Source organism: Edaphovirga cremea, from assembly GCF_003332275.1.
Taxonomy (GTDB): domain Bacteria; phylum Pseudomonadota; class Gammaproteobacteria; order Enterobacterales; family Enterobacteriaceae; genus Edaphovirga; species Edaphovirga cremea.
The window spans coordinates 1-57,671 of record NZ_QOVA01000017.1 but is presented as its reverse complement, the minus strand read 5'-3'; the positions used below and the strand labels follow the sequence as shown (position 1 = coordinate 57,671).

The 57,671-nt window shown below is 47.2% G+C and carries 53 protein-coding genes, 1 other RNA gene and 2 pseudogenes (1 of these 56 running past the window's edge); 40 read left to right on the top strand and 16 right to left on the bottom strand.

Going from position 1 to position 57,671, the window contains the following annotated elements; translation table 11 throughout:
• On the top strand, window positions 1–20 hold the final stretch of the coding sequence (gene nadB, locus DRI82_RS18270; protein ID WP_211317683.1) for an L-aspartate oxidase. It extends 1,582 nt beyond the left edge of the window; only the last 20 of its 1,602 coding nucleotides appear in the window; its start codon lies beyond the left edge, outside the window; its stop codon occupies window positions 18–20.
• 59 nt (window positions 21–79) lie between these two features.
• Here the strand turns inward: nadB and trmN are convergent, their stop codons facing one another.
• A complete protein-coding gene (gene trmN, locus DRI82_RS18265; protein WP_114195340.1) occupies window positions 80–841 on the bottom strand; it encodes a tRNA(1)(Val) (adenine(37)-N(6))-methyltransferase TrmN in 762 nt (253 codons plus the stop codon).
• A 131-nt stretch (window positions 842–972) separates the two neighbouring features.
• On the opposite strand from trmN, the gene srmB reads away from it, so the two are divergent.
• Complete coding sequence (gene srmB, locus DRI82_RS18260; RefSeq protein ID WP_114195339.1) at window positions 973–2,283, top strand: ATP-dependent RNA helicase SrmB; 1,311 nt, start codon at window positions 973–975, stop codon at window positions 2,281–2,283.
• 120 nt (window positions 2,284–2,403) lie between these two features.
• Here srmB and grcA read toward each other — a convergent pair whose 3' ends face one another.
• Window positions 2,404–2,787 carry an autonomous glycyl radical cofactor GrcA gene (grcA, locus tag DRI82_RS18255; protein ID WP_114195338.1) on the bottom strand — a complete coding sequence of 128 codons (384 nt, stop codon included), beginning with the start codon at window positions 2,785–2,787 and terminating at the stop codon, window positions 2,404–2,406.
• A 353-nt stretch (window positions 2,788–3,140) separates the two neighbouring features.
• On the opposite strand from grcA, the gene ung reads away from it, so the two are divergent.
• Complete coding sequence (gene ung, locus DRI82_RS18245) at window positions 3,141–3,827, top strand: uracil-DNA glycosylase (RefSeq protein ID WP_114195336.1); 687 nt, start codon at window positions 3,141–3,143, stop codon at window positions 3,825–3,827.
• A 107-nt stretch (window positions 3,828–3,934) separates the two neighbouring features.
• On the opposite strand, the gene grpE is transcribed toward ung, so the two are convergent.
• Window positions 3,935–4,522 carry a nucleotide exchange factor GrpE gene (gene grpE, locus DRI82_RS18240; RefSeq protein WP_114195335.1) on the bottom strand — a complete coding sequence of 196 codons (588 nt, stop codon included), beginning with the start codon at window positions 4,520–4,522 and terminating at the stop codon, window positions 3,935–3,937.
• Window positions 4,523–4,644: 122 nt separating this feature from the next.
• Between grpE and nadK the strand changes: the two genes are divergently transcribed.
• The 3 genes from nadK to bamE all read left to right on the top strand — a co-directional run bounded on the left by nadK (window position 4,645) and on the right by bamE (window position 7,729).
• Complete coding sequence (gene nadK / locus DRI82_RS18230; protein WP_114195334.1) at window positions 4,645–5,523, top strand: NAD(+) kinase; 879 nt, start codon at window positions 4,645–4,647, stop codon at window positions 5,521–5,523.
• 86 nt (window positions 5,524–5,609) lie between these two features.
• Window positions 5,610–7,271: a DNA repair protein RecN gene (gene recN / locus DRI82_RS18225; protein ID WP_114195333.1), complete on the top strand. Its 1,662-nt coding sequence runs from the start codon at window positions 5,610–5,612 to the stop codon at window positions 7,269–7,271.
• A gap of 113 nt (window positions 7,272–7,384) precedes the next feature.
• A complete protein-coding gene (bamE, locus tag DRI82_RS18220) occupies window positions 7,385–7,729 on the top strand; it encodes an outer membrane protein assembly factor BamE (RefSeq protein WP_114195332.1) in 345 nt (114 codons plus the stop codon).
• Between the two features lie 103 nt (window positions 7,730–7,832).
• Here the strand turns inward: bamE and DRI82_RS18215 are convergent, their stop codons facing one another.
• Both DRI82_RS18215 and DRI82_RS18210 read right to left on the bottom strand, forming a co-directional pair.
• A complete protein-coding gene (locus DRI82_RS18215) occupies window positions 7,833–8,117 on the bottom strand; it encodes an RnfH family protein (protein WP_114195331.1) in 285 nt (94 codons plus the stop codon).
• Window positions 8,110–8,544 (bottom strand): type II toxin-antitoxin system RatA family toxin, encoded by a 435-nt coding sequence (locus tag DRI82_RS18210; RefSeq protein WP_211317682.1) that lies wholly within the window; start codon window positions 8,542–8,544, stop codon window positions 8,110–8,112. The genes DRI82_RS18215 and DRI82_RS18210 overlap by 8 nt, the downstream gene beginning before the upstream one ends.
• A gap of 154 nt (window positions 8,545–8,698) precedes the next feature.
• On the opposite strand from DRI82_RS18210, the gene smpB reads away from it, so the two are divergent.
• From smpB to DRI82_RS18185, 5 genes are all read left to right on the top strand, one after another.
• Window positions 8,699–9,181 carry an SsrA-binding protein SmpB gene (gene smpB / locus DRI82_RS18205; protein ID WP_114195329.1) on the top strand — a complete coding sequence of 161 codons (483 nt, stop codon included), beginning with the start codon at window positions 8,699–8,701 and terminating at the stop codon, window positions 9,179–9,181.
• 49 nt (window positions 9,182–9,230) lie between these two features.
• Window positions 9,231–9,594: a transfer-messenger RNA gene (gene ssrA / locus DRI82_RS18200) on the top strand.
• 204 nt (window positions 9,595–9,798) lie between these two features.
• Window positions 9,799–11,040 (top strand): integrase, encoded by a 1,242-nt coding sequence (locus tag DRI82_RS18195; RefSeq protein WP_114195328.1) that lies wholly within the window; start codon window positions 9,799–9,801, stop codon window positions 11,038–11,040.
• A 347-nt stretch (window positions 11,041–11,387) separates the two neighbouring features.
• Complete coding sequence (locus tag DRI82_RS18190; RefSeq protein WP_114195327.1) at window positions 11,388–12,302, top strand: FRG domain-containing protein; 915 nt, start codon at window positions 11,388–11,390, stop codon at window positions 12,300–12,302.
• A gap of 69 nt (window positions 12,303–12,371) precedes the next feature.
• The gene (locus DRI82_RS18185; protein ID WP_114195326.1) at window positions 12,372–13,262 is read left to right on the top strand and encodes an SIR2 family protein; all 891 of its coding nucleotides are present in this window, start codon (window positions 12,372–12,374) and stop codon (window positions 13,260–13,262) included.
• A 153-nt stretch (window positions 13,263–13,415) separates the two neighbouring features.
• On the opposite strand, the gene DRI82_RS18180 is transcribed toward DRI82_RS18185, so the two are convergent.
• The 4 genes from DRI82_RS18180 to DRI82_RS24395 all read right to left on the bottom strand — a co-directional run bounded on the left by DRI82_RS18180 (window position 13,416) and on the right by DRI82_RS24395 (window position 22,103).
• A complete protein-coding gene (locus DRI82_RS18180) occupies window positions 13,416–17,729 on the bottom strand; it encodes an NACHT domain-containing protein (protein WP_114195325.1) in 4,314 nt (1,437 codons plus the stop codon).
• A gap of 118 nt (window positions 17,730–17,847) precedes the next feature.
• Window positions 17,848–19,797 (bottom strand): UvrD-helicase domain-containing protein, encoded by a 1,950-nt coding sequence (locus DRI82_RS18175; RefSeq protein ID WP_114195324.1) that lies wholly within the window; start codon window positions 19,795–19,797, stop codon window positions 17,848–17,850.
• Window positions 19,794–21,251 (bottom strand): ATP-dependent nuclease, encoded by a 1,458-nt coding sequence (locus DRI82_RS24400; RefSeq protein ID WP_245956878.1) that lies wholly within the window; start codon window positions 21,249–21,251, stop codon window positions 19,794–19,796. Before DRI82_RS24400 ends, DRI82_RS18175 begins: the two co-directional genes overlap by 4 nt.
• Window positions 21,252–21,281: 30 nt before the next feature.
• Window positions 21,282–22,103: an AAA family ATPase gene (locus DRI82_RS24395; protein WP_245956877.1), complete on the bottom strand. Its 822-nt coding sequence runs from the start codon at window positions 22,101–22,103 to the stop codon at window positions 21,282–21,284.
• A gap of 445 nt (window positions 22,104–22,548) precedes the next feature.
• Between DRI82_RS24395 and DRI82_RS18165 the strand changes: the two genes are divergently transcribed.
• A protein-coding gene (locus tag DRI82_RS18165; protein ID WP_114195323.1) for an IS3 family transposase occupies window positions 22,549–23,684 on the top strand; the annotation gives its coding sequence in 2 pieces (ribosomal slippage) (window positions 22,549–22,795 and window positions 22,795–23,684; 1,137 coding nt in all).
• Between the two features lie 37 nt (window positions 23,685–23,721).
• On the opposite strand, the gene DRI82_RS18160 is transcribed toward DRI82_RS18165, so the two are convergent.
• Window positions 23,722–23,826 carry an ogr/Delta-like zinc finger family protein gene (locus DRI82_RS18160; protein ID WP_114195322.1) on the bottom strand — a complete coding sequence of 35 codons (105 nt, stop codon included), beginning with the start codon at window positions 23,824–23,826 and terminating at the stop codon, window positions 23,722–23,724.
• A 180-nt stretch (window positions 23,827–24,006) separates the two neighbouring features.
• Between DRI82_RS18160 and DRI82_RS18155 the strand changes: the two genes are divergently transcribed.
• Window positions 24,007–24,324: an ArsR/SmtB family transcription factor gene (locus DRI82_RS18155; protein WP_114195321.1), complete on the top strand. Its 318-nt coding sequence runs from the start codon at window positions 24,007–24,009 to the stop codon at window positions 24,322–24,324.
• Window positions 24,321–24,851 (top strand): rhodanese family protein, encoded by a 531-nt coding sequence (locus DRI82_RS18150; RefSeq protein WP_114195320.1) that lies wholly within the window; start codon window positions 24,321–24,323, stop codon window positions 24,849–24,851. Before DRI82_RS18155 ends, DRI82_RS18150 begins: the two co-directional genes overlap by 4 nt.
• 129 nt (window positions 24,852–24,980) lie before the next feature.
• On the opposite strand, the gene DRI82_RS18145 is transcribed toward DRI82_RS18150, so the two are convergent.
• Entirely contained in the window at window positions 24,981–25,370 is a 390-nt protein-coding gene (locus tag DRI82_RS18145) for a YgiW/YdeI family stress tolerance OB fold protein (protein WP_114195319.1), read from the bottom strand.
• Window positions 25,371–25,793: 423 nt separating this feature from the next.
• On the opposite strand from DRI82_RS18145, the gene pfkB reads away from it, so the two are divergent.
• Both pfkB and DRI82_RS18135 read left to right on the top strand, forming a co-directional pair.
• Window positions 25,794–26,732, top strand: coding sequence for a 6-phosphofructokinase II (gene pfkB / locus DRI82_RS18140; RefSeq protein WP_114195318.1), 939 nt, complete (start codon window positions 25,794–25,796; stop codon window positions 26,730–26,732).
• A 217-nt stretch (window positions 26,733–26,949) separates the two neighbouring features.
• Entirely contained in the window at window positions 26,950–27,390 is a 441-nt protein-coding gene (locus DRI82_RS18135) for a DUF1198 domain-containing protein (RefSeq protein ID WP_114195317.1), read from the top strand.
• 24 nt (window positions 27,391–27,414) lie between these two features.
• Here the strand turns inward: DRI82_RS18135 and DRI82_RS18130 are convergent, their stop codons facing one another.
• Together DRI82_RS18130 and asr are read right to left on the bottom strand one after the other, a co-directional pair.
• On the bottom strand, window positions 27,415–27,750 hold the full coding sequence (locus DRI82_RS18130) for a DUF2002 family protein (RefSeq protein ID WP_114195316.1): 336 nt from the start codon (window positions 27,748–27,750) through the stop codon (window positions 27,415–27,417).
• 496 nt (window positions 27,751–28,246) lie between these two features.
• Window positions 28,247–28,480 (bottom strand): annotated as a pseudogene (gene asr / locus DRI82_RS18125) (acid resistance repetitive basic protein Asr); the annotation flags it as partial.
• 282 nt (window positions 28,481–28,762) lie between these two features.
• Here asr and DRI82_RS18120 point away from each other — a divergent pair.
• The 5 genes from DRI82_RS18120 (at window position 28,763) to nrdF (ending at window position 33,282) form a co-directional block, all read left to right on the top strand.
• Window positions 28,763–29,071: an ElaB/YgaM/YqjD family protein gene (locus tag DRI82_RS18120; protein ID WP_114195314.1), complete on the top strand. Its 309-nt coding sequence runs from the start codon at window positions 28,763–28,765 to the stop codon at window positions 29,069–29,071.
• A 403-nt stretch (window positions 29,072–29,474) separates the two neighbouring features.
• The gene (gene nrdH, locus DRI82_RS18115; RefSeq protein ID WP_114195313.1) at window positions 29,475–29,714 is read left to right on the top strand and encodes a glutaredoxin-like protein NrdH; all 240 of its coding nucleotides are present in this window, start codon (window positions 29,475–29,477) and stop codon (window positions 29,712–29,714) included.
• 9 nt (window positions 29,715–29,723) lie between these two features.
• Complete coding sequence (gene nrdI / locus DRI82_RS18110) at window positions 29,724–30,134, top strand: class Ib ribonucleoside-diphosphate reductase assembly flavoprotein NrdI (RefSeq protein ID WP_114195312.1); 411 nt, start codon at window positions 29,724–29,726, stop codon at window positions 30,132–30,134.
• Window positions 30,110–32,260 (top strand): class 1b ribonucleoside-diphosphate reductase subunit alpha, encoded by a 2,151-nt coding sequence (gene nrdE, locus DRI82_RS18105; RefSeq protein WP_170138732.1) that lies wholly within the window; start codon window positions 30,110–30,112, stop codon window positions 32,258–32,260. Before nrdI ends, nrdE begins: the two co-directional genes overlap by 25 nt.
• A 38-nt stretch (window positions 32,261–32,298) precedes the next feature.
• Window positions 32,299–33,282 (top strand): class 1b ribonucleoside-diphosphate reductase subunit beta, encoded by a 984-nt coding sequence (gene nrdF / locus DRI82_RS18100; protein ID WP_114195310.1) that lies wholly within the window; start codon window positions 32,299–32,301, stop codon window positions 33,280–33,282.
• Window positions 33,283–33,450: 168 nt separating this feature from the next.
• Here the strand turns inward: nrdF and DRI82_RS18095 are convergent, their stop codons facing one another.
• Complete coding sequence (locus tag DRI82_RS18095) at window positions 33,451–34,326, bottom strand: LysR family transcriptional regulator (protein WP_114195309.1); 876 nt, start codon at window positions 34,324–34,326, stop codon at window positions 33,451–33,453.
• Between the two features lie 572 nt (window positions 34,327–34,898).
• Between DRI82_RS18095 and DRI82_RS18090 the strand changes: the two genes are divergently transcribed.
• The 14 genes and pseudogenes from DRI82_RS18090 to emrB all read left to right on the top strand — a co-directional run bounded on the left by DRI82_RS18090 (window position 34,899) and on the right by emrB (window position 48,583).
• Window positions 34,899–35,216 (top strand): phage holin family protein, encoded by a 318-nt coding sequence (locus tag DRI82_RS18090; RefSeq protein ID WP_114195308.1) that lies wholly within the window; start codon window positions 34,899–34,901, stop codon window positions 35,214–35,216.
• Window positions 35,213–35,608, top strand: a complete 396-nt coding sequence (locus tag DRI82_RS18085; RefSeq protein WP_114195307.1) for a M15 family metallopeptidase — start codon at window positions 35,213–35,215, stop codon at window positions 35,606–35,608. Before DRI82_RS18090 ends, DRI82_RS18085 begins: the two co-directional genes overlap by 4 nt.
• A 189-nt stretch (window positions 35,609–35,797) precedes the next feature.
• A complete protein-coding gene (locus DRI82_RS18080; protein ID WP_211317681.1) occupies window positions 35,798–36,148 on the top strand; it encodes a DNA polymerase beta superfamily protein in 351 nt (116 codons plus the stop codon).
• Between the two features lie 341 nt (window positions 36,149–36,489).
• Window positions 36,490–37,692 carry a glycine betaine/L-proline ABC transporter ATP-binding protein ProV gene (gene proV / locus DRI82_RS18075; protein WP_114195306.1) on the top strand — a complete coding sequence of 401 codons (1,203 nt, stop codon included), beginning with the start codon at window positions 36,490–36,492 and terminating at the stop codon, window positions 37,690–37,692.
• A 7-nt stretch (window positions 37,693–37,699) separates the two neighbouring features.
• On the top strand, window positions 37,700–38,944 hold the full coding sequence (proW, locus tag DRI82_RS18070) for a glycine betaine/L-proline ABC transporter permease ProW (protein WP_114195359.1): 1,245 nt from the start codon (window positions 37,700–37,702) through the stop codon (window positions 38,942–38,944).
• Between the two features lie 101 nt (window positions 38,945–39,045).
• Window positions 39,046–40,041, top strand: coding sequence for a glycine betaine/L-proline ABC transporter substrate-binding protein ProX (proX, locus tag DRI82_RS18065; RefSeq protein ID WP_114195305.1), 996 nt, complete (start codon window positions 39,046–39,048; stop codon window positions 40,039–40,041).
• Between the two features lie 47 nt (window positions 40,042–40,088).
• Window positions 40,089–41,081, top strand: a complete 993-nt coding sequence (proX, locus tag DRI82_RS18060) for a glycine betaine/L-proline ABC transporter substrate-binding protein ProX (RefSeq protein ID WP_114195304.1) — start codon at window positions 40,089–40,091, stop codon at window positions 41,079–41,081.
• A gap of 195 nt (window positions 41,082–41,276) precedes the next feature.
• A pseudogene (locus tag DRI82_RS18055) lies at window positions 41,277–42,454 on the top strand (MFS transporter).
• Between the two features lie 138 nt (window positions 42,455–42,592).
• Window positions 42,593–43,348, top strand: coding sequence for an AzlC family ABC transporter permease (locus DRI82_RS18050; RefSeq protein ID WP_114195303.1), 756 nt, complete (start codon window positions 42,593–42,595; stop codon window positions 43,346–43,348).
• A complete protein-coding gene (gene ygaH / locus DRI82_RS18045) occupies window positions 43,338–43,673 on the top strand; it encodes an L-valine transporter subunit YgaH (RefSeq protein WP_114195302.1) in 336 nt (111 codons plus the stop codon). Before DRI82_RS18050 ends, ygaH begins: the two co-directional genes overlap by 11 nt.
• A gap of 164 nt (window positions 43,674–43,837) precedes the next feature.
• On the top strand, window positions 43,838–44,356 hold the full coding sequence (mprA, locus tag DRI82_RS18040; RefSeq protein WP_114195301.1) for a transcriptional repressor MprA: 519 nt from the start codon (window positions 43,838–43,840) through the stop codon (window positions 44,354–44,356).
• Window positions 44,357–44,380: 24 nt separating this feature from the next.
• Window positions 44,381–45,835, top strand: coding sequence for an efflux transporter outer membrane subunit (locus DRI82_RS18035; RefSeq protein ID WP_114195300.1), 1,455 nt, complete (start codon window positions 44,381–44,383; stop codon window positions 45,833–45,835).
• 25 nt (window positions 45,836–45,860) lie between these two features.
• Window positions 45,861–47,033 carry a multidrug efflux MFS transporter periplasmic adaptor subunit EmrA gene (gene emrA, locus DRI82_RS18030; RefSeq protein ID WP_114195299.1) on the top strand — a complete coding sequence of 391 codons (1,173 nt, stop codon included), beginning with the start codon at window positions 45,861–45,863 and terminating at the stop codon, window positions 47,031–47,033.
• 17 nt (window positions 47,034–47,050) lie between these two features.
• Entirely contained in the window at window positions 47,051–48,583 is a 1,533-nt protein-coding gene (gene emrB / locus DRI82_RS18025) for a multidrug efflux MFS transporter permease subunit EmrB (protein ID WP_114195358.1), read from the top strand.
• 87 nt (window positions 48,584–48,670) lie between these two features.
• Here the strand turns inward: emrB and DRI82_RS18020 are convergent, their stop codons facing one another.
• Complete coding sequence (locus tag DRI82_RS18020; protein WP_114195298.1) at window positions 48,671–49,789, bottom strand: tRNA/rRNA methyltransferase; 1,119 nt, start codon at window positions 49,787–49,789, stop codon at window positions 48,671–48,673.
• 238 nt (window positions 49,790–50,027) lie between these two features.
• On the opposite strand from DRI82_RS18020, the gene trxC reads away from it, so the two are divergent.
• The 5 genes from trxC (at window position 50,028) to DRI82_RS17995 (ending at window position 55,927) form a co-directional block, all read left to right on the top strand.
• Window positions 50,028–50,447 (top strand): thioredoxin TrxC, encoded by a 420-nt coding sequence (trxC, locus tag DRI82_RS18015; protein WP_114195297.1) that lies wholly within the window; start codon window positions 50,028–50,030, stop codon window positions 50,445–50,447.
• Between the two features lie 123 nt (window positions 50,448–50,570).
• Window positions 50,571–51,266 carry a tRNA-uridine aminocarboxypropyltransferase gene (locus DRI82_RS18010; RefSeq protein WP_114195296.1) on the top strand — a complete coding sequence of 232 codons (696 nt, stop codon included), beginning with the start codon at window positions 50,571–50,573 and terminating at the stop codon, window positions 51,264–51,266.
• Window positions 51,267–51,337: 71 nt separating this feature from the next.
• Window positions 51,338–53,998 (top strand): bifunctional acetate--CoA ligase family protein/GNAT family N-acetyltransferase, encoded by a 2,661-nt coding sequence (locus DRI82_RS18005; protein ID WP_114195295.1) that lies wholly within the window; start codon window positions 51,338–51,340, stop codon window positions 53,996–53,998.
• 154 nt (window positions 53,999–54,152) lie between these two features.
• Entirely contained in the window at window positions 54,153–55,508 is a 1,356-nt protein-coding gene (gene pssA, locus DRI82_RS18000) for a CDP-diacylglycerol--serine O-phosphatidyltransferase (protein ID WP_170138733.1), read from the top strand.
• 77 nt (window positions 55,509–55,585) lie between these two features.
• On the top strand, window positions 55,586–55,927 hold the full coding sequence (locus DRI82_RS17995; protein ID WP_114195293.1) for a YfiM family lipoprotein: 342 nt from the start codon (window positions 55,586–55,588) through the stop codon (window positions 55,925–55,927).
• Between the two features lie 40 nt (window positions 55,928–55,967).
• Here DRI82_RS17995 and DRI82_RS17990 read toward each other — a convergent pair whose 3' ends face one another.
• Window positions 55,968–57,272 carry an MFS family transporter gene (locus DRI82_RS17990; protein ID WP_114195292.1) on the bottom strand — a complete coding sequence of 435 codons (1,305 nt, stop codon included), beginning with the start codon at window positions 57,270–57,272 and terminating at the stop codon, window positions 55,968–55,970.
• Window positions 57,273–57,671: the final 399 nt, after the last annotated feature.

Genomic DNA, 57,671 nt, shown 5'->3' with positions numbered 1-57,671 from the left:
CTACCATTTTGCAGCCGTAATCTCTGGAGCTGGTGCGAACATTCGCGCCAGCTTTTTTAGTTATTGAGAGGAAGACTGTTCAATAGAACAGATAGAAATCACCGATCAATTTGCAAAACTCTTCGCTATAACTCCCCTCCGACTTGCGAATACTCAGCGCCTGAATCTCTGGTTCAATTTTCTGCCGTGACAGCGCCAACAACATACGGTGCAGCGGTTTATCGTCGCGATCGCGGATATTCACTCTTATTGCTGTAAACCAACCTGAAGCATGCGCATTCGATTCAAAATTCTCGCCAATGGCGTAAGGCAAAACCACACAGAACATTCCCGCATCAGCCAGAAGATCCTGCGCACAGCGCAGCAAAGTGTCGTGAGTCAGCGTTTGCGTGTATCGAGCGGTATTGCGCGCCTCGTCCCTGCAGGCAACGGCAGATTCAAAATAAGGTGGATTACTGACAATCAGATCGTAAGCCTGCGGGTGCTGTTGCGCAAACTCACTGATATCCTGTGCAAAAACCGAAATACGATCCGCCCAAGGTGAAGACTGCGCATTTTCCCGCGCCTGCGAAGCGGCATCAGGTTCGAGTTCGACGGCATCAATGGCGATAAGTCCATGACTGCGCTGCGCCAGCATCAGCGCTATCAGGCCGCTGCCGCTGCCAATATCCAGCGCTCGGGATACGTTGCCGACTGGAGCCCATGCCCCCAACAGCACACCGTCCGTGCCGACTTTCATCGCACAGCGATCGTGTGCAACGAAAAATTGCTTAAAGGTGAAGCCATTGCGTCGTAGTTCCGGGCGATTCCCAGCGTCTCTTTTCACTTTAGTCACGGTCATTGCATGCCTGTTATTCAAATCCCGCGTAGCATAGGGCAATCTTATTTCGAGGAAAAGCTATCGTTACCGCTTAAATAGGTGAAGATCGCGTCTAACACGTCTATAATCGGCGCCCCAAGTAGAGGTAGACAATGACAGCAACCAATTTTTCCGAACTCGATCTCGATGAACGCCTAATCAACGCGCTGCGTGATAAAGGCTATGAACGCCCAACTGCCATTCAGGCCGAGGCAATCCCGCCTGCAATGGATGGACGCGATGTATTGGGTTCGGCGCCGACAGGCACGGGTAAAACCGCCGCCTTCCTTTTGCCGGCGTTACAGCATCTGCTGGATTTCCCGCGTAAAAAATCGGGCCCGCCCCGTATTCTTATTCTGACCCCGACGCGTGAACTGGCAATGCAGGTTGCAGAACAGGCTCGCGAACTTGCTGCCCATACGTCGCTGGATATCGCGACAATTACCGGCGGCGTGGCCTATATGAATCATGCTGAAGTGTTCAGCGAGAATCAGGATATCGTGGTTGCAACCACCGGACGTTTGCTGCAATACATCAAAGAAGAAAACTTTGATTGTCGTGCAGTTGAAACGCTGATTCTTGATGAAGCCGACCGTATGTTGGACATGGGCTTTGCCCAAGATATCGAAACTATTTCCGGTGAAACCCGCTGGCGTAACCAGACGTTGCTGTTTTCCGCAACGCTCGAAGGTGACGCGATTCGTGACTTTGCCGAACGCCTGCTGAAAGAGCCGGTGGAAATTGAGGCCGATCCTTCCCGTCGCGAACGCAAAAAAATCCTGCAGTGGTATTATCGCGTTGATGATGTGAAGCATAAAACCGCGCTGCTTTGCCATTTGCTCAAGCAGCCTGAGACGTTGAAATCCATCGTTTTTGTCCGTAAACGCGAGCGAGTCCATGAGTTGGTTGGCTGGTTGCGTGAAGCGGGTATTACCGCCTGTTATCTTGAAGGCGAAATGGTACAGGCGAAACGCACCGAAGCTGTAAAACGCATGGTCGAAGATCGGGTGAATGTCCTGGTGGCTACAGATATTGCTGCACGAGGGCTGGATATCAACGATATCAGCCACGTGTTCAACTTCGACATGCCACTGACGGCAGACACCTATTTACACCGCATTGGCCGTACTGGCCGTGCAGGACGTAAAGGCACTGCGATTTCACTGGTAGAAGCACACGATCATTTGCTGTTAGGCAAAATCGGGCGCTATCTCAATGAGCCGCTCAAGGCGCGGGTTATTGATGAATTCCGTCCTAAAACCAAAGCACCTAGTGAAAAACTTGCCGGTAAGCCGTCCAAGAAAGTCCTGGCCAAGCGTCAGGAAGTGAAAAAAGGCAGCAAAGAGAAAGTGAAGGTTAAAGTTCGTCAGCGTGATGCCAAAAACGTGGGCAAACGCCGCAAACCAAAAATTGAAGCCGAGTAATATATTCTCTACAGATCGTAAAAACCGCCTGCAAAAGCGGTTTTTTTATGCCCGCAAATCACCATAAAAAAAGAGGAGCGCTCGCTCCTCTTTTCAATTCATTGTGATAGCAGTGAAAAATTACAAGCTTTCAGTGAAAGTACGGGTAATCACATCACGCTGTTGTTCTGGAGTCAGTGAGTTGAAACGCACGGCATAACCAGAAACACGGATAGTCAGTTGCGGATATTTTTCTGGGTTCTTAACAGCATCTTCCAACGTTTCACGACGCAGAACGTTAACATTCAGGTGTTGACCACCTTCTACGCGCACAGTCGGCTGAAGTTCCATAGGAACTTCACGGTATTCAATCTGACCCAGTTCGTTCACAGGTACAATTTGGTCTTCTGCGTAATCCGCTTTGGCACAAACACAACGTGCTTCGTCTTTTTCGTCATCTAACAACCAGAAAGAGTTCAACAGGGCTTCGTTATTTGCTTTGGTAATTTGGATACCAGTAATCATTTGGTGCCTCCGTATGCAGGTGAATGCTGCAAGTAGAATCGTAATGTTTTGCTTTACCGTAATTGGTAAAACCAATGTTGCCTTGATGTTCTGTATACCAGTATGAGATGGGCAATTCTTTGATATAAATCAACGAAATCGATGTGGTCATTTTCAGCATATCGCCAAATTTTTGTTTTACATCAAATTTTCCCAATCCGTTAGATATGATTATTTTTGTAAATTTTCAACTTTTTTTTAATTTTAGATTAAAAAACGAACACCCACGCGCATCGATGTTTGGGGTTTAACTGCGTGTCCCGACAAGGTAATCTATGCAAATTAATCATGAGTAAAAACAAAGGAGAGCGTTGATGTCTACCTCGCTTACCTGGCATGACGTCATTGGTCAGGAAAAAAAACAACCCTACTTTCTCGACACGCTCGCTTTTGTTGCAAAGGAGCGGGAGTCTGGTAAGACCATTTATCCTCCACAGAAAGATGTTTTCAATGCGTTTCGCTACACGGAGCTGCATCAGGTAAAAGTGGTGATACTGGGGCAAGATCCTTATCACGGGCCGAATCAGGCCCACGGTCTGTCATTTTCTGTACGTCCCGGCATCCCTGCGCCGCCTTCCCTGGTCAATATGTTCAAGGAACTGGGCAGCGATATTCCCGGCTTTATCCGTCCGAATCATGGTTGTTTGCAGAGTTGGGCAGATCAAGGCGTATTGTTACTCAATACCGTTTTGACCGTTGAGGCAGGGAATGCGCATTCACATGCAAATCTGGGATGGGAGCGTTTTACCGATCGGGTTATTGCTGCATTGAATGAAAATCGCGAGGGCGTTATTTTCCTGCTGTGGGGTTCCCATGCGCAGAAAAAAGGCAGCATTATCGATCCCACGCGCCACCATGTTCTCAAAGCGCCCCATCCTTCACCGCTCTCAGCACACCGCGGTTTCCTGGGCTGTAAACACTTTTCAAAAACCAATGCATTGTTGCAGCAGCAAGGTTTGCCAACTATCGATTGGATGCCGCATCTGCCGGATGCAGAATAACAGACAGCAAAAAGGCCTGAGCTCAGTAAATTACTTAACTCAGGCCTTGCTGGCGAAATACGTGAACCGGTCACATTGATCCGCGCGTTCGCGCGAATGCCTCTGCGTTATGCTTTAGCTTTGGAGACCGCCACCATCGCTGGACGCAACAGACGACCATTCAGCGTATAGCCTTTTTGCATAACCATCATGACGTGATTTGGTTCATGCTGATCCGACTCCATCATGGTCATTGCCTGATGAACCTCCGGATTGAAAGGTACGTTGGTATCGCCGACAACATTGATACCAAATTTACGTACTGCATCCAGCAGGGACTTCAGCGTCAATTCCACGCCTTCAATCATCGCAACCAGTTCAGTGTTGGATTTGTCGCCCTGAGCCAGCGCGCGTTCCAGATTGTCGACAACGGGCAACAGCTCAGCTGCAAATTTTTCCAGAGCAAATTTGTGCGCTTTCTCAATATCCAGTTCAGTACGGCGACGGATATTCTCTACTTCGGCTTTCGCCCGCAGCAGACTGTCGCGCTCGCGCTGTTGAAGCTCTTTCAACTGCGTTTCCAATTCAGCAATGCGCTCGTCGCGCGGATCAACGACGTCTGCCGCCTCGGTCACCGCGTCCGCATGCAGCTCTTGCTCTTTATCCATTTCATTCGAGACTTGCTCGTTAGGCGTCTTCTGTTCTTTACTACTCATGAATTTCTCCGCGTTTTAGCATTAATCTTGCTAGTTCGCTTATTATGGGGATCAAAACCGGGGATTCAAGAGAGCCGGTCACAATGTGAGGGCAAAAATCCCCACTGAGGAACAACACGACAATGAATAAAAAATTCAAGTGCATTGGGATTGTAGGCCATCCGCGCCATCCTTCTGCGTTGGCGACGCACGAAATGCTCTATCATTGGCTTTGTGGCAAAGGCTATGAAGTGATTGTTGAACAGCAGGTTGCCCATGATTTGGCATTGGAAAATGCCTCTATTGGCACGCTGGCCGAAATCGGGCAAAAAGCCGATCTCGCCGTCGTCGTGGGTGGTGATGGCAATATGCTGGGTGCTGCACGGGTGCTCGCGCGATATGACATTAAAGTCATCGGGGTCAACCGCGGCAATCTCGGTTTCCTTACTGACCTCGATCCCGATAATGCGCTGCAACAGCTTTCCGATGTACTTGAAGGTGAATATCTCAGCGAACAACGGTTCTTGCTGGAAGCCCAGGTATGCCGCGAAGGGGATCAGTGCAGAATGACCACGGCTATCAATGAAGTGGTTCTTCACCCTGGCAAAGTCGCGCATATGATTGAGTTCGAAGTCTATATTGATGAACGTTTTGCCTTTTCACAGCGTTCGGATGGGCTGATTATCTCCACGCCGACGGGGTCTACCGCCTACTCTCTTTCCGGCGGTGGCCCTATTCTTACTCCCAGTCTTGATGCCATCGCACTGGTTCCCATGTTTCCACATACTTTGTCGGCGCGACCGCTGGTTATTAACAGCAGCAGCACCATCCGGCTTAAGTTCTCGCAGATCACCAATGACCTCGAAATCAGTTGCGATAGCCAGATTGCACTGCCTATCCATGAAGGCGAAGAGGTGTTTATCCGTCGCTGCGACTTCCAACTAAATCTCATTCATCCAAAAGACTACAGCTATTTCAATACATTAAGTACAAAACTTGGCTGGTCAAAAAAATTATTCTAAAAAGTGCGCCAGCTACTTTACTGTATATAAAACCAGTTTATACTGTATGTAATTACAGTCATGCTGTTATATACAGGAAGGTGATCATGCTGGCGCAATTAACTATCAGTAATTTTGCAATCGTCCGGGAGTTGGAGATCGACTTTCAGGCGGGTATGACCGCCATAACCGGCGAGACCGGAGCGGGTAAATCCATTGCTATTGATGCGCTTGGCCTGTGCCTTGGAAGCCGCGCGGATGGCAATATGGTTCGTGCTGGTGCTTCACGCGCAGATATCTGTGCACGGTTTGCCCTTGCAGATACCCCTTCAGCCCGGCAATGGCTTTCCGACAACCAGCTTGATGATGGCAGCGAATGCCTGCTAAGACGCGCCATCGGCACAGATGGCCGCTCACGCGGGTTTATCAATGGTACGCCAGTGCCGCTCTCACAACTGCGTGAGCTCGGCCAGCATCTGATTCAGATCCATGGCCAGCATGCACATCAATTACTCCTTAAACCTGAACATCAGAAGCAACTGCTTGACGCCTATGCTGATGAGCCACAACTTTTGGCAGAAATGCAGCAATCCTATCAACGCTGGCACCAAAGCTGCCGCGCGCTGGCTCAGCATCAGCAGTTGGTAACTGAGCGTGAATCACGTCGTCAGCTTTTGCAGTACCAGTTGAAGGAGCTCAATGAGTTCTCTCCTCAGGCCGGTGAATACGAGCAGATTGATAGCGAATATAAACGTCTGGCTAACAGCGGGCAGTTGTTGTCCCTCAGTCAACAAGCGCTTTACCTATTATCGGATGGGGAGGATCAAAATATCCTCAGCCTGATGCATAGCACCAAACATCAATTGGCCGAACTGGCAGAACTTGATGAAAAGATTGGTGAGCTGCTGGGGATGCTGGAGGAAGCCACTATCCAGATCAGCGAAACCAGTGATGAGTTGCGTCATTACAGCGAACGTATGGATCTTGATCCCAATCGTCTCCATGAGTTGGAGCAACGCCTTTCCCGCCAGATATCGCTGGCGCGTAAACATCACGTTGCGCCCGAAGAACTGCCAGCACTGCACGGTCAATTGCTTGAAGAGCAGCAGGCTCTCAACGAGCAGGAAAGTGACCATGCTCAACTCAGCGAAGATGTGAGCCGCCATCACCGCCAGGCGTTGGATATCGCTGCTCAGTTACATGCCAAACGCCAGCATTATGCCGATGAATTAACGCAACTGATTACCCAAAGCATGAATGCCCTGTCGATGCCGCACGGTAAATTTATGATTGATGTGCAGCATGAACCTGAATTCCTCAATACCCAAGGCGCGGATCGTGTTGAGTTCCGGGTGACAACCAACCCCGGACAACCCATGCAATCGCTGGTTAAAGTCGCCTCTGGGGGAGAACTGTCGCGTATCGCGTTAGCCATTCAGGTTATTACCGCAAGAAAAATGGAAACGCCAGCGCTGATTTTCGACGAAGTAGACGTGGGTATCAGCGGACCAACAGCAGCCATTGTAGGCAAGTTATTGCGGCAGTTGGGTGAATCAACACAGGTGATGTGCGTTACCCATTTACCTCAGGTTGCAGGCTGCGGTCATCAACATTATTTTGTCAGTAAACAAACAGATGGCGAAGTAACAGAGACTCAGATGGACCGGCTGGATAAACGAGCTCGTTTACAAGAGTTGGCACGTTTGTTAGGGGGTAGCGAAGTGACCCGAAATACCTTGGCAAATGCAAAAGAACTGCTGGCTGCATAAAAAAGTTCAACTTTTTTATTTCCTTGAGGTCATACAGGAGCCCTGTAAAGGTTTCCAACTGATGAAAGGTCTATTATCATCGGCATCCTATGCCCTAAAGGAATGTGATTACTATGCGCTGTAAAACGCTGACTGCTGCCGCTGTGGTTCTTGTTATGCTTACCGCAGGCTGTTCCACTCTGGAAAAGGTGGTTTATCGGCCTGACATTAACCAGGGTAACTACCTGGCGCCTGCTGACGTAGCTAAAATTCATACCGGAATGACCAAGCAACAGGTCGCCTATATTCTGGGCACCCCAATGATGCAGGATCCTTTTGGTAACAATACCTGGTTCTATGTGTTCCGTCAGGAACCAGGCCATGCAAGTGTCTCACAACAGACCCTGACGCTGACCTTTGATTCGAACAACGTTTTGACCAATCTTGATAATAAACCCAAGCTGGATGGTCAAAAGTAGTCACGAAAAAATGAGTCACACAGCCCGCACATTCAGATTCTGTGAGTGTGTGTAGCCGTTGCAGTTGAATAATTAATAAAGAAGATAAGGCGTGGTAAGCGCCTTATTTTTTTGAACGTTCTGCACGCTGACGGCGCAGTTCTTTCGGATCGGCAATCAATGGGCGATAAATTTCTATCCGATCCCCATCCTTGACCCGATCGGTGAGTTTCACAGGCCGACTGTAGATACCCACTTTATTAAGCGACAAATCAATATCCGCACGCATTTCCAACAGTGACGACGCCTTTATCGCCTCTTCAACCGTACAGCCTTCTTCCAGCTTAACGGTTCTTAAATACTGTCGTTCCGGCAGCGCGTAAACCACTTCTACGCGGATTTCAGACACTATAGACCTCTTTCGCGCGCTGGGTAAAAGCCTGAACCATACTGCCTGCCAGTTCTTTAAAGACTTTACCGAAGGCCAGTTCAATGAGCTTATTGGTAAATTCAAAATCCAGATGCAACTCGACCTTGCAAGCCTCGGCACTGAGCGGGGTAAATTGCCATCCACCATTCAACTTGCGGAAAGGACCATCGACCAGTTGCATATTGATACTCTGGTTATCAGTCAATCTGTTACGGGTAGTGAATGTCTTGCTGATCCCGGCTTTAGCAACATCAACAGCAGCGGTCATTTCATTTTCTGATGCATCAATCACCCGGCTTCCCGTACATCCCGGTAGAAAATCCGGATAGGAATTCACATCGTTGACCAACTGATACATTTGCTCTGCACTGAAGGGGACTAGTGCAGACCGACTAATCTGAGGCATATCATTTCCTGAGAGACATAAAACGTACGTATAATACCATTTATCTGCCTGCAGACAAAAAAACCACTTCATACTGCTTATGGAGCAAAAATTGTAAGGTGCTCGCGGCCAAGGGATTTCATTCGTCACCGCTTCCAGTATAATGATCAATACTATGACAAAGAAAAAAGCCTACAAACCCGGTTCTGCCACCATCGCGCAAAACAAACGTGCCCGCCATGAATTCTTCATCGAAGAAGAGTTTGAAGCGGGTCTTGCATTGCAAGGATGGGAAGTTAAATCACTGCGTGCAGGCAAGGCCAACATCAGTGACAGCTATGTGGTGCTGAGAGATGGTGAAGCTTATCTTTTCGGTGCGACCATAACTCCACTCAATGTTGCGTCTTCACATGTTGTCTGTGAGCCAATGCGCACGCGTAAACTCTTACTTAACAAACGTGAACTGGATTCGCTGTTTGGCCGTATCAATCGCGAAGGCTACACGGTCGTTGCATTGTCGTTGTACTGGAAGAACGCCTGGACCAAAATCAAAATTGGTGTTGCGAAAGGTAAGAAGGACCACGACAAACGCGACGATATCAAAGATCGTGAATGGAAATTAGACAAAGCACGTATCATGAAGAACGCAAATCGCTAAGCTACTGGCCTAGCATGCATATTTTCTGATATACTGCACAATAGTACTTGGGGCTGATTCTGGATTCGACGGGATTTGCGAAACCCAAGGAGCATGCCGAGGGGCGGTTGGCCTCGTTAAAAGCCGCAAAAAAATAGTCGCAAACGACGAAAACTACGCACTAGCAGCTTAATAACCTGCTTAGAGCCCTCTCTCCCTAGCTTCCGCTCTTAAGACGGGGATCAAGAGAGGTCAAACCTAAAAGAGATCGCGTGGACACCTTGCCTGGGGTGAAAGCGTTAAACCCAATCAGGATAGTTTGTTAGTGGCGTGTCCATCCGCAGCTAACCGGCGAATGTAAAGATTGGACTAAGCATGTAGTGCCGACGGCGTAGTAATTTCGGACGGGGGTTCAAATCCCCCCAGCTCCACCAAAATCTTCAATCGATGATTACCAGAGTCATCCGATAAAGTCTAAAGAGCCCGCATGGCACAAGCCCTGCGGGCTTTTTTGTGCCTGCAATTTGTCTTGGGAAGTCTGAAGCAAACTAATTAAATCCGAAACTTTTAGGCACCTTGTTAGGCACCTCATAAAGCATTATTGTTTTTGAGGTGCCTAAAACTATGGAAACCCGGCAATGGCAAGACAAACCAAACCTTTATCCGTCAAGGAAATCGAATCCGCCAAACCCAAGGAAGCGGACTACGTTCTCTATGATGGTGATGGCCTTGAGCTACTAATCAAATCCAGCGGCAGTAAAATCTGGCAGTTTCGCTACATTCGTCCTGTCACCAAGAAGCGCGCAAAAAAGAGTATTGGCCCCTACCCGTCGGTTACGCTTGCCGATGCCCGTAAATACCGAACTGAGTCACGCAGCCTTTTGGCAAAGGAAATCGATCCGCAGGAGCATCAGCAAGAACAACTACGCAGCACCCTAGAAGCGAAAACCAATACATTCAAACTCGTAGCCGAACGTTGGTGGAATGTGAAGAAAACCAGCGTAACAGAGGACTATGCGGAAGATATCTGGCGCTCGCTTGAAAGAGATGTGTTCCCAGCGATTGGCGATATGAGCATCACTGATATTAAAGCACATACTCTAGTCCAAGCAATTCAACCTGTTCAGGCTCGTGGAGCATTGGAAACTGTCCGTCGCCTGTGCCAACGCATCAATGAGGTCATGGTTTATGCTCAAAACACGGGCCTGATTGATGCTGTCCCCAGCGTCAATATTGGCAAGGCATTCGAGAGGCCTCAGAAAAAGAACATGCCAAGCATCCGTCCAGATCAGCTACCGCAACTCATGCAGACTATGCGTACCGCCAACATTATCCTACCAACACGGTGCCTGTTCATGTGGCAACTTCTTACTATCACCCGCCCTGCCGAAGCGGCTGAAGCTCGCTGGGACGAGATAAACCTGGAAGCACGAGAATGGAAAATCCCCGCATCACGCATGAAAATGAACCGTGATCACACTATTCCATTGTCAGATGAAGCAATTGCGATATTGGAGATGATGAAGCCGTTAAGTGGCAATCGAGAATTTATCTTTCCCAGCCGCATCAAACCGACCCAGCCAATGAACAGTCAAACGGTGAATGCAGCGCTAAAACGTGCAGGTTTTGGTGGTGTCCTCGTTTCACATGGTCTGCGCTCAATTGCCAGTACGGCCCTTAATGAGCAAGGATTTCCGCCTGATGTTATTGAGGCAGCACTTGCCCATGTGGATAAGAATGAAGTGCGTCGAGCCTATAACCGCAGTGATTATCTCGAGCAGCGTCGCCCGATGATGCAGTGGTGGGCGGACTTTGTGAAGGCTGCAGACAACGGCAGTATATTTGAAGATGGGGTAAAAGGAATGCGGTTAGTTGGATGAAGCCTATGAACGAAGATATGATCTGACGTGTTTACTAAGATGAGTGAATCCTTACTTGGTGTACCAGATGCGAACATAGCCATACGCTGGTGTAATCAGTTCTTAGCCGCTTCAACACAGAAACTCTCACTGAACTGCTGGATGGGGGATGGGGGATGGGGGATGGGAAAATTGTGGACTACATGCATAGACTCTGCCGAACATCATTTTATTATTTCACAATAACCTATTGAAACAATGGTGAACTAGCAGTAATTTTGCATGAATAAATTAATGAAAGCAGCCTAGAATAATTTTAGACTTACGGGAGCTAGGCATCCTTAGAATTTTTACTTGTAGGCGTTTAGATGATTGAATCCCTTGATTTTGTGAGTGTAGACGAAATGTTTGAATTCTTCTCTCCGTGGGGAGAGAGTTCAAACTTGGAAGGCTTCATTTTTAGAGGACATAGTCAAGAATCGTATGAATTGATTCCGACAGCATTGAGATTAGACAATATTGATTGGTTTTGGAAAACATGTGGATTAGGTAGACCTATTGAACCTCAGCATAATTGGCAATCATGGCAAGTTAAGGGCGAGTACTCGGTCCTAAGAGCTTTTTATCGTTTAGCAGATCAAAGAGGATTAGGTGTTCCGGTTTCTGAAAGAATGAGAGTTAATCTAGCTCAACAATTTGATTTTCATGGCCTTAACACCCCTTACGAAAGTGATGTATGGATCCCCAAAGACTTATTAGAAACTGCCGCACTAACGCAACATTATGGTATACCAACACGATTACTTGATTGGACATATGACATATTTGTAGCACTATTTTTTGCACTAAGAGGTGCGATCGAGAAAGAAGGTAAGTTAGAAATATGGGCGCTTAACAAAGAACACATATCTTTTTTAAAAGCAACAGTTAATAGAGTCAACATCGATTTCGTCACACCTCATTATGCAAACAATCCCAATTTGAATGCGCAGAAAGGCCTATTTACTTATTGGCCAATCCAATTACCTTCAATGATTAATGAGATGCGACTTTTGCAGAATGGCCTGGTCAATTTAGTAGATCGCAGACCGCTTGATACTCTAGTCGCCGACACATACAAAAAAGAAGAAAACATCGTATTATTCAAACGGTTCACTCTACCATGCTCACAAGCAAAAAAAGGATGTAATATTTTGTCTAAACTGGGTTACGACGCAGCCAGAATTTTCCCTGGATACAAAGGTGTAGCTGAGCATCTATTAAATCAGTATAGATTAAACTAGCAAGACTCAGTGTGCTGTTAATCACATTGAGGAACCATTCAATTTACATGTATTGTTAATAGGCGAAATATGGGTAACACACTGTTATTTGGAAATGGAATTAATCGACTTTCGACGAATGCAATTAGTTGGAATGACTTATTAGATAAAATAAAAGGTACTAGTATTTTCTCAAGCGGAGAACTACCGAACACCATGGTGTATGAAAGGATTTTCATGGAAAAACACACCTCTGCAAAACGAGAAAAAGTAGATGAGCTTGAAATTAAGGAAGTAATAGCCAAAGAATTACAACTACAAGAATCCAATGAAATACTTGAGACCTTAGCAACGTTAGAGATTGAAAATTACTTAACAACAAATTACGACTATGCTTTCGAAAAGGCTCTTGGACTTACACCTAAAAAATTAAGTACTGAGGATATTTATAGTTTAAGGAGAAAGAGAAAATATGATTCAATAGAAGGAACGAAATTCCTTTGGAACATACATGGTGAAATAGGACAGCCTAAATCGATTATGCTTGGGTTAGATCACTATTGCGGGTCAGTAAGTAAAATAGATTCTTATGTCAAAGGCACATATAAGCATAAGATTGATGGGGAGGAATGTAATGTTGACCCCATGCTGAAAAAACTTGAGAATTCATCTTTTTGTTTTACATCTTGGGTTGATCTCTTCTTTTCTACTAACGTGCACATTATTGGTTTTTCTTTGGATTACACTGAGATTGACATTTGGTGGTTACTTAATAAGCGGGCTCGTTTTTCTTCTAACGGGTTAGTTAATAACAAAATTTATTTCTACACCAACGAAATACCTACTGAAAAAGCAGGGCTTTTAAAATCATTTAATGTGGAAGTTGTTACTCTTAATTTATCTAACAATGACTACAAAAAAATGTATAGTTCTGCAATCAATAAAATGAATATTAATTTGAAAGATTCGATGGCAGCATAAATGTAGCAAGTCCAGTCCCCCCTACAACTTGACTGGACCCATCTACTTCTAACTTCTACTTTTGCTCACAACTGACATTCAGTTTGAATTGCTAATAACATTGAAAATAACTAATAGTCATCTCACAACTTAAAACGTGCTTCAACAGCCACATTAGACATCCGATTTCGTATTTCTTAAGGTAAGATCAATTATAATCACATCAATTGCAGCAACACTAGGAAAATTACTGGCAATAGAATTCCAATATAATTTAAGCGCATCTTCCAAACCAGAAAGTGTAGCTCTCCATCCCCCAATCTGCCAGTGAACTTGGCTAGATTTTCCCTGCCAAACTAAAAGCATGACTCCACAGCCTGCCGTTTCCTCTCGTAAGTAATCACCTGCAAGTTGATTGCGTAACCGCTCACATAGCTCTGGGCCGGACCAGTTATCGAGCAATTTCAGTTCAATAGGCACTGGCGAGGGGATATGTGGATTTTGAGTCCAGATATCTGGTCTTTGTCTATTCGGAAGTTCGTTTTCCTGAGCGCAGCTATAGCGGCCTGAAGAATTATTATTCAACCAACCCGCCACAAGGTTCCGCATCTCGTTTTCACCTTCAACTCTTTGCCAAGTCCTGTATGGGCTATCATTTCCGACTTCGATCCATGACTTGAGATCAATCAGGCGGTTAACAGTAAGATCAAAGAGCTGTCGATGTGTTGTTGGCGTACTCATCTGGTTCCTAGCAAACTCTCGCATTTGCTGTGCCGACCATGGTTCTAAATCTGCATCCTCTTCAGCTCGTTTATAAGCTAACTTACTCATCCAAGATCGAGATTCAATAACTGGATGTTCTCCAGATAGTTCTATAAGGGCAAAATAGGTTTCTTTTCCTGGAATTGCAGCCAACCTGTTAAAAAGAGCATTACGGCCATCTTGCGCATCATCCCTCAGCCCCGGAGAATACACCCCCTTACCGGCCCGTTCTATATCATCCTCTGCTCTAATATACCGATGCATGAGAATATATAACGCTTTAAGCTGTTTGACACTGAAGGAGTCGCCATTACCATAAGCTGTATTCCTAGAAAAACGAGCCCCCATTAATTTTGTTATAAATAACTGTGCTTCTTTTGAAGCCTCTTCTGACTGGAGGTCTGACAACCAACTATCAACGGCAAGAATCGCTTCTTCCGCATTAAGATCAACCCAAAGTGCATACCAAGTCGCTAACTGCTCTTTTACAGCACTTTGCAAAATTTTCGATTCAACTAGCTTTAATATAACGTTAGAATCAACATTTCCATTTTGCAAAATACAAATACAGTAACGAAGCAGGTCAGAGTTGAAAATTTCGTTTTGCCCCATCCAGTCAATTAATGCTGGAGCCATGTACGGATGTATCCATGGTGCATGAGCCGCAAGTTTATACAAAATATAATGCATAGACTTGTCGACTGCAGTATGCGTAAGTTCCCAGTTTAATTCTGTGAGGATTGCTTCCAGTACCAATTCAGGAAAAGCATGATGCAATTGTTCCAGCCATTTTGGCAGTCCATTCAACTCCCAGATAGTATACCGAAGTACATGAAGCACCTCAGCTTCATTCAGGCATGCTGGAAAAGCATCATTTTCACTTGCTTCAATTTCCAGACCGGCTATAGCAAATATTAATTGATAGGGAACGGAGGTTGTGTCGCTTCCCTCTGATCTAATAGAAGGGACGTATTTCCTCCAATGTGATGTTGCAGCATCCCGATATGCTCGTGCGACATCTTCACCAAATTCAGGAATCAACCGTTCCCAATTTGAACCATCAGAACGATTACCGTTACCTTCAATTTCACACAATAGCCAATACTGATCATTACTGAAATCGCCTGGTTTAAGTCCTGGAGGATTTCGAATAACATCCGGTTTTGCTTTTAAGCGAGTAATCCACTCTATCCGGTTGCGATTGCGCCCTTCTTTTTCTTTTGCCCACTCTTCCCGGCGCTGTGCTTCTTTTTCTTCCCGTTCGATAGCTTTTAGCGACCTCTGCGGGTTTAAAAAAGTATCAAGGTACTCTTTAATTTCGGCTCGCTCTTCTGCTATACATTTGAGTTTATGTAACCAGTCTGCAGGTTTATCAGCCAAATTATAAAGCCTAATGGCAAGAGAAACCGCTACAAACTTGTCATCTAGAAAATCTTGCATCACAATAAAATTCAGCACGTCTTCGAATCGGTCAGGCCCGAATTTCCAAAAGTGACCAAGCCACTGCACAGAGTAATCATCAATAAGCCGTTCAGATTCCTTTGTTTCGATTCTGCTGCGCGCTTCCTCAATACTTTTCCAGAACAGCGCATCATTTAGTTCCTTCCAAACAGGGACAATTTCATGAAGTTTGTTTTTGTACTCGTCGAAATCATCACTTCGCCAGAATCGAACTGCCGGTACTTTTAACATAACAGCAAGGGCATCCGATGAAAGTGCTGCTTCTAAATGTGTAGAAACCAATCGCTCAACAGCATGTGTTGCTGGGCCTAAAAGCCATACGAACTCTTTCGAGGCATGGCACTCCCCTCTCTCAATGTAAGGTTCTCGGTCAAGATAACCGTTCAGGCCACTAATTATTGTTTCCAACGGTTTTAGCGCAGTTGCATCATTCGGAAAACGATCAATGAAAAAATGCAAAGCTTGCTTTAATCCAGATGTTTCATACGGCTTATAAGCTTCCACTTTTTCTAACGATACCAACAAGAAATTAGCAGAGGCAGCATCAGGGTTAGCATTTCCCAGTACTTCAGCTAGCAATTTTCGAGGTAAAACTTCAGGTAAACGAATTAGCTCGTTCCATAGATGGTTTATTTGGTTCCTCTCTCCACATGTCATCACAGCACGTGTAGCCGCGATCCGAGCATAAATATCGCGGGCTGGATCAATTGCGATTTCTGAAAGAATCGGCACACACTCCGTCATACCACCTTGCCAAACTAATCTTCCTAAGAAGAAAATAGCATCATCATTATTTCGATGATCCACAATCAAATTGAGGGTATCATTCATTAAATCTGGCTGGGCTATGCGGGCAATAGCATTATTATCACGTGCCGAATGATCATCTTTGCCTTCAGCAATACGTCTAACAACATCTGTGAGAATCATTTGCCGTTCAGTTAAAGGTAAGCGAGCTGCATCCCCTCCCTCAACCACGATCTCAGGCGATATTTTCAATACTTTTTGACGTAATTCACTATCGAACAAGATTAACCAAGGCAATATCGGTCGCAAGCGAGGAGTTATAACTAATTGACCATATTGTTCGCGAATAAATAGGGACTCTGTTGCTCGACGAGAATGACCATCATTTAGTTGACGACTAAACCATTCTGCTGCGAGGAGCTCTCGCACTTCTCGGTGCCGAAATCGTACCATGCCATATATGACATCATTGAAGATACCACGTTCAAGTAGTGCTCTAACCTCTGATGGGTTCCAATCACCTAAAACAACTTCCGCATCAATGCCTTCGCCAGGAAAGGTGGCGTCTGGAATTCGAATTCCAGGCTCACCAGTCATAATAACCGCGGCGGCAAGTAAACGTACGCCTGATAATGCATTCTCTCGATTGAGTGGTTGTCGTTGTGAACGACTTGGATCAATCTCGCTTAAACGAAGATCAATATTGTGCTGTAGTAACTCGAGCCGCCCATCAAGCTTTTGTTCGGTTTTCCACTTAGCCAAAATACTCTCAAGATCAAATGGCCGCGCAGCCATAGTTGTCAGATTTGCACGATGAAGTTCAATAATCAGCTTTTCTACTTGTGGTGTTTCACGATGTTCGGCAAAGATACGAATGCCACACTCTTCCAGTGGTTCGAGTATGAATACTTGCAGAGCGCTACTTACTTCAACTACCTCATCATTATCGATTTCATTAGAATCACTTTCTTCAGTGACCGTAGTATCAGCCAACAACTTTTCGAAGGGTAAATATTGCTCTAACAGTTCCCGATCAGTTCGTGCACGCCATGCATATGGACGACTAGAAACGAAAATGTGCGCACGCTGTTGCGCTGATTTGATCTTCAATGAAAAACGCCTAATTGCTTTCTCAAAAGCTCGAGGATTTTCAAGGCGAGCTTCATCGACCGAGTCAAGGAAAAACCATGCTTCCTCGTGAGATTTCAGCCAGTTTTCAAAGGATTCTGCGCAACCGACTTCAAAGGCATTTTCGAAACCATCTTCTATATCTTCTATTCTGATGAAGAATGCTGCTCGACCTGATTGCTGGATATGCTTTGCCCGAGATTCCATCTCGAAGGTTTTTCCTGCTCCTGCTTCCGCCAAAATGACGCAGCGATATTCTTCTTCAAGCGTTTGCCACTCAGTGCGTTTCTGTGTACTCCAAAACGAGTGCAATTCGCTTTCATCTGAGTCAACCTTTGACTTAGGTACTAAAGAAAAATATCGTGCAAGCGGGACAGGCTGGTACATCATTTCAAAACACCTCGAGAGTCTATATTCTGATACGCTCTTATTTTCAGCGAACTAAGGATTAACTCGGCAATGGAATTATCCTTAGGATAAGGTATTGCGTATCTATCCTTGGGCGACACTATGGAATGACCTGTATTTCGTTTTCAGCAAACCATTTGCTCTCCTCGATTCGAGCCATTGCTGCAGTTGGATCGGAAGACCAAAGCACTAAGGCGAGCGATTCTTGCGCCCTGCTACAAGTCACGTACAGCAACCGTAAAGTCCGGTCGATGGTTGTCTCCTTACCGGCCTCTGCATTCTGTTTATCCTTTGGACTTAACTCCGTACCACCAAAAATCTTGTCGTACTTAATGAGGGTCCCCCCAGCAAGAGCATCATCCATTACAACCATGACGTGCTTAAACTCAGAGCCTTTGACTACCTGATGGGTTGCAAGATCTGAAAGCCCTGCGAGGTAATTCCGATAGCGCTTAAGTTGATTCCATGGCGCTGTAAACAGTGCACACCATCCGCGACGCATTCTGGCTTGCTTTGACTCATCCACACCTCGTCCGGGAATCAAAGGAGCTGGCGACTTGTCGGCATAAGCCTCCTGAAGGCGATGATCTACTTCAAATAATTTTGCATTTAAGACTGGTGCTAATACCTCAGCGACCGTTGACTCAGGGTTGGCGCAAGCCATTGCAAATATCGCTATCGCCTTGAGCATTTCATCAGTACGTTCAGCTCTTGCTTCAGAGTCCTCTGGCATATTGTCTAAACCGCTATAACGTCGAAAAACTTCGGTTGCCTTGAACTCATTCACATTTCCTTCATTACTCACGCAGGCTTCTAAATGCCCAAGCTCATTAAGCAAAATTTGTACTGTTGAAGGCCCCTTATTGTCCCCACTGCCAGATGGAGCTGCAGCGTGGGGATCCAGTAGGGTCATTGCCTCATACACCTCAAGAAACGAGCCACGAGTGGCGACGAGCTTATGCTCAAGCGCAAGCATCTGATATTGCTCTTGATTCCAAGCTATTGAACCACTAACTTCAAACATCCGCTCGGCACACCAGCGTTCGCTAAGCACTTTATCTTCTGGACTTCGTGATGTATCCCCCAAGAAGAGCCGAACCATTCCACCAGCCTTTTCTGTTCGGGGATGTTGTGCTGAACCCTTTACTGGTTGCGTCCTGCCTTCCAGTTCAGTTTCCCAGATTTTATTAATCAGTGTGACAATCCGTCGCTGACTACGATGATTCATTTGTAACTCAGGCGTTGCCCAGTTTTCCGGAACAATGCTTGGAAGATCGGCATGACCATCCATATAAATTCGTTGTCGATGATCTCCCAGCAGACCAAGAGTCAAATCTCTCTCCCGCTTTTTGGCAAGTATCATCAAGGAGTCCAGTACACCTTTCATCGTGTCCTGCGACTCATCAATAAGTATGATTGGATGTCGATCTTTGAGAATGGATTGGAGTGTTGGCTTGTTTCGAAGCAACCAAGCTGTCGCATCGAGTACGTAATTGTGCGGTAGTGCACCAGATCCATACGTATTGCGATCGGGATGGTAGATGAATACTTCAGTTGTCCGAAGAATCTCGATTTCATTCGTGATTTCGTCAAGGTCACGCTGTTTTGCTGCAGTAATACCCTTCGGTTTCGCTTGTGCCTCTGCAGTCTCTTTAGCGAGTTGAGCTTCTTTTACTGCTATAAGGGACTCACGAATGTCATCGTTGAACCCATTAATTAACTCCCAACAAAATGAATGGATGGTAGATACACTGACTAAGCTATTGTCCCCAAGACGTCCGTTGATTACAGAGACAGCATTCTTTGTGTACGTTACCACTCTAATCGAACGCCCATACATCTTCAGGGACCGTGCCAATTGTCCCCCCTTCTCATGCTCGGTCACACCAGTAAGGCGACGTAAAACTTCCACCAATGTTCGTGTTTTACCAGAACCAGCCCCCGCAAAAAGGAAGTAGTTACGAGGTGGAATGTCTGTAAGGTAGCCGCAAATCTCTTCTACTACCCCTGCATCGCGATCATTGCCGTCAAGGATTGGTGAGCTAGTCATGGCATCACCTCCTTGCTTGGCTCCAGCTGTGTCTGGAGCCATTCCAATGCATCCTCGATATATTTAGGACAGACAATCGGCTCTTCCGCAGCGACCATTTCAAAGATGCTTGCGGCAAAGTCTCCTTTATTAAATGATCCATGCATTAATTTGTGCAGAGCCGCGAGCAGTTCTGGAATATTATCATTTTCAGCAACCTGTCTTGCTACTGAGCCCAGCGCGCCTTTCGGCGGTGTGATTTGCTTGCCTTCGTCATCGACTTTTTCATTCATCAACTCCTTAAACCAAGGAATATTCCTTAGGATAAGAGAATCCTCAAAAGTACTTGGCCACTGACTATCGGCTTCGGCTACAGGCAATTGCCATGCGAAACGCACAGAACATTCGGCAATTTCGTTCCAGACAAGATGCTCATCTTTCGGGTTCTTGAAATCTTCAAGCTGCTGCAGCTTAGGATGCCATCCACGAAGAGTCGGGTTTCCGCATTGCAGCCCAGGCTGTCCTGTATTAGCCACAGCAACCAAGGTTGTAGTTGGTTCACCATTTTTTTTAGGTTTACCAAGTTTTTCTTCAACAGGATCGATATCAGTAATAATTACAGTAGGAATACGGAGTCTTTCAACGAGAGACCTTAGCCGATGAGCATGGCTACCACCAATATCAAGGAAGGACAGATAGCGGCTGTTGAGTATTGCAAAATCTCTTTCAATGAAAAGAGGCAACAGCATACGCTCAGCAACCCCCTCGACAAAGATTGCAGCATTGGCGAATAAAAGATCTGTGTGTTGAACGCGAAAATAACGCTCAGCAAATTGACGGGTCGTTTTATCATCACCAAAAACTTGCCCAAGATTGACCACCTCAGTGGTAGGCATGGTTTGTTCTTCACTCTTAGCAATGCGGCGAACATATCGTAGCCGGTCAAAATTCTCAGCATGTGCTAGATGACTAGAATGAGTACTGATAATCAATTGGCTTTTAAGTCCTGACTCATCGCTACCGTTAGGGCTGATTAACTTATGTGCCTTGCCAGGAAATATACGTTGTACTTGGACGTGCAAATGAGCCTCGGGCTCCTCAATCATAACCAGGTGAACAGGTACTGGAGCGCCCTTTTCAGGATTTAGGCGAGCAGCCTTGAAAGAAACAAGTTGGTAACTGAGCGATTGTAAATTCTGATAACCGAGACCAATGGAATATTCCGGGAGAAGCTCTTCTAACGAATCCTTCTGCATGCTGTATTGAACAGCGGTTCCATGGTCAAGTAAATCAGCTGTCTGTATGCGCGTGCGGAAACGAATCTCTTGGGGATCATGCAAGCCAGGGTACCCAAGCTCTTTAACCTCTTCTACCGAAGGTCCGATAGCCTCATGGATCTTTTTATCTAGTTCCTGCTGCGCCTCAGCAACAGCTTTTATGAGGTCAGCTCGGTGCCCATGACCTGTTGCAGCCACATTTAGGTGCTGTCGAGCAAATTTGAGGAGCTAATTGGAGAACAAACCTATGCGATGGGGGCCAGAAGCAGATCGGGAATCGGCTTCCTCACTACCAAGGCCACGCTGTGCAGCTACAAAGTCTACTCGTATAAGTTTCTGCAGGTTTTTTCGATCAATTGGGCTAGAGTCAGCATCAAGTGTCTGGCTAACATAGGTCTTTATTCCGTTCAAAGGATTGTTATCAGCATCCAACTTATAAGCTCGAACTTGGCCCAGCAGGGATGCTTCGCGGAGCCAAAAATCCAGTAGATCAATAGGCCAGGCAAGAGAATTCTTCCCCATACCCTTCACAGGCATTCTCGCCATGTGATACTTCCATGCTAACTGTTTCAAATCCTCAATGTTCGTAGCTGGTTCCAGACGTAATCGGACACCTACTGCGCCGCCTTTCCAGCTGAATTTTGATAGAAACGAAGAGACATAGTGGAACATACCGGCCTTAGCATCGAACCATAGGTCCAGCGTTGGCATCGCCGAAAGTAAGGTTCCAAGTTGCTCTTCCCATTCATCTTCGGATGCGCCAGACGTAGATGGATCTTCCTCTAATGCGTCCCAAGCTCTTCCAAGTTCCCGCAATTTTGGCCATTGTGAAATACTGATGTCGAAAGCACCAAATGGTGAGCCATCAGCAAGGAAGTGGCGCAGCGCTGCCAGAATTGATGTTTTGCCGCTATTGTTAGCGCCGACGAGGATAGTAGTCTTTGGGTCAACGTCCATTTGGACCTTGCCAAGTCGGCGGAATTGGGAAAGCTCAAGAAATCTTAGTGATATCTGTCCAGATAATGGCGTGGTGGTAGCTACTTCTGACATTTTGGCTCCTCTCAATCCTTATAGGGATGCGCCAACCTGTAGCAGCTTAGCGCCACGCCGGAAGCTCGAATCCTTCTAACTTGATGCATATTAACTACAAATCATTGAGTTGAGTAAGAATCGACACGGCAAGTTATATTACCGCCTCGCTAAAAAATGCCCACTAGTAAATGCGCTTGAGATGACGCTTATCACACTACTTTTGCCCTCTGCTACCGCCGCATATAGCAGTTGTTGCGACGCGAAAGGCTTCACATTAATCACAAGCGCCTGTAACCGCATACGCCGCCGTTCAGGGAGTATGTGTCACCCACAGTACCCGACACATCATCATGACACACCATTATTAACTGAGCGTTGAATTCAATCCTGGGAGCAGGTCATATTGGACTGCCCCCGAGCCTGTAGACAAATCTGACCTATATTTTGAGCATAGGAGGAGTCTATGGGCACACCACGTTTTACCCCTGAATTTAAGGAAGAAGTTGTCCGCCAGATCACTGAGAGGGGCTATTCCGTTGCCGACGTTTCGGAACGCCTCGGTGTGTCAGCGCACAGTCTTTATAAATGGGTCCGTTCAGTAAAGCCTGATAATAACGGGCATCAGGCTCAGGATTTACTGGATGCCAGAACGGAAATTCTCAGGCTGAAAGCGCAGCTTAAGCGTACTGAGGAAGAACGGGATATTCTGAAAAAGGCAGCGCGGTACTTTGCAAGGGAGCCCGACTAAAGTACCGCTTCATCAACGATCACCGCGCTATCTGGTCGATCGCTGCGATGTGTCGGGTTCTAAACGTTGCCCGTGCTGGATTTTACGTCTGGCTTCATTGTCCTGTTTCTGCGGGAGAAAAGGATAACCAGCGATTGCTGGAATTAATCCGAGACTCTTATGCATTGAGCGGCGGTGTTTACGGTTACCGCAGGGTTCACGGCGATTTGCGTGAAATCGGTGAAGCATGCAGCAGAAACCGGGTAGCCAAGATCATGAAACAAAACAGGATACGGGCTGTGCATGGCTACAAGATACCGCGTGGAGGCAGAGGACGACCGTCACTAATAGCCCCTAATCGGGTGCAGCGGGAGTTCACTGTTGCAAAGCCAAACCAGGTCTGGGTAACCGATATTACCTATATCCGCACCTGGCAAGGTTGGCTCTATCTGGCTGTGGTTATCGATCTCTTTGCCAGAAACGTAGTGGGCTGGTCGATGAAATCCACACTGTCACGTGAGCTTGCGCTAGATGCACTGCTAATGGCCGTCTGGCGACGTAAACCTGTAGAAAGCGTTATTGTGCACAGCGATCAGGGCAGCCAGTATGGTAGCGATGACTGGCAGCGGTTCTGCCGGGCCAATAATCTGTCACCAAGTATGAGTCGTCGTGGCAACTGCTGGGGTAATGCAGTGGCAGAATCGTTCTTCAGTTCGCTAAAAAAAGAACGTGTCAGAAAGCGAACATATAAAACCCGGGACTTGGCCCGGGCGGATATATTCGATTACATTGAAGTGTTCTACAACCGTACCCGGCGCCACAGTCATCTAGGTGGCGTCAGTCCTGAGGCCTTCGAAAAGGCCTCGCCGTGAGGACAGGAACTGTCTATGGAATCGAGGGCACTCCAGATCACTCAACATTCTGACACAACCAATAAACCTCTTTCGTTTTATCTGAAATATAACGACTGCTCCGCAAATAAGATAAATGAGTACAAACAAAGCAACGCACCATAGCGATTTACCTATTTGTGCCTCAAAGCGTGCGCATCTTTCTTTTAGCTTTTAAGCAAAAATTGGCTCAGGCCGGTTTTTTTAATGTGTAAATGCCAGTTTTCTTATAAATCATCTCTTGCGTTACTCTCTTACTTACTTTAGGATTTGCTTAAGTTAGCAAATCCTAAAGTAAAGAGCCATGGCAGAAACCGAACTCACCCTGTTGCAAGAAAGTGCCTCCCAGGCAACAAAACTTCTCAAGTCGATGAGTAACCCTAATCGGCTATTGATCCTTTGTATGCTTATTGACTCACCCGGCACTTCGGCAGGCGACCTTGGTAAGTTGACGGGATTAAGTTCTTCAGCAACCTCACAGCATCTGGCTAGGATGAAAGACGAAGGTCTGATTGAATGTTCCAGAGATGCGCAAAGGATGAACTACTTCATCAAAAACGAATCCGTTAAAAAAATCATCTCAACTTTAAAGGACATTTATTGCCCTGAGGATTTCAAATGACTGTAAAATCAGTGAGCCCGCCAGAAGCACAAGCGCTAATGAAGAATGGAGCCGTGCTTATTGATATCCGTGAACCTGCGGAATTTTTGCGGGAACATGTTCCTGACGCCATATCAGTTCCTCTATCAGATATCATCGCAGGTAAAAGCATTGTGGGCTTATCGGTGCAACACCCAGTCATCTTTTATTGTCTGGTGGGTTCGCGCACAAGCCAAAATGCTGATGCCCTCATCAAAGCCGCAAGCCCAGCTTCAACGTTATTGTTATCCGGAGGGATTAGCGCCTGGAAAAGCGCAAACTTCCCTACAGTCGAAGACAAAAAACAACCTCTCCCCTTAATGCGGCAAGTGCAGATCGTCGCAGGAACGCTAATCCTGATCGGCATCCTGCTGGGATATACCCTAGATACAAGCTTATTTTTATTATCTGGATTTGTAGGCGCAGGCTTACTCTTTGCGGGTGTCAGCGGCTGGTGTGGAATGGCGCTTTTGCTTGCAAAAATGCCTTGGAACAAGCTTAAGAATTAAAGATGGGTCTGCGTTTAGGTTATCACCACATAAGACCCACAAGCGCAGAAAAAGCCCGCATTCCAATAAGTTGCGAGCTTTGTGTGTCTGTAATTTTACGATTCCTTCCCGTTCTCTGATGAGGTTGAATCACTCTTTGCGGAAATGTTCAACGTTGACCGACTGGAGATCCTTTCCCACTTTTCCACTAATAGTCACCAAATCATTGGGGGTCACTTCCTCGCCATTCCACGTATCCTTGGCAAGCTTAATATCAATGGTGCCTGTCTTGTCACGAAACTGATAATGATCATCAGCAATCTTTTTAATGATATTCCCTTTAAGGGTTACCCAGGCACCCTCACGTAACTCTTTGAGATGCGAAATAGTGATGTTGTGAGTATCTTCCATTCCTTTGTAGCCACTGTCTTGCTTATGAGGTGGCGGCGGAGTCTCGTCACCCTTAAACCCCTCGCCCGTTTCTGCAAATGCGGGCAGGCTCAATAGCGCGACGAATATAGCGATGGTTAGCTTTCTCATTAGTGAACTCCTTTTAGAGTTAACTGCAGGTGTTTTGTTGAGGTACAAGGATTGCAAATCAGGTGGCAACTTCACCTATTCAGCATGGCATAAAGGCAAGAATTCGCTTGGGTGACACGGCAATCCGTCTCTCCGAAAGTGACGTTTATTGCGATGCTATCCCGTCACGAGAAATTAAACCGCAGCAAGTCATTGTTCAACTGTTGAAAAATAAACAAAACACTCAACAGTAGAGTGATTTCTGACCGACACGTTCATTTGAAGAACGGCACTCATGATTGAATCTTTGGTAGAAGCGCAGCGAAATCTTTATCAAAACAATCGCAAACTTAATACCAATCCCCAACAAGAGTCAGAGATCTGATAAAGACCTGCGTAGTCGTGCTACGCTTTAAGTCACATTAGTCAAATGAGGGAACAGCAATGACTCAAATTTTCACACTGACATTGGCACCATCGTTGGACAGTGCGACGACAACAGCAAAAATATATCCTGAAGGTAAACTTCGTTGCACATCACCCATCTTCGAGCCCGGCGGCGGCGGTATTAACGTTGCGCGCGCGATTGTTCATCTGGGTGGTCAGGCTACGGCTCTGTTTCCCATCGGTGGCCCAACCGGAGCGCATCTTGCCGAGTTACTGAAAGAAGATGGCATTACTATTAGTACGCTGGAAACTCAAGATTGGACGCGGCAGAATCTGCATGTGCATACAGACAGTACTGGTGAACAGTATCGTTTCGTTATGCCGGGAGCCAGACTTACCAGCGAGGAATTTTCCCGCATAGAACAACTCGTAGAGAAAATTCCTTCAGGTTCACTGCTGGTAATCAGCGGAAGCTTGCCGCCTGGAACTGATGTCTCTTCGTTAACCAGTTTAATTCAAAAAGCGCAGAAGTCCGGTTTAAAGTGCATTCTCGACAGTTCAGGCAAAGCGCTTAGTGCGGGTTTGGAGCTGGGTGGTCTGGCGTTGGTTAAACCGAACCAGAATGAGCTGGCCGCATTAGTTGGGTATGATCTGGATGAACCTGATGCAGTCGTCGACGCCGCCAGGTCAATCATTTCTCAAGGCGGGGCTGAGCGCGTCGTGGTTTCTCTTGGGCCACAGGGTGCTCTGGCCGTCGATAAATACGAAAGTTTCCAGGTCGTTCCGCCTCCAGTGAAAAAAATGAGTACGGTAGGTGCGGGTGACAGTATGGTGGGTGCAATGACGCTTAAGTTATCCACAGGCGCAGATTTACGCGATATCGTCCGTTATGGCGTTGCAGCCGGCAGTGCCGCCACATTGAATTTGGGCACCCGCCTGTGTTCCAATGAAGATACGCAACGGTTTTATAACTATTTATGTAGAAACAACAAATAGTTATGTAGAAACAGCACATAGCGATCTTACTATCGCGGATTGCTGATAAAAATTAATCAATGCCCCAACGTTGCCCAAGCCCGTGAAAGCGGGCTATATCATTATTTAACAAAAGTTTGTCTACAGCACTGCCACTTTCCCCTGAAACAGATAAACTACATGCACTGAGCCTGACTCGGTACGCTTCGTTTATCTGGCCCGGAGTCACAAAAGAATAATGATATGGATTACTCTCGCCGCATTGATTGTGGTTTTTCTCATCGGCTATCGCGTTATGACAGCCGATACCAGAAAAGCCAATGATTCACTGGCTAGCCTATTGAAAATCAAGCCGATGTGTATTGAGTCAATGCTCCTTGAAATGGGTAAACGACAGAGCCAAATGTTTGTGCGATCCATCAGTGGTGGTTATGCAGAGCAGATTCGTAAAGCGGCCTATGTGGTATTTATCTACCAAACGTTCATCAAGGATTCATCGGAAGAAAATATCGCTCGTTGGCGTGAGATCCTTGTCCGCGCGCATTTGTCTCCAGAACTGGAGAGTGAGCACGCGGAATTAGCCCTATTCTACTTTGCAGAACTGGATCTGGAACCCTTCGAATTGGCGCAGTTTCGTCGTCATTACAACGAAACTTACAATCGAATACATCTGGTTTAGCATCATTACCCTACGCGCGAACGCTTATTTAAAAACGTTTTCAAGATAGCTCGACAGCAGTTGGCGTGAACTGAAACCATGTGGAATGCCATAATGCAATGCACCTTCACTCTGTGGGTCGGCAGGGAATTGGGTATAGGTTGGACTGACGCGACTGGGTGACGTCGGTGTGGCAAAACGGATACTGCGCTCTTTGAGCGAGGGATCAATCACCAGAGCTGTTCGACCTAAACGCGCCTCGCGGTTGACGTAAACATAATAGCCTCCGCGCCGATAACCATATGATTTGTCATCTACGTAGTCCCGTTCAAACCCTGATCCTTCCAATACTCTTGCTACTTCATCCGGCCGTAAATACATCGTTTCTCCTCACATCTATAATTGCAAAACGACCTTACCGCAATGGCTCAGGCATACAACGCATTTATCCGCCACGTAGCTGAATTTCGGAATTATCTAAAACGATTATGGCGCAGATCCGCCATTTCGCCTGTCAGTTCGATTAATTTTCATGCGATCTAACAACGTGAGGTTTGGCCATATGACTCGAAGATTATGTGGTAAGACACAATCTCAGCATGAACAATACAGCGGGGGACAAATCAGAGGGATGATAGGATAATCTTTAGAGATTAAAGGATTATGATCTATTTATGAATTACAGAAGGCTATCAGCAATAAATAATTCCCAGGCCGCGACTAATCCGCAGATCATTACGGTGTCAAAAATCACTTCGAATAAGTAGCGATTTAACATGATCATCTCAGCCATAAAATAACGCCCGCAATGCGGGCGTCAGTCATCATCTGGCAACGTTACTCGTGCGGTAACATCATCTGATTTTCAGTGCCATTATGCAGCAGGTTTTGCTGCTACTTTCTTATGGCTGGCTTTTTTGTGCGTTTTTTTAGCTGCCTGCGCCTTTTGAGTTGCTGCTTTCTTCACATGTTTTTTGTGATGAACAACTTTAGCGGGAGCCTGGGTTGCTGTTGCAGCCGGTGCAGTTGTGGTCGTTGCCGCTTCAGCAGCGAATGCAACAGAGGATAAACCCAGGGTAGCGGCAACAATCATGGCGACGATCTTTTTCATGTTTTATTCCTCAGCGTTGTTTATTTAACCCCGATTGGGGCCGTTGAGATGCATCCTAAGGTAAACCCTTTTTTCATTCAGTGAGTGAATGGTTTCGCTAAGTAACCGAATGTACAAATGTCGTTTGCGGAAAAAAGAAGCTGAGATTAAAGCGTGTCACGGCGATTTTAACCAACATCAAGTTGCTGGCAGAATACGTAAACAGCGGCAATAATCTCGAAAAACTCACCCATCGCCAAAATGGTCTATGCTTAATAGACATCTATCAATAGGGAGAGACAAATGTTTAAGAAATCCGAAAAAGTAGAAAGAGATATTGATCAGGATGTGACCCTTCTGGCGGATACCCTTGATGAGGTACTGCAATCATCGTCCTCCAAGTCCAAGGATGAACTCGAAAAAATCCGCAACAAAGCCGAGGGGATATTACGTGATGCTCGAGCCCGTTTCAGTGGCACAAACAGTTTGACTCAACATGCCCGTGATGTTGCCAGTCATGCTGATGAATATGTCAAAGACAAACCTTGGCAAGGCGTCGTTATTGGCGCTGCCGTCGGTATTGTCATTGGTGTTTTGTTAGCTCGACGCTAACACAGTTCTCAAGTCAGTGAACTGATATCCCTACATAAATACACTTGCGCGTTTTTTATATCGGGACATTTTTGTCCCGATAGCCCTACCCAATGTCACCTGCCGCAATCACCTCAGACAATTTCTACTCGCGCTTTCAGCACTCGCCAATTATTTTTTCCAACACTATTTTGTCCGCGATCCCCGGTTAATGCGGGTTAAGGGCACTCCTCATTATGAAGAAGACACTCCAAGTAAAAACGCTACATATTGCGTGGTTGAAAAATAAAACCACAACATCTAGTATTTGAATCGTTAGCGAATCTCTTTTGCATCGCCAATATAGAGCTCTAGGCGCTGAAGCCGACGCCACAGCCAACGGGCAAGATACTACTTCTCTTAGCCATAAGGGTAAATGCGAATCATGAGTATTATTATTTACAGTAAGCCAGACTGTGTTCAATGTAACGCCACCTGCCGCGCATTCGATAAACACGGTATCAATTATCAACTGATTGATCTGACTGAAGATGAACGTGCATTGGATAAAGTCAGAGCAATGGGTTATCAACAGGTTCCCGTTATCATCGCGGGCGATCAGCACTGGTGCGGATTTCGCCCAGACAAGATCAGCGAACTGCAACAACTTCAGAGCTCCTATTAAGGACCCGCCATGAATCCGCTGGTTTATTTCTCCAGTAGCTCGGAAAACACCCATCGGTTTGTTGGCAAGCTTGGATTCCCTGCTCTGCGTATCCCGATCGTTGGTCAGAGAGAAAAACTTGTTGTGGAACGGCCTTACATTTTGCTGGTGCCAAGTTATGGCGGCGGTAGCGCAAAAGGAGCCGTCCCACTCCAGGTGATCCGGTTTCTCAATAATCCGCTCAACCGCTCACTGATTCGCGGCGTTATCGCTGCGGGTAACACTAATTTTGGCGAAGCGTACTGTATCGCCGGTAAGATCGTCGCCCAAAAATGTCAGGTTCCTTGCCTGTACCGTTTTGAATTACTGGGTACGCCGGAAGACGTCGTCAATGTGCAAAGAGGAGTAACTGAATTTTGGCAACAACAGAACTCGCGATGAACGAATCTTCGACCAGTACGACGGACTTCCATGCGCTCAATGCGATGCTTAATCTGTTTGATGCTGACGGCAATATTCAGTTCACCCAGGATCGATTGGCTGCACGCCAGTATTTTCTGCAGCACGTGAATCAAAATACGGTATTTTTCCATAACCTGGCGGAAAAACTGCGCTATCTGGTGGAAGAACACTATTACGATGCAGTTGTACTCGATCAATACAATTTTGCTGATATCAAGCAGCTATTTAAACAAGCTTACGCCTACAAATTCCGCTTCGAGACTTTTCTTGGTGCGTTTAAATATTATACCAGCTATACCCTAAAAACATTTGACGGTAAACGTTACCTGGAACGCTATGAAGATCGTATTTGCATGGTGGCATTGACTCTGGCGCAAGGTGATATTCAACTCGCCCGGCATTTTGTGGATGAAATAATTTCCGGCCGTTTTCAACCCGCTACCCCCACTTTTCTCAATTGTGGCAAAAAACAACGTGGTGAATTGGTTTCTTGTTTCCTGCTGCGTATTGAAGACAACATGGAGTCGATTGGGCGTTCAATAAACTCAGCGCTGCAACTGTCAAAACGCGGCGGAGGTGTTGCCTTTACGCTGACAAATATTCGTGAAGTGGGTGCCCCGATTAAACGGATTGAAAATCAGTCATCCGGCGTTATCCCGGTGATGAAAATGCTGGAAGACGCGTTTTCCTATGCCAATCAACTGGGTGCCCGACAGGGTGCTGGCGCCGTATACTTGCACGCCCACCATCCTGATATTCTCAAATTCCTTGATACCAAGCGTGAGAATGCTGATGAAAAAATCCGCATCAAAACCCTTTCGCTCGGCGTCGTTATCCCCGATATCACTTTCGAATTGGCGAAAAACAACGAGGAGATGTATCTATTTTCACCTTACGATATCCAGCAGGTTTATGGCGTTCCCATGTCAGAAATAAGCATTACTGAGAAATACCGTGAGATGGTGAATGACAAAAAGATTCGCAAATCGAAAATCAATGCACGCGAATTCTTCCAGATTCTGGCGGAGATCCAATTTGAGTCGGGTTATCCGTACATGATGTTTGAAGATACGGTTAACCGCACCAACCCTATTCATGGAAGAATTACCATGAGTAATCTTTGTTCAGAAATCTTACAGGTCAACTCGGCAACTGAATACGATGAAAATCTTTCTTACAGAAAAATAGGGAACGATATTTCCTGTAATCTGGGATCGTTGAATATTGCCAAAACCATGGACTCCCCTGATTTTGGCCATTCTGTTGCAATGGCGATTAGGGCGTTAACTGCCGTCTCAGATATGAGCAATATCCGCTGCGTACCTTCCATTGAAAAAGGAAATCATGAGTCGCATGCTATCGGATTGGGGCAGATGAATCTGCATGGGTATCTGGCTCGAGAGCATATCTATTATGGTTCTGCTGAGGGATTGGACTTTACGAATATCTATTTCTATACCGTTACCTATCATGCTTTACGTGCATCAAATCTCCTGGCAATTGAACGAAATCAGTCGTTCAAGGGATTTGCCGATTCAGCTTATGCCAGCGGGGTTTATTTTCAGAAATATCTGGAAAATACCTGGCTACCAAAAACAGAAAAAATTCGACAACTTTTTGAACAGGCAAGTATTGCAATTCCTGATGTTCAGGACTGGGAAACGCTAAAAGATTCAATTATGGCTTATGGTTTATATAACCAGAACCTGCAGGCTGTGCCTCCTACCGGGTCGATTTCTTACATCAATAACTCTACGTCGAGTATTCATCCTATTGTTTCCCGGATCGAGATTCGTAAAGAGGGGAAAATTGGACGTGTTTATTATCCTGCGCCTTACATGACCAATGACAATTTGGATTTTTATCAGGACGCTTACGAAATTGGCCCGGAAAAAATCATCGATACCTATGCTGAGGCCACGCAACATGTCGATCAGGGATTATCACTGACCCTATTCTTTCGAGATACGGCCACTACGCGTGACATTAACAAAGCGCAAATATATGCCTGGCGTAAAGGGATCAAGACGATCTACTACATTCGTCTGCGGCAAATGGCGTTGGAAGGCACAGAAATTCAGGGCTGCGTATCTTGTGCACTTTAAGTGTTAATAGACGTTCATCGAAAGAATAAGGAAAAAACATGTATACGTTGAATAAACAGTCAGGTCAAAGAAATATAACCAAAGCAATAAATTGGAATAAAATCGAAGATGATAAAGATCTGGAAGTCTGGAACCGTTTGACATCTAACTTTTGGTTGCCTGAGAAAGTTCCACTGTCGAACGATATCCCCTCATGGGCGACACTGAATGAGCAGGAGAAAAAGCTCACTATCCGCGTTTTTACTGGCTTGACTCTCCTGGATACTATTCAAAATACCGTGGGTGCCCCAGCATTAATGAGAGATTCAGTCACCCCCCATGAAGAAGCTGTTTATTCCAATATCAGTTTTATGGAAGCGGTACACGCTCGCTCCTACAGTTCGGTTTTTTCTACCCTGTGTATGACTTCAGATGTTGATGATGCTTATCGCTGGAGTGAGGAGAATACATCTTTGCAAAAAAAATCCGAGATTATTCTTTCTTACTATCAAGAAAATGATCCATTGATGAAAAAAGTTGCCAGTGTTTTTTTGGAGTCATTTCTCTTTTATTCCGGATTTTATTTGCCAATGTATTGGTCAAGTAGAGCGAAGCTGACAAACACTGCGGATTTAATCCGTTTGATCATCCGGGATGAAGCCGTACATGGCTACTATATCGGCTATAAATTTCAAAAGGCATTGCAGAAAAGCAGTGTAGATCGGCAAAAGCAGGTCAAAACACAAACATTTGATCTGCTGCAAGATCTGTATGATAACGAGATACGCTATACTGAAGAACTCTATGATGGCTTAGGCTGGAGTGAGGATGTAAAAAAATTTCTTCATTATAATGCGAATAAAGCGCTGATGAATCTTGGCTATGAAGCATTATTTCCAGCCAGCATGGCGAATGTGAATCCTGCAATTCTGTCAGCACTATCGCCTAATGCTGATGAAAACCATGATTTTTTCTCCGGATCAGGCTCATCCTATGTTATAGGCACTGCAGTTAATACTGAAGACGAAGACTGGGACTTTTAATTCATGCCTAGGAGCATCGTATACTATCGCGATGCTCTTTTGGGTAGCGCTGAAGATTCAATATAAAAGCCTCTCCATTCTTAATACTGTTATTAAACTGGTAGTTAAGTGTGTGTCATATTCCCTGGCGTAAAGGTTTTACGCTAAAATTAAGAGCTAAGTTACATACTACTGATGACTATTTATGATATTTTCACTCATAAATGAAATTACTTTTTTCCATTCATTCGCTTCGTCAGACTTGTAATGAAAATAGTCATTTAATATAAATTTTCCTTCATCACACTTTATATAACGAATATTGTCAGGTGAGAACATTTTCATTGCACTCCACGGGACCAAGCTGATAAAATTTCCTTCACTAACTAATTTCATTCTTGTCGCTATATCATAATCGCGATAAATAACCGTGGGTCTCGATGTATATTTCATTAATTGTGGCAAAATATTATTACGTAATCCTGGATTATGTGCTGTGGTGCTTTGGATCCAGGGAATTTCATTAATAAGTTGAACTAAAGGAATGTTTTCGTACTTACGCGCAACTGCAAAGACCATTTCAAAACAGGGTAAATCATGACGAATAATGTCATCATTGCGAATGTTTTTAAATGTAATAATAGCACCATACTTAGATTTATCGCCTTGAAAAATAAAATCATGGGATACAACTTGCTCATAAATCACCTTAATCGTCGGTATTTTCTCCAATATAGAACTGAAATTGGAGAGTACAAATTCCGGGTAATCTTTGTCTATGCAGATAGTGTAACTTTTTTTACCCGATGGTTTGGAAACATCTTTCTCAATGTTATTTATTTTTTCATATATAGGTAATAATTTCTGGTAAAGAATTTGGCCAAACTCAGTTAACTCCAGGCTTTGGTCTCGGCGTTCAAACAGTGGGCAACCTAACTTGTCTTCTATTGCAGCTATACTTTTACTCAAGGGGGATGCGGTGATAAAAAGCGTTTCCGATGCACGTTTAATACTTTTTTGTTGTGCAACCGCTATAAAATGTTTCATTTTTTTAGATGTAAACATCTGGTTATCCTCAGTTCTATTTATATATATTTATTAACATACAACCACAACGTTAAATTAATTTAATGAAATATTTTCATTACACAACTAATATCATCATCAAATCAAAAAATGATCGCGTTAAAAATTATAGTTAATCGGGAAGCATTGATTTTGCAAATGTAAATATAGCGTTCTATTATTCTCCTTCACTTACAGGAAAACATCATTTATAAAATAATTGCAAATCAAAAAAACTCACAATAAAAAGTCAAAACTCATTAAGTATCCTTTAAAAATCGCTGTTAAAATTGCGTATAATCTGAACATTAGTGATTAAAAAACATGCAACCTGACCCTATTATTTCGCATACCGACAATTCTAGTTTAACACCCGACAACTTGAGTCTTGCGCCTCAATTATGACTTACCCATAAGCAAAATTTGCATGTGACATGTTCGTTAGCAGGGTAATACTATTATTGCTCGCTTTTGAATCATATCTTGCCGCAATAATTTACCTACATTGCTCATGAACAATGCGAGCAATCAACATAATCATGGCGAGGTATTTCTATTTAACAGGAAAAAAAATGTTTGACGCCTTACGTTCACTGAGCACTGCCCTGACGAATCTGTTGGGCGCACATTTATTGTCGTTTTACGATGCCTTTATATCCGGAACCATGGCACTTCTTCATGCAGCCTATCTTGATATAAGTGGGCGCAGAAGATTGCTCAATGCAGCAATTTGTGCACTGCTGGCTTATTTCATCCGGGATCTCATTTTACTTATGTCATGGAATATCAATTGGGCCAATATTTTCAGCGTTGTCCTTGGATTTCTTGGAACTGATTATATTGCAATATTATTCAATTTTGGACTCGATAAGCTTGGTGTAAAAAAATGAAATATGAAGAAACAAAATTTTCCAATAAAAGCCGTCAGTATCTTCAAGGGATTCATCCTGAACTGATTCGGGTCATGGAACTGGCGTTAAATTATAGCCATGTTCCTTTTGCCATTACCGAAGGATTGCGAAGCATCGAAAGGCAACGTTCACTCGTTGCGGAAGGAAAAAGCCAGACAATGAACAGTCGGCATTTAACCGGGCATGCCGTCGATGTTGTCGCTTTACCTGCAGGAGTTGTATCTTGGGAAGGGGCATTTTATCAAAATATCGCTGATGCTGTCGCACAAGCTGCGCAGGAATGTCTGGTCGCTGTGGAATGGGGCGGAAACTGGAATACGTTGAAAGATGGCGCTCATTTCCAACTTAGCCAACATGATTATCCCGCATAACCTGCCACTCATTTATAGAGTTTCATGGTCACATTTTGGCGTTAGTGACATATGAAGGAACATTCTCATCGTCTCACAGGGAAAATACAGGCAAGGTAGATTCAGTTATATTTGCTAACTGCCATTAGGGCTTATTGCTATTGGATTTGTCCTATTGAGTTTATTTTTAAAATGAGGCGAGGTATTTGTATGATTAACAGCCTTGGGACGAATCAGACCATCGCCTCTGATATTATGGAATGCATCCAGACACGACTGGTCAATATTGAGCAGATGTATCAGGTGAAGATTTTGTATGTTTGCAAGTCCGGAAGTCGCACCAGGGGCTTTGAAAGCGCTCAACCCCCACTCTGCTGGAGTGACTTAGTTACCCATAGGTTTATCGAAGCCAGGATCATTTTGTTGCCCCATTACTTGCCGCGCTTTCTGGATACTTTTCCTACAAGCGCGGCCATTACCCAGTCCATTAGCCTCTCTGCGAAATCCAATAGCCTTTATGCCAAGATGGAAATAGGTGTCATGACATTTTATCTGATATGAGAGGATATTCACCCAGACAAGCGAGCCGCTTAAGAAAATGCACCTCTAGTGAGATCTCCCTGAATCTGCAAACCCTTCTCTTTCTCACCCGTATATAATCCTGCCAGAAGCAAATGAAATCAGGGGAAATAGCTTATAACTGATGCATGATTCAGGACTAATAGCCTAACCAGAGCAGCAGCCAAATATGGCATAATTATGTTCTGAACAACAAGCCCAGTGGCTTGATATAGGACATTGAGGGTTGTCACAGAATCTCTTTGTGTTAGGGTATAAGGCGTTTAATTTTTTGATCGGGACACATTTGATAATTTGAATCCACTAAGGAAATTACAAATTGCATGGCAATTAAAATCGAAATAAAGAACCTATATAAGGTATTTGGGGAGCACCCGGATCGTGCTTTCAAGCTGATAGATTCAGGCATGGGGAAGGACAAGATATTTGAAAAAACAGGTCTGTCATTGGGTGTCAACAATGCCAGTCTGGCCATTGAAGAAGGCGAGATTTTTGTCATCATGGGACTATCCGGCTCGGGTAAATCCACCATGGTACGCCTTCTCAATCGTCTGATAGAACCTACTCGAGGTGAAGTGCTGATCGATGGTATTGATATAGCCAAAATATCGGACAGTGAGTTACGTCAGGTACGCCGAAATAAGATCAGTATGGTATTCCAATCGTTCGCACTGATGCCGCATTTATCAGTATTGAATAATACTGCGTTTGGTATGGAATTAGCCGGGATCCCACTGCAAGAACGTACTGAAAAAGCACTGGATGCGTTGAAACAGGTTGGGTTGGAGAATTATGCCAACTCCTATCCTGATGAACTCTCTGGGGGTATGCGCCAACGTGTTGGATTAGCACGAGCATTGGCAAACGATCCGGACATCCTTTTAATGGATGAAGCTTTCTCTGCGCTCGATCCACTTATTCGCGCTGAAATGCAGGATGAGTTGGTAAAATTACAGTCGCAGCATCAGCGTACTATTGTGTTTATTTCGCACGATCTCGACGAAGCAATGCGTATTGGCGATCGTATCGCCATCATGCAAGGCGGTGAAGTTATTCAGGTCGGTACGCCGGACGAAATATTAACGAATCCAGCCAATGATTACGTACGTACCTTCTTCCGTGGCGTCGATATCAGTCATGTATTTAGTGCGAAAGATATTGCCCGCCGCCGCCCCGTCAGCATGATTCGCAAAACCCCCGGTTTTGGTCCTCGCTCCGCATTGAAGCTGTTGCAAGATGAAGACCGCGATTATGGCTATGTTCTCGAACGCGGGCAGAAGTTTATTGGTGTCGTATCAATCGACTCTCTCAAACAGGCCCTGGCTGATGGGCAACCCCTGGAATCAGCCTTACTCGAAGCGCCGGCTTCCGTTCCTGCAGATATGCCGCTCAGCGAACTGATCTCCTACGTGGCACAAGCACCCTGTGCTGTTCCCGTGGTCAGCGAAGAGAATAACTATATCGGCATAATTTCCAAGGCCATGTTGCTTCAGGCTTTAGATAAAGAGGGTTCCGCGAATGCTTAATCAGACAATGACGACGGAGGCTGCAGAGCCTGCCATTCAACATGCCCAAGCGGCACAGGCCGCGACAAATGATACGTCCAGCGATCCCTGGGCCAGCGCCAGTCAGCCAGCAGATGCGCCAGGCACTGCCCCAGCGGCTGACAGCAGTGACCCGTGGTCAACAGGGTCGGCAGATGCCACCAGCAGCGCCCCAACGGGTGTAGATTCTGCGTCAAGCGGTGGTGAGGTCTGGTCTACTCCTGGAACAGATTCCGGCCATGACGTCGCAAGTCAGGCTGCATCACAAAGTTCCGATTGGCTAAGTGGTGGCGTCCCGGTTCAGCCGGAACATTTCAATCTGATGGACCCGTTCCAAAAAACCTGGGTTCCGTTTGATCATTGGGTGACACAGGCCATTGATTGGCTGGTATTACATTTCCGCCCGCTGTTTCAGGGCATTCGTGTACCGGTCGATTTTATTCTCAGCGGATTCCAGCACATGTTGCAGGGAATGCCTGCCCCCGTTGCCATTCTGATGTTTGCACTCATTGCGTGGCAGTTTTCCAGTTTGGGAATGGGTGTCGCTACGCTACTTGCCCTGGTTGCGATCGGTGCGATTGGTGCCTGGTCACAGGCTATGGTCACGCTGGCCCTGGTTCTGACCTCGCTATTTTTCTGCGTATTGATCGGCCTGCCCATGGGCATCTGGCTGGCAAGAAGCAAAGGAGCAGCAAAGATTATCAGACCGCTGCTTGATGCCATGCAGACTACCCCAGCCTTTGTCTATCTGGTGCCAATCGTCATGTTGTTTGGTATCGGTAATGTACCGGGTGTCGTCGTAACCATCATCTTTGCGTTACCCCCAATTGTTCGCCTGACTATTTTGGGTATTAATCAAGTACCTGAGGATCTGGTCGAAGCGGCAGAATCATTTGGTGCCAGTCCGCGTCAATTATTGTTCAAGGTGCAATTGCCTCTGGCAATGCCAACCATTATGGCTGGTGTCAACCAAACGCTGATGCTCGCCCTATCGATGGTCGTCATCGCCTCCATGATCGCTGTTGGCGGTCTGGGCCAGATGGTGCTGCGCGGTATTGGTCGACTTGATATGGGTCTCGCCTCCGTCGGTGGGGTAGGTATCGTTATTCTGGCTATTATCCTCGATCGCCTGACGCAATCGCTTGGACGTGACCGCCGCAGTAAAGGCAATAGCCGCTGGTTTGCCACCGGTCCAATTGGCTTATTGACCAAACCTTTTGTAAAAAAAACCTGATCCCCTCGATCCCGGCATTGCTGCCGGGATCGATCGCACATTGTTAATCCCGACGTTAAAGACCGCCAAGGTCACCATAAATAATAACCAGAGGAAAACTTATGCGCTCGACAGGTATCTGGGCTCTCCCACTCATCACCCTTTTTTGTTTTCCGGCTTTTGCCGCCGATCTGCCAGGCAAAGGTGTCGTCGTCAAACCACTGCAAAGCACCATTGCCGAAGAGAGTTTTCAGACTGAATTGGTAAACAGGGCTCTGCAAAAGCTGGGCTATGACGTCCAGCAAACAGCTGAAGTCGAATATAACATCGCGTACACCACCATTGCCGCTGGGGACGCAACCTTCATGGCGGTCAACTGGGATCCTCTGCAAGCAGACATGTACAACAGCATTGGCGGGGACAATAGGTTCTATCGTCAGGGCACGTTCATTGCCAACGCAGCCCAAGGTTACATGATTGACAAAAAGACCGCCGACCAATACCACATCAAAGACATTTCCCAGTTGAAAGATCCCACACTGGCAAAACTTTTTGATGCCGATGGTGACGGCAAGGCCGATATGGCCGGGGCGAATCCTGGCTGGGTAAGCGGGAGCGTCATTGATACCCAAATCAAGGCTTACGGGCTCAGCAATACCGTGACGCAGAATCAGGGGAACTATTCAGCGATCATCGCTGACACCCTGACCCGCTTCAAGCAGGGTAAACCCGTGCTTTACTACACCTGGACACCCTATTGGGTAAGCAACGAAATGGTGCCAGGCCGGGATGTCGTCTGGCTGACCGTACCTTTCTCTGCAAATCCCGGTTCACAGAAAGATCTCAATACCGCCCTGCCGAACGGTACGAATTATGGTTTCACCGTCAACAATGAACACATCGTTGCCAATAAGCAGTGGGCGGCTGAAAACCCCGCTGCGGCAAAACTGTTCGCCATCATGAAACTCCCGCTGGCCGATGTTAATGCGCAAAACCTGCGTATGCATAAGGGTGAATCTTCTTCAGACGACATCCAACGTCATGTTGACGGCTGGATCCGTGCGCACCAGGCCACATTTGATGGCTGGATCAGCACCGCTGCCGCAGCAGCACAGTAACGCAGAGCCAATATTTGCGATATCACACATAATCAAAAGGTATTCATATGCGTAAGACCGGAATTTGGGCTATCGCCCTCACAACCATGATCACCATGCCCGCCTTCGCCGCCGACTTACCGGGTAAAGGTGTTACCGTTCAACCGATCCAAAGCACCATCAGCGAAGAGACGTTCCAGACCGAACTGGTTAACAAAGCGCTGGAAAAGCTCGGTTACAACGTTCAGGCAACCCGCGAAGTGGATTACAACGTTGCCTATACCTCACTTGCCTCGGGTGACGCCACGTTTCTTGCCGTTAACTGGCAGCCACTGCACAACGAAATGTACAAAGCCGCCGGTGGCGACAAGGTATTTTACCGCGAAGGCACCTATGTCGGTGGTGCCGCTCAGGGCTACCTGATCGACAAAAAGACCGCCGATCACTATAAGATCACCAATATTGAGCAGTTGAAAGATCCGAAGATCGCCAAATTGTTCGACAGCAATAATGATGGTAAAGCCGACCTGACCGGTTGTACGCCTGGCTGGGGTTGTGAAGCGGCAATCAATGCACAGTTGAAGGCTTACAAACTGGATTCGATGGTGGAACATAACCAGGGCAACTATGCGGCGATGATTGCCGATACCATTACGCGTTACAAAGAAGGCAAACCGATCCTGTATTACACCTGGACGCCTTATTGGGTTAGCGATGTGTTAGTGCCAGGGCGTGATGTTGTTTGGCTGCAAGTGCCGTTCTCCGTTATTCCTGGAGAAAAAAATGCCAATACAGAATTACCTAACGGTAAGAACTATGGTTTCCCGGTAAGCACAATGCATATCGTGGCGAATAAGAAATGGACCGATCAGAATCCAGCGGCAGCCAAACTGTTCGCCATCATGAAATTGCCATTGAAAGATATCAATGCGCAGAACTCACGCATGCACAGCGGCGAAAGTTCTGAAGCGGATATCGCGCGTCAAACTGACGGTTGGATCAAAGCCCATCAGGCAATCTTTGATGGTTGGGTAAAAGAAGCCGCTGCTGCTGCCAAATAAGTAGCGCAGGCTATTCTTTCTCCGGCAAAGAACCGAAAGGCATGGAAATCATGCCTTTTCTGTTTTTCACCCGGTAGGGTAATCTCAGTGGCCCAATCTTTCAGCTCCACGGCCCTTGATATGAAATTATATATTGGTTTGCCAATTACTGCTGATGGATACTAGGCTCCTAATATTCACCCTCAGAATAATTACATGAACATAGATACAAAAACTCCCAGCCTTAGCCCGGCCCTGACGCTACTGATGGCCGTGGCAACGGGTCTCGCTGTCGCCAGCAATTACTACGCTCAACCCTTGCTCGAAACTATCGCCCAGGCGTTTGATCTGTCCGTCAATCAGGCTGGCTTTATCGTCACCGCAGCACAACTCGGCTATGCCTGCGGTTTGATGTTTCTTGTTCCGCTCGGAGATATGTTTGAGCGCCGGGCCATGATCGTTGTGATGACACTATTAGCGGCGGGGGCATGCTGATTACCGCCATGGCACCGACGCTATCGTTGATGATTCTGGGAACCGCCCTGACGGGACTGTTTTCGGTCGTTGCACAGATACTGGTACCACTGGCCGCATCCATGGCTGAACCGGAAAGACGCGGTAAAGTCATAGGTATGATCATGAGCGGTCTGCTGCTGGGGATTCTGCTGGCGAGAACTGTGTCGGGGGCTCTGGCAAGTTTAGGCGGATGGCGGACGATCTACTGGGTGGCGAGCGTATTGATGATTCTAATGGCTCTCACATTGTGGCGTTACCTGCCCCGTTACAAGCAAGACACCCAACTCAACTACCCGCAATTGCTGGGTTCTATTTTCACGCTGTTCTTCCACACACCCATGCTGAGAACCCGTGCGTTGGTAGGGATGTTCGGTTTCGCCAACTTCAGCATATTGTGGACCTCCATGGCATTCCTGCTCGCCAGTCCCCCATTCAATTACTCTGAAGGCGTGATCGGCCTGTTTGGCCTGGTCGGCGCAGCGGGTGCTTTTGCAGCCACCAGAGCGGGCCAGTTGGCTGATAGAGGCAAAGCCAGACAGACCACGATGGCCGGATTGATTCTGCTACTTTTGTCGTGGCTTGCCATCGGCTTTGGTCAGCACTCGTTGATAGCGTTGATCGTCGGGATTATTGTGCTCGATCTGGCCGTACAAGGCGTGCATATCACTAACCAGAGCGTGATCTACAAAACGATGCCGGAAGCGCGTAATCGACTGACCGCGGGTTACATGACCAGTTATTTTATTGGTGGTGCATTTGGCTCATTGATTTCAGCCTCTGTGTATCAACATGCGGGATGGAATGGCGTCGCCATTGCCGGTGCGGTGACCTGTATCCTCAATTTGCTGATCTGGTGGAACGGCAGAAAATATGGTTAGTCTGATTAGCTTGCGAATAATCATTTGTGGAATTTATTTAAGTAGCCGGGTATAAAGAGTACTAACAGTCTGGTAATGTTTGTCATATAAATTATTCACTGTATGACTTAAAAAAGGGCGTTATGCCCCGTGTAAAAGATGCAAAGCCAGACTGCTCACGACACCTGCACCACGACATCCCGCGCGACTTTCGCTGAGGGTATTTTCGACAGCCTTCCTATTGTGATTGGTTATCTGCCCGTTGCTTTCGCTTTTGGTCTCAGCGCCGTGAAACTGGGGTTTACTCCCCTGGAGAGCGTACTGTTTTCCTGCATTATCTACGCCGGTGCCAGCCAATTTGTGATCACCGCGCTGCTGAGCGCGGGAACGTCGTTGTGGATTGCCGCCTTAACGGTAATGGCAATGGATATCCGCCATATCCTTTATGGTCCAGCCTTGCGAACGCGCATCTTGTCACGGCTCAACCCGCGTAAAACCGCGATATGGGCTTTCGGTCTAACCGATGAAGTTTTCGCTGCGGCGACTACCAAACTGGTTCGCGATCAACGCCGCTGGACTGAAAACTGGATGATCAGTATTGCCCTTACCTCCTGGCTCTCATGGATAGCAGGAACGGTGGTTGGCGCGGTATTCGGTAATGGTCCACTGGATGATTATCCGGCCATTGAGGCGTCGCTCACTTTTATGTTGCCGGCCCTGTTTCTGAGCTTTGTTCTCGCCGCGTTCAAGCGTCAGCAAAGCCTGATTTTTGCCGTTGCGATCGGTGCATCGCTGGTAGGCGTTCTGCTGTTTTCAATACCGGTCGCCATTCTTGCTGGCATTGGAGGGGGATGTCTCGCCGCCCTGCTGCAACCACGCCCAGCAGAACTTAAGGAGATCAAACATGAGCAATGAAGTCATTTTGATTAGTTTGGTCGTAGGTCTGGCGAACTATCTATTCCGCTATGTCCCCCTGCGTTTAGGCAACTCACGCTACAGCGGCCCGCCTAAGCGAAACAGAACAGCGATGCTGCTCGACAGTATTGGCATTGCCTCTATTTGTGCCTTACTCGTGGTGTCCACGACTCCTGAAGTGTTGCGCCACCACGAGAAGTTTATCCCTACATTGATCGGTTTTGCGGTACTGGCCGCCGTCTTTTACAAAACCCAGAGCATTATCATTTCCACGTTGACCAGTGCGTTCTGTTTTGGCCTTGCGTTCAAGCTGCTGACGAGTTGAAAGCCGCTTTTGTCGCCAAAATGTGGTCGCAACAGCAAAATGGCAAAAGCAATGACGTAAAATCTGACAATGACACTAATTGCTACATCTTTCACTTAACATGGCGTTTACTTTATTAATCACCATCGTTACTATGCCGCTTGTAACTATCGAGGTTCTTCAAAATGGACAGTTCGTTTACTCCCATCGAACAAATGCTAAATTTCCGTGCTTCCCGTCAGAAAGACTTTCCTTATCAGGAAATTCTATTGACCCGTCTCTGTATGCATATGCAGAGCAAGTTGCTGGAAAACCGCAATAAGATGCTGAAGGCGCAAGGGATAAACGAGACCCTGTTTATGGCGTTGATTACACTCGATTCACAGGCCGATCACAGTATTCAGCCGTCTGAACTCAGCACTGCGCTGGGCTCGTCCCGCACCAATGCAACACGCATTGCGGACGAACTGGAAAAAAGGGGTTGGATTGAACGCCGTGAGAGTGATCATGATCGTCGTTGTCTGCACTTGCACCTGACCCCGTCTGGCGAAGATTTTCTTAAACAACTGCTGCCACCGCAGCATAAATGTCTGCATTTCTTATGGTCTACACTTGATGCGAATGAACAGAAACAGTTGGAAGCCCTGACGCGTAAACTGTTGGTTCGCCTTGATCAAATGGAAGTGTCAGAAAACTCCCTGTAAAATTTGCCCAGGTAGCTAATTATCATGCAATCTCCACATTGCTGGAGGCTTACGCCCCTGTTTGTCGTATTGTTCATGGCAGGCTGCGCCTCCAGTGACAATATTGCACCGCAATCGACGCTACTGGACACCCAGCAGTTGCAGTTGGCTCAACCGAAAGTCAGCTCTCTGGCTATCAGTACGCAGTGGTGGCGCAGCCTCAATGACCCGCAACTCGATGCATTGATGACGCGCACTCTGCAAAATTCGCCGTCACTCAAGCAGGCTGCTGCGCGGGTACGCGAAGCACAGAGCGTAGCAGGTGAAGCGAGTGCGGCTAATGGCCCCTATCTCGATCTTAACGGCAGTTCGCGTCGCGAACGCATGTCTCAAAACACCCTGCAACCGTTTATCCAGTCCTATCCTGATAAGCCGTTATATGAAACCACCAACGATCTCGGTTTGAATCTCAGTTATGAATTCGATTGGTGGGGAAAATACCGCAATCAGGTCAATGCAGCCAAAGCGCAAATCGACTCGGCCCGGGCAGAGCAAGCCCAGGCTGCGCTCAATCTCGCCAGTTCTGTTGCTTCGACCTATTACCAATTGCAAAGTAATTATGCGTTACAAGCCGTGCTGCAAACCGAAGTTGATAACAACCAGCATTTGGCCGATCTACGCAAACGCCAGTACGAAGCCGGTGTATATGGCGTAGATATCCCTCAACAAACCCAGGCCCAGGCCGATAGTGTTAAACAGCAGATTCTGCAACTTCAATCGCAGATAGATCAGCACAAGCATCAACTGGCTGCGCTGGCAGGTCAGGGACCCGATGCCATGGCGTACTTGAAACCCGTTGTATTGCCCGCCGATAACAGTCTGGCTGCGCAACATGAACTGACGCTTGAATTGCTGGGGAAACGCCCTGACATCGTGGCGCAAAAACAGTTGGTGGAATCCTATTCGCAACAGGTTAAAGCGGCACGCAAAGAGTTCTATCCAAGCCTGTCGATTAGTGGATTTGCAGGATTCAGCACCACTAATTTCCAGGGAACCAATCCCACGCTGCTGGAAGCTGCCAGTAAAGCCTGGAATGTGGCACCGGCCATATCGATGCCGATATTCCATGCGGGTGCACTGCGCAGCAAACTGGGTGAGCAGTCGGCGCTGTATGACGAAGCCGTGGAATCGTATAACCAAACGATTCTGAATGCAGTGCAGGAAGCAGCAGATGCCATCACCATTGCCAAAAGCAGTGGCGAGCAATTGCAGCAAGCCGCATCCGCTGAAAAGTCGATGCAGGATGTCTACCGCGTCGCCAAGGCTCGTTATCAGGCAGGGGTCATTGGGCGTGATGAGTTATTGGTCAGCCAAACACAGTTGTTACAACAACAACAGGCTGAGTTAAACGCCCGCAGCAATGTTTTGCAGGCAAAGATAGGTTTGATCCGTGCCCTGGGCGGTGGCTATGAAGCCCCGGCAACGGAATCAAAATCATGATAAGTAGACAAGCGTGGAGAGTACCATGAGTGCAAGCGTGGAGAATCAAAGCCCGCAGCAACCTAAAAATAAGAAGAAGTCACGCAAACGTGCACTGCTTCTTTTGACCGGCATTTTTATTATTGTAGGGGTGGCTTATCTAATCTATTGGTTCCTGGTGTTACGTCACCATCAGGAAACCGACGACGCATACGTTGCCGGAAACCAGGTTCAAATCATGTCGCAGGTTTCAGGGAGCGTAACCAGCGTAAATTTCGACAATACAGACTTCGTGCGTAAAGGCGATGTGCTGCTGACTCTTGATCCGACCGATGCTGAACAGGCGTTTGAACGCTCGAAAACCGCCTTGGCGAATAGCGTTCGTCAGACACATCAGTTGCTGATCAACAGTAAGCAGTACCAGGCAAATATCGCCCTGCGCAAAACTGAATTAAGTAAAGCGCAAAACGATTTGAAACGCCGTGAGGTGCTGGGCTCCGTGGATGCCATTGGCCGTGAGGAACTCCAACACTCGCGGGATGCAGTGGAAAGCGCCAAAGCCTCTCTGGAAGTGGCGGCTCAGCAATACAATGCCAATCAGGCCATGGTGCTGAATACTCCGCTGGATAAACAACCTGCAATCCAACAATCTGCGGCACAAATGCGTGATGCCTGGCTGGCCTTGCAGCGCACTAAAGTAGTTGCCCCGCTGGATGGCTTTGTCTCACGCCGTTCCGTTCAGGTCGGTGCACAAATCTCGTCAGGAACGTCGCTAATGGCGCTTGTTACCGCTAACCACATTTGGATAGATGCCAACTTCAAAGAGACCCAACTGGCAAATATGCGTATTGGCCAGACGGCCACGGTAGTCAGTGATATGTATGGCGATAATGTGGTTTACAAGGGCAAAGTGGCAGGTCTGGATATGGGTACCGGTAGCGCGTTCTCCCTGCTCCCTGCCCAGAATGCGACGGGGAACTGGATTAAAGTGGTACAGCGCCTGCCAGTCCGTATTGAGATTGATGCCCAGCAGGTTGCCGATCATCCGCTGCGCATCGGTCTTTCGGCTCTGGTGAAAGTGGACACGACCAATCTCGATGGTTTGGTATTGGCAAATACAGTGCGCAAGGATCCATTGTATGAGACCAATGCCCTGACGCTGGATTTAGCGCCAGTTAACCAGCTGATCGCTGACGTTATCCAGGCGAACGCAGGGTGAGTGCTCAAGAGGATCGCGTGGTCAAGAAGCCGCTTGAGGGTGCGCCACTTGCCTGGATGACTGTGGCGTTGGCGCTGGCAACCTTCATGCAGGTGCTCGACTCAACCATCGCAAACGTGGCGATCCCCACTATTGCAGGTAACCTGGGGGCTTCAAACTCGCAGGGAACCTGGGTGATCACTTCGTTTGGGGTCGCAAACGCCATCTCTATTCCGATCACTGGCTGGTTGGCCAAGCGTATCGGGGAAGTACGGCTGTTCCTGTGGTCTACAGTACTGTTTGCCATTGCCTCCTGGCTGTGTGGTATCTCCAACAGTCTGGAAATGCTGATATTTTTCCGCGTTATTCAAGGCGTGGTGGCAGGTCCGCTGATCCCGTTATCGCAAAGTTTATTGCTGAATAACTATCCACCAGCCAAGCGAAGTATTGCCTTGGCCCTTTGGTCAATGACGGTAATCGTCGCGCCAATCTGTGGGCCAATTCTTGGCGGGTACATCAGCGATAACTACCATTGGGGCTGGATTTTCTTCATCAACGTTCCCATTGCTGCCGTCGTGGTTATGCTGGCATTGCAAACCCTGCGTGGACGCGAAACCAAGACCGAGATCAGACCTATCGATACCATTGGACTGGTGTTGCTGGTTGTAGGTATCGGGAGTTTGCAGATCATGCTGGATCGGGGCAAGGAACTGGATTGGTTCAACTCTGGCGAGATTATAGTCTTGGCGGTGGTGGCGGCGGTGACGCTGTCATTCCTGATTGTTTGGGAACTGACAGATGACCACCCCATTGTCGATCTTTCGCTATTTAAATCGCGGAATTTTACCATTGGGTGCCTGTGTATCAGCCTCGCTTACATGCTGTATTTCGGTGCGATCGTTTTGCTGCCGCAACTGCTACAGGAGGTCTATGGGTATACCGCAACCTGGGCGGGACTCGCCTCAGCTCCGATCGGGATCATCCCGGTGATCCTGTCGCCAATCATTGGTCGTTTTGCCCATAAGCTGGACATGCGACGGCTGGTTACCTTCAGCTTTATCATGTATGCGGTGTGCTTCTATTGGCGCGCATGGACGTTTGAACCCGGTATGGATTTCGGCGCGTCAGCCTGGCCACAGTTCATACAGGGCTTCGCGATCGCTTGCTTCTTTATGCCTCTGACCACCATTACGCTTTCGGGTCTGCCACCTGAGCGTTTGGCTGCGGCATCGAGTTTGTCAAACTTTACCCGAACGCTGGCGGGATCGATTGGTACATCAATCACCACCACCATGTGGACCAGCCGGGAAGCTCTGCATCATGCACAACTGACAGAATCGGTGAACCCGTTCAATCCTATTGCGCAGGAAACCTACCGGCAACTGGAACAGTTAGGAATGAGTCAGCAGCAGGCGTCAGGCTATCTTGCTCAACAGATAACCAACCAGGGACTGATTATCTCTGCCAATGAGATATTCTGGGCTGCAGCGGGCGTCTTCCTGCTCATGCTGGTGTTGGTGTGGTTTGCCCGTCCACCATTTAGTACCGGTGGCGGTGGCGGTGCCCACTAGCGAAATGCCGCTGCAGGAAAATCGTCGTAAAAAAACCGGGTGCCTTTCAGCGCCCGGTTTCATTTATCCAGCAGGGTCAGACGGCGACTAGGCCTGATTCTGACGCCACCATTCACCCAGTAAAATACCTGTCGCTACGGAAACGTTCAGACTTTCCACTTTGCCTGTTCCGCCGATCGAAATACTTAAATCACCTTGCTGCCATGCGCTGTCAGTCAGACCATCACGCTCCTGACCCAACACCAGTACCATTTTTGCTGGCAGTTGTGCCTTTGCCAGAGGGGTACCTTTATGGCTGGACGTGGTCACAATGGTGTAACCGGCGCGACGGAAGGTATCCAATACGCTGAGGAAGTCATCTGCGTTAATGGCCTTGATATGTTCCGCGCCACCCTCTGCGGTACGAACTGCAGCACCGGACTCAAGCAACGCCGGATCCTGAACTAACAGGCCGTTAATGCCAAAGTGGGCACAGGTACGCATGATGCCACCCAGGTTGTGCGGATTACCGACATCTTCCAATGCCAATACACAATCTTTTGCGGGGGCATTTTCCAGATAGGTTTCAGCCTGCAATCCCTGACGTTTTTTGATCAGGAAGCAAACGCCACCGTGATGCTCAGTGCCCGAAGCCTTGGTCAGTTCTTCTTCTTCCACGACATGGTAGGCTTTGCGATTTGCGGCCATCCAACGCAGCGCTTCACGAAAACGTGGCGTAACGGACTGTACAAACCATGCGCGAACTATCGAGTCCGGGCGGCTGGTAAAAAGCGCCTGACAGGCATTCTCACCATACACGCGGGTCTCTTCCGCACGTTGGCGACGCAACTGTTCAGGATCGATAAAGCTTTTACCCGTAATGCCACCATGATCAGGCACAGCTTCATCATTGGGAGCACGTGAAACCGTTTTCCATGGTGAATATGGCCCCTCCCGGTCATCTGAACGCGCTGGGCGATCGTCAGAACGTGAAGGATTGCGCGGACGATTATTGTCGCTGCGACGGCTGTCGGTGTTGCGTGAGTCACTGCCGCGGCGCTCATTACGTCGGGAATCATCCGGACGGGCACTGTCCCGACGGTTATTCTCACCAGGACGACCTTTTCCCGCGGGACGCTTGTTGTTACTACGATTATCGCCATCGTCGTCGCTGCGGACGTACATCACTTTGACTTTGCCGTTCTTGCCACTGAATGAATCGTTCATATCTCTTCTCCACCTACCTACGCGCTGGGCGCGAAGATTACCTGAAGTGGGTCTCGTAAGCCACTTGCTTCGCGCTAAAAGCTAAAAACTATCGCATTCATTGAGCAAACCATTTTGTTCATTTCATCACTACTACCCATACTTAATAACACCAGAGCAACAACCCGCCTTTTATCAGAGCAAATGGGTCACCGGTTGCTTGTTGACGCTTATTAATCTTGGTAATCGAGGCTCATATATGAATACGGTATGTACATCTTGTCAGGCAACAAATCGACTGCCTGAAGATCGAATCGACGACGGTGCCAAATGTGGCCGTTGCGGTCATTCACTGTTTGACGGTGAAGTTACTCACGCTACGGTGGCCACTCTGGATAAATTACTCCAGGACGATCTGCCCGTTGTCATCGACTTCTGGGCACCCTGGTGCGGTCCGTGTGTGAATTTCGCCCCAATTTTTGAAGATGTCGCTGAAGAACGAGCAGGCAAAATTCGTTTTGTAAAAGTAAATACTGAGGCCGAACTAGAACTTAGTACACGTTTTCGCATCCGAAGCATTCCAACCATTATGGTGTTCCATAAAGGCAATATGGTCGATATGCTGAGCGGAGCCGTCCCTAAAGCGTCGTTTGATAACTGGCTCAATGAGTTAGTTTAAACCATTAATCTGCTTTAAGCCTCTGCTAATCGCCCGTGAGAGTTTATATATCACGGGCGATTTGTTGGTATCGCTTCCTGTCTGGGTTGATTAGAATAACGCTCTTTGCCTTTCGGAATGGTTATGCCAGACAACGCCGTGCTACGCCTGCGCCAACAGCGCCTGGCTCTCTCTACCCGCCCTTTCAACGCGCGCGGCAGTCGAACATTACGCTGTCAGACATGCTTGCTGCCGGTCAGGAATTGCATTTGTGATTCCATACAACCGCAGCAGGCCACCAGCCGTTTTTGTCTGGTCATGTTTGACACCGAACCATTGAAACCGAGTAATACAGGACGGCTGATTGCTGACATTCTGCCAGACACGCAGGCATTTCTTTGGTCACGCACGGAAGTCGATCCAAATTTGATCGACGCCATAAACGATCCTGCTCGCCAGCCTTATGTCGTGTTTCCTGAGTCCTACGCGGAACCAGGGCGGCAAGTATTCAATCAGATTCCAAACGGCAGCAAACCCCCGTTGTTTATCATGCTGGATGGTACGTGGTCCGAGGCGAGCAAAATGTTTCGCAAAAGCCCCTACCTCAATCACTTTCCGCTGTTTTCCCTCAACGTCGACACCCTCTCGCGTTATCAGTTGCGCGAAGCATCGCGTGCTGAACAACACTGTACTGCGGAAGTGGCAGCGGCGTTGCTGCAACAGGTCGGCGATCGCTCGGCATCCCTCCAATTGACCCAGCATTTCCATCTGTTCCGCGAAAAGTATCTGGCGGGAAAACCTCATCGTCCGGTGGAGGCCGTCACAGCAGAACAGCAATAAAACGCGTAAACTCAGCTATTGATAATAATCATTTACCCAAAGTCCGAAGGGTATGGAGCTGGGAGCTGCAGATGAGCCAACGTGGATTAGAAGCCCTGTTACGTCCAAATTCGATAGCCGTTATCGGGGCATCCGAAAAAACGGGGCGAGCAGGCAATCTGATGATGCGCAACCTGATGGCCGGAGGATTTAGCGGCCCAATAATGCCGGTGACGCCTCGCTACAAAGCTGTTTGCGGTGTTCTTGCATACCCTGATGTTGGCAGCTTACCCTTTACACCGGATTTGGCCGTGCTTTGTGTCCGCGCGGAACGTAATCTGCTTTTACTCGAAGAGCTCGGAGCGCGAGGCTGTAAAACCGCTATCGTTCTGTCGTCACTTCCGCAGCAACTTGCTGAACTCAAGGCCTGCGCGCAACGTTTCCATATGCGCCTTCTGGGACCCAATAGTCTTGGCCTGCTGGCACCCTGGCAAGGGCTGAATGCCAGTTTCTCGCCCGTCCCCATTCAGAAAGGTAAATTGGCATTTATCTCGCAATCTGCAGCCGTGGCCAATACCATTCTTGACTGGGCACAGCAGCGTTCCGTTGGCTTTTCCTACTTTATTTCATTGGGCGACACCCTGGATATTGATGTCGACGATCTTCTCGATTTCCTGGCACGCGATGGGAAAACCAGTGCTATCCTGCTTTACCTTGAACATCTCAACGATGCCCGTCGATTCATGTCTGCATCACGGAGTGCCTCCCGTAATAAGCCTATTCTGGTGATCAAAAGTGGCCGCACACCTTTGGCTCAGCAATTGCTCAATAGCGAGCAAGGCCTTGATGCTGCGTATGATGCCGCCATTCAGCGTGCTGGCCTGTTACGCGTACAAGACACGCATGAACTGTTTTCCGCCGTCGAAACCCTGAGCCATATGCACCCGCTGCGGGGCGATAAACTGTTGATTGTCAGCAACGGCGCAGCACCTGCGGCCATGTCCCTGGATGAATTGGTTCGCAGGAACGGTAAGCTGGCCACGCTTTCTGCCGAAACGACTTCAGCGCTGCAAACCGCGTTGTCTGACGTGATCCATGTCAGAAATCCACTCGACTTACGCGACGATGCCACGCCAGAACGCTATAAGGCCGCACTGGGTCCCCTACTGGATAGCAATGATTATGATGCGCTGCTGATCATCCACGCCCCCAGCGCAGCAGCTCTGGCGACTGATGCTGCCAAAACAATTATCCATGCCGTTCATCAGCATCCGCGCGGTAAAAGGATCACGCTTCTTACCAACTGGTGTGGCGAATATTCATCTCAGGAGGCTCGCCGTCTCTTTACGGAGGCTGGAATCCCTACCTATCGCACGCCTGAAGGGGCAGTCACCGCGTTCATGCATATGGTGGAGTACCGACGCAACCAGAAACAGTTGATGGAAACCCCGGCCCTTCCCGCCGAGTTGCATGCCGATACCGCCCATGCGCACAAATTGATTCATCAGGCGCTGGCCGAGGGCGCGACGCATCTTGATACCCACGAGGTTCGGGCAATCTTACAGGCATATGGATTGAATACCCTGCCGACCTGGATCGCGAATGACAGCGCGGAAGCTGTCCATATTGCCGAAGAAATTGGCTACCCTGTTGCATTGAAATTACGTTCACCGGATATTGCACATAAATCCGAGATTCAGGGCGTCATGCTCTATCTGCGAACGGCAACAGAAGTGCAGAGAGCCGCAGAAGCCATATTCGATCGCGTCAAACGAACTTATCCCCAGGCGCGTATTCATGGTTTGCTGGTACAAAGCATGGCAAACCGTGCCGGTGCGCAGGAATTACGTATTGCCGTTGAACAGGATGCCGTGTTTGGACCGTTGATTATGCTCGGTGAAGGGGGTGTCGAATGGCGGCCAGAAAGCCAAGCAGCCGTGGCGTTGCCACCACTTAACATGACGCTGGCCCGCTATCTGATCATGCAGGCGGTAAAAGGCGGAAAAATTCGCGGCAGGAGTGCGTTACGTCCTTTGGATATTCCCGCACTCAGCCATGTGCTTGTGCAAGTCTCCAATCTGATTCTCGACTGCCCGGAAATAATCCGACTTGATATTCATCCTCTCTTGGCATCTGGCAGCGAGTTCAGTTTGCTCGATGTCTCTATGCAAATAGCACCATTCAGCGGTGACCCGCAGGCGAGGCTCTCTATTCGCCCATACCCGCAACAACTGGAAGAGAAGATCACGCTGAAAGATGGTTCCGAATGCCTTTTCCGCCCTATTCTGCCCGAGGATGAACCCCAACTTAAAGCGTTCATTGCCAAAGTGACCAAAGAAGATCTCTACTATCGCTATTTCAGTGAGATCAACGAGTTTACTCATGAGGATTTGGCGAACATGACGCAAATCGACTACGATCGAGAAATGGCCTTTGTGGCGATCAGGCGTCAGGGGAATACCAGTGAGATTATTGGTGTGACCCGAGCCATTTCTGACCCCGATAACATCGATGCCGAGTTTGCGGTCCTGGTTCGCTCCGATCTGAAAGGGTTGGGGTTGGGTCGAAGATTGCTGGAGAAAATGATTGGCTACACCACCGCTCATGGACTGATACGTTTAACGGGGATCACGATGCCCAATAATCGCGGCATGATTGCCCTGGCAAAAAAACTTGGGTTTGAAATAGATGTCCAACTGGAAGACGGTATCGTCAACCTGATGCGACCTCTCAATCAGCCACCGAATACGTGACAAATACCACTAACTGAAGGTCAGCAAAGGCAATTTGAGGCAAAACTTCCGCACAATCGTGGCCAGTAATGGTATTATCGACCGATTCAACGGTTAATTTATTTTCGCCGATGGCGCTATCGCCACCACATGAAGAGAGAAGAAACGCACTGTGATGTTGTCAAAATTTAAACGAAATAAACATCAACAACACCTTGCACAACTGCCTAAACTCCCCCAAACGGTTGGTGATGTCCAGACGCTGTTTTCCCCGGAGGATTTCCGTACAGCGCTGTTGGCAGCCATTGGCCGTGCCGAGCGCCGCATCTATGTTGTCGCACTGTATCTGGAACATGATGACGCAGGCCGTGATGTGCTTTCTGCCTTATATTCCGCCCAACAACAGCGCCCTGAACTTGAGATCTGCGTGCTGGTTGACTGGCACCGCGCTCAACGCGGGCGCATTGGTGCAGCGGCAGAGAACACCAATGCGGATTGGTATTGTGATATGGCAGCCAAGCATTCACAGCAATCAATACCCGTTTATGGTGTGCCGGTAAATACCCGGGAAGCTTTGGGTGTTTTGCATCTCAAAGGGTTTATCGTTGATGATACCGTGATTTATACCGGTGCCAGCGTGAATGATGTTTACCTGCATCAGCATGACAAATATCGATACGATCGTTACCAGCTAATCCGTAATACGCCGCTGGTAGAAACGATGGTCGGCTACATAAAAAAGCATATCCTGACAGCGGGTGCGGTTCAGCGACTCGATCGTAGCGATCGCCCAAAAAGCCCCGAGATCAAAAACGAAACTCGTCAATTTCGCCAAGCGCTCCGCAGTGCGGGTTACCATTTTGATGGTAATGCCTCCAATGAACAGTTGGCTGTTACACCGTTGGTAGGTTTGGGGAAACAGAGTGTTCTAAATAAGACCATTTATCACCTGATGGCCTGTGCTGAAGAAAAACTGACTCTCTGCACACCTTATTTCAATCTGCCAGCATTACTGGTGCGCAATATAATTTCATTGTTGCGTCAGGGTAAGCAGGTCGAAATTATTGTCGGCGATAAAACTGCCAACGACTTCTATATTCCTGAAGACCAGCCATTCAAGATAATAGGTGCGCTCCCTTACCTTTATGAAATTAACTTACGTCGTTTTCTCAGCCGGTTGCAGCGTTTTGTCGACAGCGGTCAGCTTATTGTCCGACTGTGGAAAGATGGCGATAACAGCTACCATTTAAAAGGGATCTGGGTTGACAGCGAGTGGCAATTAATTACAGGCAATAACCTTAATCCTCGCGCATGGCGTCTCGATCTTGAAAATGCCATTCTGATCCATGACCCTCAGCAAGAGATGCAAGAGCAGCGGGCCAGAGAGTTGGAAACTATTCGCCGCCATACATTGGTAGTGAACCATTATCTCGAATTAGAAAGCATCCAACAGTACCCTGTTAAAGTTCGCAAGCTGATACGCCGTCTGCGACGTATCCGTATTGACCGGTTGATCAGCAGGATCCTGTAGTTCGCTATACTAAGAAAGCCCGACACTTTACGGGGAGTGATTCAACTCCACGGGCTTTTGTATTATGGGATAGCTCTATGTTTGTCAGAACTGCTCTGCGCACAACACTTATTACGATATTATTCCTGACCTGCTCTGGCTGTACACATTTGGCCCAAGACCGTTGGACAGGCAAAGACAAAGCTCAGCACTTTGTTGGATCCGCGGTATTGGCTGCGGCTGGTACTGCCTATGCTGAACGACAAAATATGTCATCCGCACAAAGTCGATCCTTTGGTTTGCTGTTTGCCATCAGCCTTGGGGCAGGTAAAGAGTTATGGGATAGTCGCCAAGATGGAACTGGGTGGAGTTGGAAAGATTTTGCCTGGAATGTTGCTGGTGCAGCAACGGGTTATGGACTTTATCAAGCGGCGAAATAGTAGGGGTGCCGGTGATCAGCCAGGCACCCGTTATTAATTGTCAGAGCTGAATCTCTTTTCCTTTCGAGTGCAGCATCAATGAGACAATAAACGCTAATAGTGCCATACCTGATACATACCAGAAGAAGACATTTTCTATTCCCCATGATTTGAACGAGAGAGCAACAAATTCTGCAGAACCACCGAATATGGCGTTGGCCACTGCATATGACAATCCCACGCCTAATGCCCTAACCTGTGCGGGAAACATCTCCGCCTTAAGTAATCCACTGATAGCGGTATAAAAACTGACAATCAGCAGTGCCCCAATAATCAATGCAAACGCCAGATACGGACTCGTTACATCCTTCAGCGTATAAAGAATTGGCATGGTCAAAAACGTCGCCAAACCGCCAAACAATAACATTGAATTTCGTCGGCCAATTTTGTCGGAGAGTGCACCAACAATAGGCTGCATCAACATAAAGACAAAGAGGGCCAGAGTCATAATCACGCTGGCTGTTCTGGTATCCATCCCCGCAGTATTAACCAGATATTTTTGCATGTAGGTCGTAAAGGTGTAAAAACACAATGACCCCCCTGCGGTAAACCCCAGCACCATAATAAAGGCCCGGCGATGTTTCCACAGCCCTGCAAGCGATCCCGCATCTTTATGTTCGCGAGTTTTCTTATCTGAGGTTTCATTCAGAGAACGACGCAAGTAAAGTGCAACGATCGCCAATATGGCTCCCATAGCAAAAGGTATACGCCATCCCCATGCCTTTAATTCTCCGTCAGTAAGAATTTGTTGCAATCCAACCACTACCAATAATGCCAGTAATTGACCGCCTATCAAGGTGACATATTGGAATGAGGCATAGAATCCCCTTCTTCCTGCTATTGCGACCTCACTCATATAAGTCGCACTGGTACCATATTCTCCACCGACAGATAGCCCTTGAAACAGTCTCGCAAGCAATAATAGAACCGGAGCCCAATAGCCGATCGTGGCATATCCCGGTAAGCAGGCAATCACCAATGAACCGAAACACATCATGCATACGGAGATCATCATTGAGTTTTTGCGGCCATGCTTGTCCGCAATATATCCAAATAACCAACCACCAATAGGGCGCATAAGAAATCCGGCGGCAAATACACCGGCAGTCTGCAATAGTTGTGTTGTGGTATTTCCATGTGGAAAAAATGTTGCCGCGAAATAGAGTGAGCAGAATGAGTACACATAAAAATCAAACCACTCCACCAGATTTCCTGACGATGCACCTACAATAGCAAAGATCCGCTTTTTCTTGTCTATTACCTCAGCTGATGCATCAAATTCCGGAGCAGGTGTAGAAATTGTCATCTATTTTTATCTCCCATAAGCCAACTATTCAGATACCAAGATCGCTCATTAATTTAAGCAGCAGTTTTGATAGTACGCGAAATAGACAACCAAACATTGGCTCATGGGAAGATAAGTTTGTGATGAAGTGCGGAATATTCAGAAATAACTCTGCAACAATATTGAAAAAATTATTGGTCGCTACAAAATAGAAACTCTTCGTTATTATTAAAATTCTGATATATATAATCCGTTCCTGCCAGATAAATGGATACTTGGAGTAGTGAATACCCATAAAGCAAAAAACCCCAGTCTTTCGACTGAGGTTCTTTACTTTGTTTGATGCCTGGCAGTTTACGCCGGGCTCCTGCCCTGCGCCCTTCGGGTCAGCGCCATGCGCTGCTCAAATCCGTTCCCGAC

Excerpts from the sequence above, each read along its gene's own strand:
- trmN (WP_114195340.1), bottom strand. The coding sequence starts at position 841 with ATGACCGTGACTAAAGTGAAAAGAGACGCTGGGAATCGCCCGGAACTA.
- srmB (WP_114195339.1), top strand. The coding sequence starts at position 973 with ATGACAGCAACCAATTTTTCCGAACTCGATCTCGATGAACGCCTAATC.
- grcA (WP_114195338.1), bottom strand. The coding sequence starts at position 2,787 with ATGATTACTGGTATCCAAATTACCAAAGCAAATAACGAAGCCCTGTTG.
- ung (WP_114195336.1), top strand. The coding sequence starts at position 3,141 with ATGTCTACCTCGCTTACCTGGCATGACGTCATTGGTCAGGAAAAAAAA.
- grpE (WP_114195335.1), bottom strand. The coding sequence starts at position 4,522 with ATGAGTAGTAAAGAACAGAAGACGCCTAACGAGCAAGTCTCGAATGAA.
- nadK (WP_114195334.1), top strand. The coding sequence starts at position 4,645 with ATGAATAAAAAATTCAAGTGCATTGGGATTGTAGGCCATCCGCGCCAT.
- recN (WP_114195333.1), top strand. The coding sequence starts at position 5,610 with ATGCTGGCGCAATTAACTATCAGTAATTTTGCAATCGTCCGGGAGTTG.
- bamE (WP_114195332.1), top strand. The coding sequence starts at position 7,385 with ATGCGCTGTAAAACGCTGACTGCTGCCGCTGTGGTTCTTGTTATGCTT.
- DRI82_RS18210 (WP_211317682.1), bottom strand. The coding sequence starts at position 8,544 with ATGCCTCAGATTAGTCGGTCTGCACTAGTCCCCTTCAGTGCAGAGCAA.
- smpB (WP_114195329.1), top strand. The coding sequence starts at position 8,699 with ATGACAAAGAAAAAAGCCTACAAACCCGGTTCTGCCACCATCGCGCAA.
- DRI82_RS18195 (WP_114195328.1), top strand. The coding sequence starts at position 9,799 with ATGGCAAGACAAACCAAACCTTTATCCGTCAAGGAAATCGAATCCGCC.
- DRI82_RS18190 (WP_114195327.1), top strand. The coding sequence starts at position 11,388 with ATGATTGAATCCCTTGATTTTGTGAGTGTAGACGAAATGTTTGAATTC.
- DRI82_RS18185 (WP_114195326.1), top strand. The coding sequence starts at position 12,372 with ATGGGTAACACACTGTTATTTGGAAATGGAATTAATCGACTTTCGACG.
- DRI82_RS18180 (WP_114195325.1), bottom strand. The coding sequence starts at position 17,729 with ATGATGTACCAGCCTGTCCCGCTTGCACGATATTTTTCTTTAGTACCT.
- DRI82_RS18175 (WP_114195324.1), bottom strand. The coding sequence starts at position 19,797 with ATGACTAGCTCACCAATCCTTGACGGCAATGATCGCGATGCAGGGGTA.
- DRI82_RS24395 (WP_245956877.1), bottom strand. The coding sequence starts at position 22,103 with ATGTCAGAAGTAGCTACCACCACGCCATTATCTGGACAGATATCACTA.
- DRI82_RS18160 (WP_114195322.1), bottom strand. The coding sequence starts at position 23,826 with ATGGTGCGTTGCTTTGTTTGTACTCATTTATCTTATTTGCGGAGCAGT.
- DRI82_RS18155 (WP_114195321.1), top strand. The coding sequence starts at position 24,007 with ATGGCAGAAACCGAACTCACCCTGTTGCAAGAAAGTGCCTCCCAGGCA.
- DRI82_RS18150 (WP_114195320.1), top strand. The coding sequence starts at position 24,321 with ATGACTGTAAAATCAGTGAGCCCGCCAGAAGCACAAGCGCTAATGAAG.
- DRI82_RS18145 (WP_114195319.1), bottom strand. The coding sequence starts at position 25,370 with ATGAGAAAGCTAACCATCGCTATATTCGTCGCGCTATTGAGCCTGCCC.
- pfkB (WP_114195318.1), top strand. The coding sequence starts at position 25,794 with ATGACTCAAATTTTCACACTGACATTGGCACCATCGTTGGACAGTGCG.
- DRI82_RS18135 (WP_114195317.1), top strand. The coding sequence starts at position 26,950 with ATGATATGGATTACTCTCGCCGCATTGATTGTGGTTTTTCTCATCGGC.
- DRI82_RS18130 (WP_114195316.1), bottom strand. The coding sequence starts at position 27,750 with ATGTATTTACGGCCGGATGAAGTAGCAAGAGTATTGGAAGGATCAGGG.
- DRI82_RS18120 (WP_114195314.1), top strand. The coding sequence starts at position 28,763 with ATGTTTAAGAAATCCGAAAAAGTAGAAAGAGATATTGATCAGGATGTG.
- nrdH (WP_114195313.1), top strand. The coding sequence starts at position 29,475 with ATGAGTATTATTATTTACAGTAAGCCAGACTGTGTTCAATGTAACGCC.
- nrdI (WP_114195312.1), top strand. The coding sequence starts at position 29,724 with ATGAATCCGCTGGTTTATTTCTCCAGTAGCTCGGAAAACACCCATCGG.
- nrdF (WP_114195310.1), top strand. The coding sequence starts at position 32,299 with ATGTATACGTTGAATAAACAGTCAGGTCAAAGAAATATAACCAAAGCA.
- DRI82_RS18095 (WP_114195309.1), bottom strand. The coding sequence starts at position 34,326 with ATGTTTACATCTAAAAAAATGAAACATTTTATAGCGGTTGCACAACAA.
- DRI82_RS18090 (WP_114195308.1), top strand. The coding sequence starts at position 34,899 with ATGTTTGACGCCTTACGTTCACTGAGCACTGCCCTGACGAATCTGTTG.
- DRI82_RS18085 (WP_114195307.1), top strand. The coding sequence starts at position 35,213 with ATGAAATATGAAGAAACAAAATTTTCCAATAAAAGCCGTCAGTATCTT.
- DRI82_RS18080 (WP_211317681.1), top strand. The coding sequence starts at position 35,798 with ATGATTAACAGCCTTGGGACGAATCAGACCATCGCCTCTGATATTATG.
- proV (WP_114195306.1), top strand. The coding sequence starts at position 36,490 with ATGGCAATTAAAATCGAAATAAAGAACCTATATAAGGTATTTGGGGAG.
- proW (WP_114195359.1), top strand. The coding sequence starts at position 37,700 with ATGACGACGGAGGCTGCAGAGCCTGCCATTCAACATGCCCAAGCGGCA.
- proX (WP_114195305.1), top strand. The coding sequence starts at position 39,046 with ATGCGCTCGACAGGTATCTGGGCTCTCCCACTCATCACCCTTTTTTGT.
- proX (WP_114195304.1), top strand. The coding sequence starts at position 40,089 with ATGCGTAAGACCGGAATTTGGGCTATCGCCCTCACAACCATGATCACC.
- DRI82_RS18050 (WP_114195303.1), top strand. The coding sequence starts at position 42,593 with ATGCAAAGCCAGACTGCTCACGACACCTGCACCACGACATCCCGCGCG.
- ygaH (WP_114195302.1), top strand. The coding sequence starts at position 43,338 with ATGAGCAATGAAGTCATTTTGATTAGTTTGGTCGTAGGTCTGGCGAAC.
- mprA (WP_114195301.1), top strand. The coding sequence starts at position 43,838 with ATGGACAGTTCGTTTACTCCCATCGAACAAATGCTAAATTTCCGTGCT.
- DRI82_RS18035 (WP_114195300.1), top strand. The coding sequence starts at position 44,381 with ATGCAATCTCCACATTGCTGGAGGCTTACGCCCCTGTTTGTCGTATTG.
- emrA (WP_114195299.1), top strand. The coding sequence starts at position 45,861 with ATGAGTGCAAGCGTGGAGAATCAAAGCCCGCAGCAACCTAAAAATAAG.
- DRI82_RS18020 (WP_114195298.1), bottom strand. The coding sequence starts at position 49,789 with ATGAACGATTCATTCAGTGGCAAGAACGGCAAAGTCAAAGTGATGTAC.
- trxC (WP_114195297.1), top strand. The coding sequence starts at position 50,028 with ATGAATACGGTATGTACATCTTGTCAGGCAACAAATCGACTGCCTGAA.
- DRI82_RS18010 (WP_114195296.1), top strand. The coding sequence starts at position 50,571 with ATGCCAGACAACGCCGTGCTACGCCTGCGCCAACAGCGCCTGGCTCTC.
- DRI82_RS18005 (WP_114195295.1), top strand. The coding sequence starts at position 51,338 with ATGAGCCAACGTGGATTAGAAGCCCTGTTACGTCCAAATTCGATAGCC.
- pssA (WP_170138733.1), top strand. The coding sequence starts at position 54,153 with ATGTTGTCAAAATTTAAACGAAATAAACATCAACAACACCTTGCACAA.
- DRI82_RS17995 (WP_114195293.1), top strand. The coding sequence starts at position 55,586 with ATGTTTGTCAGAACTGCTCTGCGCACAACACTTATTACGATATTATTC.
- DRI82_RS17990 (WP_114195292.1), bottom strand. The coding sequence starts at position 57,272 with ATGACAATTTCTACACCTGCTCCGGAATTTGATGCATCAGCTGAGGTA.